Source organism: Exiguobacterium sp. Leaf187 (assembly GCF_001423925.1).
Taxonomy (GTDB): domain Bacteria; phylum Bacillota; class Bacilli; order Exiguobacteriales; family Exiguobacteriaceae; genus Exiguobacterium_A; species Exiguobacterium_A indicum.
In genome coordinates this window covers 56,695-114,365 of sequence record NZ_LMPR01000009.1, presented here as the reverse complement: position 1 = coordinate 114,365, position 57,671 = coordinate 56,695, and the positions used below count along the sequence as shown (strand labels likewise).

The 57,671-nt window shown below is 48.5% G+C and carries 58 protein-coding genes and 1 other annotated feature (2 of these 59 only partly in view); of the genes, 19 read left to right on the top strand and 39 right to left on the bottom strand.

The window, feature by feature from the left end:
- The 4 genes from lexA to glpK form a co-directional block, all read left to right on the top strand.
- Positions 1-18, top strand: partial view of a transcriptional repressor LexA gene (lexA, locus tag ASF99_RS04500; RefSeq protein ID WP_023467770.1) — the final stretch only. 597 nt of this gene lie to the left of the window's left edge; 18 of the gene's 615 nt are visible here — the last part of the coding sequence; its start codon lies off the left edge, out of view; it ends in the stop codon at positions 16-18.
- Between the two features lie 31 nt (positions 19-49).
- Positions 50-520, top strand: a complete 471-nt coding sequence (locus tag ASF99_RS04495) for a metal-binding protein (protein WP_055967175.1) — start codon at positions 50-52, stop codon at positions 518-520.
- A gap of 186 nt (positions 521-706) precedes the next feature.
- Entirely contained in the window at positions 707-1,408 is a 702-nt protein-coding gene (locus tag ASF99_RS04490) for an MIP/aquaporin family protein (RefSeq protein ID WP_023467768.1), read from the top strand.
- A 43-nt stretch (positions 1,409-1,451) separates the two neighbouring features.
- Positions 1,452-2,954: a glycerol kinase GlpK gene (gene glpK, locus ASF99_RS04485; protein ID WP_035398125.1), complete on the top strand. Its 1,503-nt coding sequence runs from the start codon at positions 1,452-1,454 to the stop codon at positions 2,952-2,954.
- A gap of 188 nt (positions 2,955-3,142) precedes the next feature.
- On the opposite strand, the gene ASF99_RS04480 is transcribed toward glpK, so the two are convergent.
- From ASF99_RS04480 to dhaK, 4 genes are all read right to left on the bottom strand, one after another.
- The gene (locus ASF99_RS04480) at positions 3,143-3,607 is read right to left on the bottom strand and encodes a GNAT family N-acetyltransferase (protein ID WP_052017176.1); all 465 of its coding nucleotides are present in this window, start codon (positions 3,605-3,607) and stop codon (positions 3,143-3,145) included.
- A gap of 132 nt (positions 3,608-3,739) precedes the next feature.
- Positions 3,740-4,108 carry a dihydroxyacetone kinase phosphoryl donor subunit DhaM gene (dhaM, locus tag ASF99_RS04475; protein WP_050678341.1) on the bottom strand — a complete coding sequence of 123 codons (369 nt, stop codon included), beginning with the start codon at positions 4,106-4,108 and terminating at the stop codon, positions 3,740-3,742.
- Positions 4,101-4,703 (bottom strand): dihydroxyacetone kinase subunit DhaL, encoded by a 603-nt coding sequence (gene dhaL / locus ASF99_RS04470; RefSeq protein ID WP_035398129.1) that lies wholly within the window; start codon positions 4,701-4,703, stop codon positions 4,101-4,103. The genes dhaM and dhaL overlap by 8 nt, the downstream gene beginning before the upstream one ends.
- A 24-nt stretch (positions 4,704-4,727) precedes the next feature.
- Positions 4,728-5,696 (bottom strand): dihydroxyacetone kinase subunit DhaK, encoded by a 969-nt coding sequence (dhaK, locus tag ASF99_RS04465; RefSeq protein WP_023467763.1) that lies wholly within the window; start codon positions 5,694-5,696, stop codon positions 4,728-4,730.
- Positions 5,697-5,850: 154 nt separating this feature from the next.
- On the opposite strand from dhaK, the gene ASF99_RS04460 reads away from it, so the two are divergent.
- The 3 genes from ASF99_RS04460 (at position 5,851) to ASF99_RS17205 (ending at position 7,120) form a co-directional block, all read left to right on the top strand.
- Positions 5,851-6,552, top strand: coding sequence for an AzlC family ABC transporter permease (locus ASF99_RS04460; RefSeq protein WP_023467762.1), 702 nt, complete (start codon positions 5,851-5,853; stop codon positions 6,550-6,552).
- Positions 6,531-6,857 carry an AzlD domain-containing protein gene (locus ASF99_RS04455; RefSeq protein WP_055967173.1) on the top strand — a complete coding sequence of 109 codons (327 nt, stop codon included), beginning with the start codon at positions 6,531-6,533 and terminating at the stop codon, positions 6,855-6,857. The genes ASF99_RS04460 and ASF99_RS04455 overlap by 22 nt, the downstream gene beginning before the upstream one ends.
- Positions 6,858-6,943: 86 nt before the next feature.
- Positions 6,944-7,120 (top strand): hypothetical protein, encoded by a 177-nt coding sequence (locus ASF99_RS17205; protein ID WP_156357180.1) that lies wholly within the window; start codon positions 6,944-6,946, stop codon positions 7,118-7,120.
- A 49-nt stretch (positions 7,121-7,169) separates the two neighbouring features.
- Here ASF99_RS17205 and ASF99_RS04450 read toward each other — a convergent pair whose 3' ends face one another.
- The 6 genes from ASF99_RS04450 to hflX form a co-directional block, all read right to left on the bottom strand.
- Positions 7,170-7,445: a GNAT family N-acetyltransferase gene (locus tag ASF99_RS04450; RefSeq protein WP_035398130.1), complete on the bottom strand. Its 276-nt coding sequence runs from the start codon at positions 7,443-7,445 to the stop codon at positions 7,170-7,172.
- On the bottom strand, positions 7,420-7,656 hold the full coding sequence (locus tag ASF99_RS04445) for a (4Fe-4S)-binding protein (RefSeq protein WP_035398132.1): 237 nt from the start codon (positions 7,654-7,656) through the stop codon (positions 7,420-7,422). The genes ASF99_RS04450 and ASF99_RS04445 overlap by 26 nt, the downstream gene beginning before the upstream one ends.
- A 116-nt stretch (positions 7,657-7,772) precedes the next feature.
- The gene (gene glnA / locus ASF99_RS04440; RefSeq protein ID WP_023467759.1) at positions 7,773-9,119 is read right to left on the bottom strand and encodes a type I glutamate--ammonia ligase; all 1,347 of its coding nucleotides are present in this window, start codon (positions 9,117-9,119) and stop codon (positions 7,773-7,775) included.
- Between the two features lie 45 nt (positions 9,120-9,164).
- Positions 9,165-9,563, bottom strand: coding sequence for a MerR family transcriptional regulator (locus ASF99_RS04435; protein ID WP_023467758.1), 399 nt, complete (start codon positions 9,561-9,563; stop codon positions 9,165-9,167).
- 140 nt (positions 9,564-9,703) lie between these two features.
- Positions 9,704-10,981 carry a methionine gamma-lyase family protein gene (locus ASF99_RS04430; protein WP_035398134.1) on the bottom strand — a complete coding sequence of 426 codons (1,278 nt, stop codon included), beginning with the start codon at positions 10,979-10,981 and terminating at the stop codon, positions 9,704-9,706.
- 2 nt (positions 10,982-10,983) lie between these two features.
- The gene (hflX, locus tag ASF99_RS04425; protein ID WP_055967172.1) at positions 10,984-12,225 is read right to left on the bottom strand and encodes a GTPase HflX; all 1,242 of its coding nucleotides are present in this window, start codon (positions 12,223-12,225) and stop codon (positions 10,984-10,986) included.
- Positions 12,226-12,363: 138 nt separating this feature from the next.
- Here hflX and ASF99_RS04420 point away from each other — a divergent pair, with 138 nt between their 5' ends.
- Complete coding sequence (locus ASF99_RS04420) at positions 12,364-13,335, top strand: tyrosine-type recombinase/integrase (RefSeq protein WP_023467755.1); 972 nt, start codon at positions 12,364-12,366, stop codon at positions 13,333-13,335.
- Between the two features lie 109 nt (positions 13,336-13,444).
- Here ASF99_RS04420 and hfq read toward each other — a convergent pair whose 3' ends face one another.
- Both hfq and miaA read right to left on the bottom strand, forming a co-directional pair.
- A complete protein-coding gene (gene hfq / locus ASF99_RS04415) occupies positions 13,445-13,693 on the bottom strand; it encodes an RNA chaperone Hfq (protein WP_023467753.1) in 249 nt (82 codons plus the stop codon).
- 48 nt (positions 13,694-13,741) lie between these two features.
- Positions 13,742-14,668, bottom strand: coding sequence for a tRNA (adenosine(37)-N6)-dimethylallyltransferase MiaA (miaA, locus tag ASF99_RS04410; protein ID WP_055967169.1), 927 nt, complete (start codon positions 14,666-14,668; stop codon positions 13,742-13,744).
- A gap of 506 nt (positions 14,669-15,174) precedes the next feature.
- On the opposite strand from miaA, the gene ASF99_RS04405 reads away from it, so the two are divergent.
- The gene (locus tag ASF99_RS04405) at positions 15,175-15,702 is read left to right on the top strand and encodes a shikimate kinase (protein ID WP_055967168.1); all 528 of its coding nucleotides are present in this window, start codon (positions 15,175-15,177) and stop codon (positions 15,700-15,702) included.
- Positions 15,703-15,738: 36 nt separating this feature from the next.
- Here the strand turns inward: ASF99_RS04405 and ASF99_RS04400 are convergent, their stop codons facing one another.
- Together ASF99_RS04400 and ASF99_RS04395 are read right to left on the bottom strand one after the other, a co-directional pair.
- Positions 15,739-16,737 (bottom strand): ABC transporter permease, encoded by a 999-nt coding sequence (locus tag ASF99_RS04400; protein WP_023467749.1) that lies wholly within the window; start codon positions 16,735-16,737, stop codon positions 15,739-15,741.
- Positions 16,730-17,650 carry an ABC transporter ATP-binding protein gene (locus ASF99_RS04395; RefSeq protein ID WP_023467748.1) on the bottom strand — a complete coding sequence of 307 codons (921 nt, stop codon included), beginning with the start codon at positions 17,648-17,650 and terminating at the stop codon, positions 16,730-16,732. The genes ASF99_RS04400 and ASF99_RS04395 overlap by 8 nt, the downstream gene beginning before the upstream one ends.
- Before the next feature lie 126 nt (positions 17,651-17,776).
- Here ASF99_RS04395 and ASF99_RS04390 point away from each other — a divergent pair, with 126 nt between their 5' ends.
- Positions 17,777-18,541 (top strand): SGNH/GDSL hydrolase family protein, encoded by a 765-nt coding sequence (locus tag ASF99_RS04390; RefSeq protein ID WP_023467747.1) that lies wholly within the window; start codon positions 17,777-17,779, stop codon positions 18,539-18,541.
- A gap of 38 nt (positions 18,542-18,579) precedes the next feature.
- Here the strand turns inward: ASF99_RS04390 and ASF99_RS04385 are convergent, their stop codons facing one another.
- Positions 18,580-18,930, bottom strand: coding sequence for a DoxX family protein (locus ASF99_RS04385; RefSeq protein WP_029341233.1), 351 nt, complete (start codon positions 18,928-18,930; stop codon positions 18,580-18,582).
- A 207-nt stretch (positions 18,931-19,137) separates the two neighbouring features.
- Here ASF99_RS04385 and ASF99_RS04380 point away from each other — a divergent pair, with 207 nt between their 5' ends.
- Positions 19,138-20,268 carry a S1C family serine protease gene (locus ASF99_RS04380; RefSeq protein ID WP_055967165.1) on the top strand — a complete coding sequence of 377 codons (1,131 nt, stop codon included), beginning with the start codon at positions 19,138-19,140 and terminating at the stop codon, positions 20,266-20,268.
- A gap of 77 nt (positions 20,269-20,345) precedes the next feature.
- Entirely contained in the window at positions 20,346-21,593 is a 1,248-nt protein-coding gene (locus ASF99_RS04375; RefSeq protein WP_055967162.1) for a lysine N(6)-hydroxylase/L-ornithine N(5)-oxygenase family protein, read from the top strand.
- A 57-nt stretch (positions 21,594-21,650) separates the two neighbouring features.
- On the opposite strand, the gene ASF99_RS04370 is transcribed toward ASF99_RS04375, so the two are convergent.
- Positions 21,651-22,511, bottom strand: coding sequence for a DUF4003 family protein (locus tag ASF99_RS04370; RefSeq protein ID WP_055967159.1), 861 nt, complete (start codon positions 22,509-22,511; stop codon positions 21,651-21,653).
- Between the two features lie 123 nt (positions 22,512-22,634).
- Positions 22,635-24,347: an ABC transporter ATP-binding protein gene (locus ASF99_RS04365; RefSeq protein WP_023467742.1), complete on the bottom strand. Its 1,713-nt coding sequence runs from the start codon at positions 24,345-24,347 to the stop codon at positions 22,635-22,637.
- A gap of 196 nt (positions 24,348-24,543) precedes the next feature.
- Here ASF99_RS04365 and ASF99_RS04360 point away from each other — a divergent pair, with 196 nt between their 5' ends.
- Together ASF99_RS04360 and ASF99_RS04355 are read left to right on the top strand one after the other, a co-directional pair.
- Positions 24,544-25,974, top strand: a complete 1,431-nt coding sequence (locus tag ASF99_RS04360) for a C40 family peptidase (protein ID WP_055967156.1) — start codon at positions 24,544-24,546, stop codon at positions 25,972-25,974.
- A gap of 87 nt (positions 25,975-26,061) precedes the next feature.
- The gene (locus tag ASF99_RS04355) at positions 26,062-26,241 is read left to right on the top strand and encodes a hypothetical protein (RefSeq protein WP_023467740.1); all 180 of its coding nucleotides are present in this window, start codon (positions 26,062-26,064) and stop codon (positions 26,239-26,241) included.
- A 29-nt stretch (positions 26,242-26,270) separates the two neighbouring features.
- On the opposite strand, the gene ASF99_RS04350 is transcribed toward ASF99_RS04355, so the two are convergent.
- The gene (locus tag ASF99_RS04350; RefSeq protein WP_055967153.1) at positions 26,271-27,461 is read right to left on the bottom strand and encodes a helix-turn-helix domain-containing protein; all 1,191 of its coding nucleotides are present in this window, start codon (positions 27,459-27,461) and stop codon (positions 26,271-26,273) included.
- A 120-nt stretch (positions 27,462-27,581) separates the two neighbouring features.
- On the opposite strand from ASF99_RS04350, the gene ASF99_RS04345 reads away from it, so the two are divergent.
- Entirely contained in the window at positions 27,582-28,850 is a 1,269-nt protein-coding gene (locus ASF99_RS04345; RefSeq protein WP_055967150.1) for an MFS transporter, read from the top strand.
- Positions 28,851-28,869: 19 nt separating this feature from the next.
- Here ASF99_RS04345 and ASF99_RS04340 read toward each other — a convergent pair whose 3' ends face one another.
- A complete protein-coding gene (locus tag ASF99_RS04340) occupies positions 28,870-29,880 on the bottom strand; it encodes an LLM class flavin-dependent oxidoreductase (RefSeq protein ID WP_023467737.1) in 1,011 nt (336 codons plus the stop codon).
- Positions 29,881-30,043: 163 nt separating this feature from the next.
- On the opposite strand from ASF99_RS04340, the gene ASF99_RS04335 reads away from it, so the two are divergent.
- From ASF99_RS04335 to ASF99_RS04325, 3 genes are all read left to right on the top strand, one after another.
- Positions 30,044-30,529 carry a pyridoxamine 5'-phosphate oxidase family protein gene (locus ASF99_RS04335; protein WP_023467736.1) on the top strand — a complete coding sequence of 162 codons (486 nt, stop codon included), beginning with the start codon at positions 30,044-30,046 and terminating at the stop codon, positions 30,527-30,529.
- Between the two features lie 117 nt (positions 30,530-30,646).
- Positions 30,647-31,615, top strand: a complete 969-nt coding sequence (locus ASF99_RS04330; RefSeq protein WP_035398151.1) for a cation diffusion facilitator family transporter — start codon at positions 30,647-30,649, stop codon at positions 31,613-31,615.
- A complete protein-coding gene (locus ASF99_RS04325) occupies positions 31,612-31,908 on the top strand; it encodes an MGMT family protein (protein WP_023467734.1) in 297 nt (98 codons plus the stop codon). The genes ASF99_RS04330 and ASF99_RS04325 overlap by 4 nt, the downstream gene beginning before the upstream one ends.
- A gap of 63 nt (positions 31,909-31,971) precedes the next feature.
- Here the strand turns inward: ASF99_RS04325 and ASF99_RS04320 are convergent, their stop codons facing one another.
- From ASF99_RS04320 to ASF99_RS04275, 10 genes are all read right to left on the bottom strand, one after another.
- The gene (locus ASF99_RS04320) at positions 31,972-32,493 is read right to left on the bottom strand and encodes a hypothetical protein (RefSeq protein ID WP_035398156.1); all 522 of its coding nucleotides are present in this window, start codon (positions 32,491-32,493) and stop codon (positions 31,972-31,974) included.
- Positions 32,494-32,554: 61 nt separating this feature from the next.
- A complete protein-coding gene (locus tag ASF99_RS04315) occupies positions 32,555-34,204 on the bottom strand; it encodes an aromatic amino acid hydroxylase (RefSeq protein ID WP_055967147.1) in 1,650 nt (549 codons plus the stop codon).
- Between the two features lie 60 nt (positions 34,205-34,264).
- Positions 34,265-34,469, bottom strand: a binding site (T-box leader).
- A 70-nt stretch (positions 34,470-34,539) separates the two neighbouring features.
- On the bottom strand, positions 34,540-35,685 hold the full coding sequence (locus ASF99_RS04310) for an FUSC family protein (RefSeq protein WP_023467731.1): 1,146 nt from the start codon (positions 35,683-35,685) through the stop codon (positions 34,540-34,542).
- Between the two features lie 105 nt (positions 35,686-35,790).
- Complete coding sequence (locus ASF99_RS04305) at positions 35,791-37,725, bottom strand: PTS fructose transporter subunit IIABC (RefSeq protein WP_023467730.1); 1,935 nt, start codon at positions 37,723-37,725, stop codon at positions 35,791-35,793.
- 18 nt (positions 37,726-37,743) lie between these two features.
- Positions 37,744-38,664, bottom strand: coding sequence for a 1-phosphofructokinase (gene pfkB, locus ASF99_RS04300; protein ID WP_035398162.1), 921 nt, complete (start codon positions 38,662-38,664; stop codon positions 37,744-37,746).
- Positions 38,661-39,407 (bottom strand): DeoR/GlpR family DNA-binding transcription regulator, encoded by a 747-nt coding sequence (locus ASF99_RS04295; protein WP_023467728.1) that lies wholly within the window; start codon positions 39,405-39,407, stop codon positions 38,661-38,663. Before ASF99_RS04295 ends, pfkB begins: the two co-directional genes overlap by 4 nt.
- A gap of 287 nt (positions 39,408-39,694) precedes the next feature.
- Entirely contained in the window at positions 39,695-40,519 is an 825-nt protein-coding gene (locus ASF99_RS04290) for a fumarylacetoacetate hydrolase family protein (protein ID WP_055967146.1), read from the bottom strand.
- Positions 40,520-40,761: 242 nt separating this feature from the next.
- Positions 40,762-41,214: a hypothetical protein gene (locus ASF99_RS04285; protein ID WP_055967143.1), complete on the bottom strand. Its 453-nt coding sequence runs from the start codon at positions 41,212-41,214 to the stop codon at positions 40,762-40,764.
- A 201-nt stretch (positions 41,215-41,415) separates the two neighbouring features.
- On the bottom strand, positions 41,416-42,858 hold the full coding sequence (locus ASF99_RS04280; RefSeq protein ID WP_055967140.1) for a SulP family inorganic anion transporter: 1,443 nt from the start codon (positions 42,856-42,858) through the stop codon (positions 41,416-41,418).
- Between the two features lie 71 nt (positions 42,859-42,929).
- A complete protein-coding gene (locus tag ASF99_RS04275) occupies positions 42,930-43,838 on the bottom strand; it encodes a TetR/AcrR family transcriptional regulator (protein WP_035398167.1) in 909 nt (302 codons plus the stop codon).
- 169 nt (positions 43,839-44,007) lie between these two features.
- Here ASF99_RS04275 and ASF99_RS04270 point away from each other — a divergent pair, with 169 nt between their 5' ends.
- Positions 44,008-45,480, top strand: coding sequence for a DHA2 family efflux MFS transporter permease subunit (locus tag ASF99_RS04270; protein ID WP_023467723.1), 1,473 nt, complete (start codon positions 44,008-44,010; stop codon positions 45,478-45,480).
- 20 nt (positions 45,481-45,500) lie between these two features.
- Here ASF99_RS04270 and ASF99_RS04265 read toward each other — a convergent pair whose 3' ends face one another.
- The 10 genes from ASF99_RS04265 to ASF99_RS04220 form a co-directional block, all read right to left on the bottom strand.
- A complete protein-coding gene (locus ASF99_RS04265) occupies positions 45,501-45,989 on the bottom strand; it encodes a 4Fe-4S single cluster domain-containing protein (protein WP_055967138.1) in 489 nt (162 codons plus the stop codon).
- Positions 45,961-47,823 (bottom strand): anaerobic ribonucleoside triphosphate reductase, encoded by a 1,863-nt coding sequence (locus tag ASF99_RS04260; RefSeq protein WP_082486981.1) that lies wholly within the window; start codon positions 47,821-47,823, stop codon positions 45,961-45,963. The genes ASF99_RS04265 and ASF99_RS04260 overlap by 29 nt, the downstream gene beginning before the upstream one ends.
- 206 nt (positions 47,824-48,029) lie before the next feature.
- Positions 48,030-50,069: an ATP-binding protein gene (locus tag ASF99_RS04255; protein WP_055967131.1), complete on the bottom strand. Its 2,040-nt coding sequence runs from the start codon at positions 50,067-50,069 to the stop codon at positions 48,030-48,032.
- A gap of 101 nt (positions 50,070-50,170) precedes the next feature.
- Complete coding sequence (locus tag ASF99_RS04250) at positions 50,171-50,695, bottom strand: AAA family ATPase (RefSeq protein WP_055967128.1); 525 nt, start codon at positions 50,693-50,695, stop codon at positions 50,171-50,173.
- A 101-nt stretch (positions 50,696-50,796) separates the two neighbouring features.
- A complete protein-coding gene (locus tag ASF99_RS04245) occupies positions 50,797-51,480 on the bottom strand; it encodes an LrgB family protein (RefSeq protein WP_055967125.1) in 684 nt (227 codons plus the stop codon).
- Positions 51,473-51,862, bottom strand: coding sequence for a CidA/LrgA family protein (locus ASF99_RS04240; RefSeq protein ID WP_052017178.1), 390 nt, complete (start codon positions 51,860-51,862; stop codon positions 51,473-51,475). Before ASF99_RS04240 ends, ASF99_RS04245 begins: the two co-directional genes overlap by 8 nt.
- Positions 51,863-52,132: 270 nt before the next feature.
- Complete coding sequence (gene mutL / locus ASF99_RS04235) at positions 52,133-53,965, bottom strand: DNA mismatch repair endonuclease MutL (RefSeq protein ID WP_055967122.1); 1,833 nt, start codon at positions 53,963-53,965, stop codon at positions 52,133-52,135.
- A 10-nt stretch (positions 53,966-53,975) separates the two neighbouring features.
- A complete protein-coding gene (gene mutS, locus ASF99_RS04230) occupies positions 53,976-56,507 on the bottom strand; it encodes a DNA mismatch repair protein MutS (RefSeq protein ID WP_055967119.1) in 2,532 nt (843 codons plus the stop codon).
- Between the two features lie 62 nt (positions 56,508-56,569).
- Complete coding sequence (locus ASF99_RS04225) at positions 56,570-57,007, bottom strand: RicAFT regulatory complex protein RicA family protein (RefSeq protein ID WP_023467714.1); 438 nt, start codon at positions 57,005-57,007, stop codon at positions 56,570-56,572.
- A 111-nt stretch (positions 57,008-57,118) separates the two neighbouring features.
- Positions 57,119-57,671, bottom strand: the 3' portion of a protein-coding gene (locus tag ASF99_RS04220) for a DNA-3-methyladenine glycosylase family protein (RefSeq protein ID WP_023467713.1). 275 nt of this gene lie beyond the right edge of the window; the window shows 553 of its 828 coding nt (coding positions 276-828); its start codon lies beyond the right edge, outside the window; its stop codon occupies positions 57,119-57,121.

Below are 57,671 nucleotides of genomic sequence, written 5' to 3'. Positions count from 1 at the left end.
TATCGGACGATTCATTGACGGAGGGACCAGTTACGACTGGTCTTTTTTCATGCCATCAGGAAATGTACATGATACCGTCAATACCGTCGCACTGACGGGTTACGTTGCGTATTCGGTCGCAACGCAACAAACCGATTGGTTACCGACTGCCATCGGTATCGCTGTCGGTACCCTTTGGTTGTCACCCGACCTCGATTTAAAGTCAGAACCGTATTATCGCTTTGGACCATTTCGAGTTCTTTGGATGCCGTATGTCAAGATCATGCCTCACCGATCGATCTGGTCGCATGGACTGATCATCGGAGACATCATTCGGCTTCTTTATAGTGCTGCGATTCTGATTCCGCTACTATTTATAAGTCTATATTTTCAGGTTCTTGATTCTGCTACGATTGATTCGTGGTTCGCTTCCTTGCCTGCATTCGTCGTCGGTATCATGGTGGCAAGTACGATTCATATCCTACTAGATTATTCCAGCAGTTGGTTTCGACCTAAAAAAAGAAAAAAACGTCGTCGGTAACACCTCTTTTGCTTGCTTGCAAGCAGAATGAGGTGTTTTCTTATCCACTTTTTCGTATCTTTAAACATCAAAATAAAAAATTTCCATTCCTATATTTCAATTATATGTATTGAAAACGTTCTCAATTCGGAGTAATTTAAAGTAGAAAGGCCATTATCTGCTTTAATCCAAAGGGAGGGTTTTTGCATGAATAACTTTGTATTGGAAATGATCGGTACGATGATCCTCATCCTGCTCGGGGATGGAGTCGTCGCCGGTGTCGTCTTGAAAAAGACGAAATCGGAAAACAGCGGATGGATCGTCATCACGTTCGCTTGGGGTCTTGCCGTCATGACAGCAGCATTCGTCGCTGCTGAAAGTGGAGCACACTTGAACCCCGCATTGACGATCGCACTTGCTTTGAACTCTGACCTACCGTGGGCAGACGTTCCGATCTACATTGCCGGACAACTTGTCGGAGCTTTCATCGGCGCCATTCTCGTTTGGCTTCATTACATGAAACATTTTGAAGCGACTGATGATCAAGCTGCAAAACTCGGTGTGTTCGCAACAGGTCCAGCGATTCGTCATACGCCGTCGAACTTGATTTCTGAGATCATCGGGACATTTGTTCTCGTCTTCGGTATCTTGGCACTTGGTTTAACAACGTTCGGAGATGGCTTAAAACCACTCATCGTCGGTTTACTCGTCGTCGTCATCGGTCTCTCGCTCGGTGGTACAACAGGGTATGCCATCAACCCGGCTCGTGACCTTGGACCGCGTATCGCGCACGCTATCCTACCGATTCCGAATAAAGGTTCATCTGACTGGGGCTATTCATGGATTCCTGTCGTCGGTCCGATCATCGGTGGAGCGATTGCCGTGTTCATCTATCAATTGATCTACTAAGATCACATCTCACTAACACATACCGCTCAAGGGGGATTTCGAAATGGAAAACAAGTATATCCTAGCACTCGACCAAGGTACGACAAGCTCACGTGCGATCATCTTCGATCACGATGGGAAAATCGTCAACTCGGCACAACGGGAATTCAAACAGTACTTCCCACAACCAGGCTGGGTCGAGCATGATGCAAACGAAATCTGGGGTTCGATTCTTGCCGTCATGGCCGAAGCACTCGGGACAGCAGATATCAAACCTGAGCAAATCGCTGGAATCGGCATCACGAACCAACGTGAAACGACGGTCGTCTGGAACAAAGAAACAGGTAAACCGGTCTATCACGCACTCGTTTGGCAATCGCGTCAAACGTCTGGTATTTGTGACGACTTAAAAGAACAAGGTTTGAACCAGAAGTTCCGCGATAAAACAGGACTTCTGATTGATGCCTACTTCTCTGGAACGAAAGTCAAATGGATCCTCGATAATGTCGAAGGTGCGCGTGAGCAAGCAGAGAACGGTGAATTGCTCTTCGGTACGATCGATACGTGGCTCGTTTGGAAACTGTCTGGTGGAAAAACGCACATCACGGACTACACGAACGCTTCACGAACATTGATGTATAACATCTACGAACAAAAATGGGATGAAGAGTTACTCGATATCCTAGGTGTTCCTGCTTCGATGTTGCCAGAAGTTCGTCAGTCGAGTGAAGTCTACGACAAAACGGTACCGTATCACTTCTTCGGTTACGAAGTGCCAATCGCTGGTATTGCGGGTGACCAACAAGCAGCACTCTTCGGTCAAACGTGCTTCGAAGCGGGTGAAGGGAAAAACACATACGGAACAGGGTGTTTCATGCTCATGAACACAGGTGAGAAAGCCGTTTCTTCTGATCATGGACTCTTGACGACGATCGCTTGGGGCGTCGATGGAAAAGTGGAATATGCGCTGGAAGGTTCTATCTTCGTCGCTGGTTCTGCGATCCAGTGGCTCCGTGATGGACTTCGGATGCTGAAAAATGCGAAAGATTCAGAAGGTTACGCAACGAAAGTCGACTCAACAGACGGTGTTTATGTCGTTCCTGCCTTCGTTGGTCTTGGTGCGCCATACTGGGATTCAGATGTACGCGGGGCAATCTTCGGATTAACACGCGGAACAGATAAGGAACACTTCGTTCGTGCAACGCTTGAATCACTCGCTTATCAAACACGTGATGTGTTGACAGCGATGGAACAAGATTCTGGTATCGAACTGAAGACACTTCGTGTCGACGGTGGTGCAGTAGCGAACAACTTCTTGATGCAGTTCCAATCGGACATCCTCGGCGTTCCTGTCGATCGTCCAGAAATCAACGAAACGACAGCACTTGGTGCAGCCTACCTTGCTGGATTAGCTGTTGGTTACTGGAAAGATAAAGCGGAGATCAAAAAACAATGGAAGCTGGATCACCAGTTCAAACCAGAGATGAAAGAAGACGATCGTGAACAACGCTATGCCGGATGGCAAAAAGCAGTGGAAGCGACAATGGTCTTCAAACCATCAAAATAAAACAATTGACCCGGTCCCTTTTGCAGAGGGACCGGGTTTTCACTGTCTTATAGAAACTACAATATAATCATTCTTCTAACACCAGACTCAGACTAGAATGTACCACCGCAGCACATACATCATAATTCTTTGTGCTACTCATTCGCATAGAAGAGGTCCCACGTATTCCCCTCAACATATAATGTGGATCACTCATTTTTCTCTAGCATGATCATGTCGATTGCCTGTATTCCGTTCTCCCAGATTTCCTCTGGATACGACCGAAAAAAATCTTTTTTTATGTCGTATAGCCGGAAACCAAGCTTTTGGTAGAAAGCTAAATTATCAATACTCGAATTAGCCGTTCCTACGATGAAATGATGATACTCTTGTTCCTTATATTGTTCGAGCGTTAATGAGATGATCCTCTTTCCTAACCCTTGACCCTGGTGTTCTTTTTTGATGGCAACGTTTTTTATCTCCATTGTATCTTGATTAATTTTGGTCATAACAATAACACCTACTACATGCCCAGATGAATCTTCGAGATAATACAGGTCACCGTTAGGTAAGTATTCATAAATCTTATCGATAGATTCATCAGCCAGTAATAATAAGTGGATGAATGTCTGCTTTTTGATTTCAGTGTCTGCTTTCCTTAACGTATAACTCAAGAACTCACCTCATGGTTTACATTCTTTTACTGTCCTATTTATGTACATGCATTATGATTACAATTTTCATACCACCATTTCATTCAGATATGAAAGAATCCCCATTGCATTGAAGCAAGGGGGATTTGATTCTTATTTGCTAAACTCTTTTTTCAATCCGTCTTCAATCTCATCAACGGATTTCGACTGTCCGCTTAAGACTGCCGCTAAAAACGCGCCTTCGACGAGTGGTGCGTCGATAAACCGAACCGTCCGTTCGCCACTGTATAGTTCAAGGGCCAATTCTGTGTTCATCGTCGCAGAGCCGATATCCGTTAAGACGACTCCATCGTCGTCTAGTGTATTCAGTGTTTCTTCGATTCGCGTCGCGTCCGTTCCGATGCTACCGTCCTCAAGACCTGCCGCTACTAAGACTGGTGTATCCGGCGCCATCTCTGCCAGCAGTTCCTTTAGTCCAGCTGCAAGTTTTTCACTATGGGAAACGAGTACAAGATTAACCATGAAGCACCTCCGCGATTTCGCCGAGTAACAAAGCACTCGATAGACTACCTGGGTCCTGGACGCCTTCCGTCGCTTCACCGAAGTAAGACGCACGACCTTTCGTTGCGATGCGCGCTTTCGTATCAGCAAGCGCTTGATCGATTGCCGCTTTCAAATCCCCTTCTTGCGAGAGCGCCTCTTGGAACGGTGTCCAGATATCGACCATTGTCTTTTGACCGAATTCCGATTTCCCACGCGATTTGATGCCTTCCGTCGCTTCATGGAAAGCATCCGCGAGTTCTGCACCTTCCACTTCTGTTTTCCCTTTGAACGCACCAGCGAACTTAACGAATGCTGTGCCGTACAAAGGACCGGATGCTCCACCGACCGTCTTGATCAGCGTCATCCCGACCTCTTTCGATAAAGCTCCTAAGTCCTCATACTCGCCGTGTTCTTCTAACGTCTTTTGGACTGCTTGGAAGCCACGTGACATATTGATCCCGTGGTCCCCGTCACCGATTTCCCGGTCAAGGTCCGTCAATTCATCCTTGTGCTGGTCAATCTGTTCCGCTGCTTTGATGAGCGCGCTTCGTAACTGTTCCGTCGTCAACTTCATCTTTGTACACCCCGTTTATCTAAATTAGAATCCAATCGCTTTCGTTTCTGCATCGAGATACCCAAGCAGTTCATCATCCACTGGTAAGAGCGTGATTGAGAATCCGTGCATCTCGAGCGACGTCATATAGTTTCCAACGAACGAACGGGCAATCTCGTAACCGTGTGCCTGAAGTTCTTCCGCGACGTATTTATACGTGATATACAGTTCGGATTCTGGCGTTCCACCCATCCCATTCACCATGACGGCGACTTTTTTGTCTGGTACCTCTTTTGTCAGACGATCGAGCAACTCTTTGACGATCGCATCAACGGAAGCGACTGCTTTTCGTTCAAGTCCTTTTTCACCATGGATCCCGATTCCAATTTCCATCTCGTCATCATGCAACTCAAAGCCTGGTTTGCCACTCTCTGGCATGTAACATGGTGAGAGTGCCATTCCGATCGAACGAACGCCCTGGATGACTTTTTCCGCGACTGCTTTGACTTCACTCAGTGATTTCCCTTCTGCAGCCGCAGCTCCGGCAATCTTATGGACGAAGACCGTTCCCGCAACCCCACGACGATCCTCTTCCTTTTTGATCGCGATGTCATCATTGACGACGACCGTGTCGACTTCGATGTCCTCGAGTTCAGCGAGTTCCTTCGCCATATCGAAGTTCATGACATCACCCGAGTAGTTCTTGACGACGAGTAAGACACCTTTTCCACCATGGGCTGCCTTGATGCCTTCGAGCACCATATCCGGTGTCGGTGACGTGAAGACTTCCCCACAAACAGCCGCAGCAAGCATACCGTCCCCAACGAATCCAGCATGTGCGGGTTCATGCCCACTTCCCCCACCAGAAACGAGTCCGACTTTTCCATCAAGCGGCACTTTCCGTGCGACGACATTAACACCTTCGACCTTTTTATACAAATCAGGGTGAGCTAATACGAGTCCGTCGACCATGTCTGAAACGAACCGGTTTGAATCTTTCATTAATTTGTGCATGAAAAACGCTCCTTTACCTAACTGATTTTGCCGTACCACTTAGTCTTTACCACCAAATCAAGTCGAATATGTCGAAAAAAATGATGAAAATATTGACCAGTTGGTGACGATATTCCGCATGAGTGCTATGCTCTTAAAAAAGAGGAGGAATCGAATGTCATCAGCCTTTCAAGCAGGCGTCCGTGCCTGTCTACCCACTGTCCTCGGATATATCGGCATCGGTTTTTCAGCTGGGATCGTCGGTCGTGCCTCCGGCTTATCCCCTCTTGAAGTCGGATTCATGTCCGTCTTCATCTATGCCGGCGCCGCTCAGTTCATCATTACGAGTCTCTTACTATTAAATGGTCCTGCTTCTGCCATCATTCTGACGACGTTCATCGTCAATCTCAGGCACTTGTTAATGAGTCTGACGCTTGCGCCACATGTTGAGACACGTCATCTCCGCGACCGCCTCGGTACCGGAACGCTACTGACGGATGAGTCGTTCGCTGTCGCGATGAACACTGCGCAAAAAGGGAAGCTCTCCCCGTCCTTCATGCATGGCTTGAATCTGACTGCTTACTTCAGCTGGATCGTCGCAACCGTTCTCGGCGCCCTTGTCGGCAGCTGGTTCCCTGATCCCGAGCGCTTCGGTCTCGATTTTGCCCTGACAGCGATGTTCATCGGCTTATTGTACTTACAGTTTGAAGGGGAACGTTCCCGTATTGCCGTGAATAGTTGCCTTTTACTGATTGTCTTACTATTGCTTTACATAACCATGCGCTACTTTTCTCCAGAAGTCGCCGTTCTTTGCGCGACGCTCGGTGGTGCAAGTATAGGAGTCGTGATCACACGATGGAAATCCGCCCGGAATTAATTGCTCTTTTTTTAGCTTGTGGACTCGTCACATGGATTCCACGCGTCTTACCGTTTCTCGTCCTTCATGGACTGACGTTACCGCGCCTCGTAACAGAATGGCTCTCGTTCATTCCGGTCTGCCTGCTCGGTGCCCTTTTCTTTCAAAATCTTCTCATCGCTCAAGATGAGGCGTTTCCGACGGTTTCGACGCTTCATGTCTTCGCCGCCCTCCCGACCATGGCGGTCGCGATTTTCAGTAAAAGTTTATCCTGGACGGTCGCGACTGGTGTTGTCACGATGGCGTTTCTACGATTGTATCTATAAGCAAGTCATTCATCTTTAGCCTATTTCGATGTACTCTTGTGTTATCCTTATAATAGAAATAAATGGATAGTGAAGGGGGTCCTGATATGCCAAATAAGCAGTTCATACCCTATTTGATATTGCTGTGCGTCATTTTTATAATCGCGAGTCAAATGGATCTGCCTTATCTGCTAAAACAAGGATTGATTGTGTTGTACGTCATCGCCTATTTCGGCACGCTGATGGTTTCTCGCAAAATGAAAGTTAGGGATCATAAACAATGACTCGAAAAAATCTCCTCTGGTCTTGAGAGACTAGAGGAGATTTTTGTGTTCACGTATTTGCTTGTACGTCCTGATAATCGGATTGATGTTCAAACTCTTTTTTCGCAAACGGACATAACGGTAACAGCTTGACATTTGCTTCTCGTGCCCAGTTGACGATCTCGGCAACGAGTTGTTCCCCGATCTGTTGATTGCGGTGCGCGGGATCGACGTATGTGTGATCAATGATCCACATGCCGTTGTTCGTATCGCTGTAAGTGATTTCCCCAATCACTTCCCCTTCCTGATGGGCTTCGATTTTACGTTCCGCTCGTTTCAGCTCCATTTGCTTCCCTCCGTTCGTAAGATAAGGCGCCGCTCGGACAACCGTCGACGACCCGCATGACATCGTCCACTGGTGCCCCGTCCGCTTCAATCCACGGACGCCGCTTGACATCAAAGACAGTTGGTAGACTTTGTACACAATGACCAGAGTGAATGCAGACTTCCGAATCAAAATAGACCGTGATCTCTTTGCCTTCATATCCTTTTTTCATGATGTATCGTCTCCCTTTCTTTGTACTCTTGTATCTTTCCACATCCTTGACTCAATCCCTGTCTGCGCTATGAAAAAAGCACTTCCGGACAGAAGTCCGAAAGTGCTTGAGTTGGATTAGAACAAGACCATGTACTGATCGCGTTCCCATTCCGTGACTTGCGTCCGGAACATATCCCATTCGATTTCTTTCAATTCAACGAAGTGCTCTGCGATGTGATCGCCGAGAGCGTGCATGACGACGTCATCCGCTTTCAAGACTTCGAGTGCGTGGCTGAGTGTTGATGGAAGATCATCAATTCCGTTTGCAACGCGTTCCGGTTTGTCCATGACGTAGATGTTGCGGTCGATTGGAGCCGGTGCTTTCAAGTTGTTCTTGATTCCATCAAGACCTGAAGCGAGCAATGTCGCAAGCGCAAGGTACGGGTTCGCTGCTGGATCGACTGAACGAACTTCGATCCGAGTCGAGAGTCCACGTGCTGCAGGAACACGGACGAGTGGTGAACGGTTACGCGCTGACCATGCGACGTAGCAAGGTGCTTCGTAGCCAGGAACAAGACGTTTGTATGAGTTGACTGTCGGGTTACAAACCGCTGTGAACGCACGAGCGTGTTTGAGGATACCTGCCGTGAAAGCACGTGCATCATCCGACAATTGCATGTCTTCGTTGCCTTCATCGAAGAAGACGTTCTCGTTGCCTTTGAAGAGCGACATGTTCGCGTGCATGCCTGATCCGTTGACACCGAAGAGTGGTTTTGGCATGAATGTCGCGTGCAAGTTGTGCTTCGCAGCAATCGTCTTGACGACGAGTTTGAACGTTTGGATGTTATCCGCTGTCGTGATTGCATCCGCATATTTGAAGTCGATTTCGTGTTGACCTGGAGCAACTTCGTGGTGTGATGCTTCGATTTCAAAGCCCATGTTCTCGAGCTCGATGACGATCTCTTTACGGCAGTTTTCACCGAGGTCGACTGGTGCGAGGTCGAAGTATCCACCTTGGTCGTTCAATTCAAGTGTCGGACGACCTTTTTCATCTTTCTTGAAGAGGAAGAATTCTGGCTCTGGTCCAACGTTGAATGATGAGAAACCGAGCTCTTCCATCTCTTTAAGTACCCGTTTGAGCTGACCACGTGGGTCTCCTGCGAACGGCGTGCCATCCGGATTGTGGATGTCACAGATTAAACGTGCAACTTTCCCTGTTCCATCTTCTGTCCATGGGAAGACGACCCATGTGTTCAAGTCTGGGAAGAGATACATATCTGATTCTTCGATCCGGACGAATCCTTCGATCGATGAACCATCGAACATCATTTTGTTATCAAGTGCTTTTTCCAATTGGCTTACTGGAATCTCAACGTTCTTGATCGTTCCGAGGATATCTGTGAACTGTAAGCGAATGAAGCGTACATCCTCAGCTTTAGCGATTTTCAAAATGTCTTCTCGTGTAATGTTGCGACGTGTCATGTGACAAATCCCCTCTCCGATTCGTTTTTATATGGTTACAGGTCCTTACTTGAAGAAACGCCCGAGCTCACCTTGGATGAGCGACGTCTTTCCATGTCGTCCTGCTTCCTTCAATTCATTTTTCAGGAGTTTATACAATTCGCCGTCAGATAGTTCCGGGCGCGTCTCGACGACGCTCTCCGCAACGCGTTCGCGTTTGACAAGATCGTTTTCAAAAATCAATTTGATCCCTGCGATATTCAGTCCCTGATCCAGGTATTCCTTGATCGACAACAAGCGATCGACATCGTTGAACGAATAGAGGCGACGCTTCGTCTCTGTCCGCTCCGGTTTGATCAGTCCTTGTTCTTCGTAGTATCGGATCTGGCGGGCAGATAACGCGGTCAACTCTTGAACGACTCCGATGGGAAATAGTGGCTTGGACTGGCGTGATGAGTCTGCCATGTGGTTCCTCCTTTTTCCTTACTCCATGAGAATAAACCTCTGTCAGGCAACTTGTCAAGCGATGTGAGAAAAGTTAACACAACTTTTTTAATCACTTTACATGAAGTCGTTCAGAGGTCTTTTCACGAGATATTCTAGTATTAAACGTTTTTTTCTGGAATTAATTGTTTTTCCATCAAGTGATTGACGGCTGAGATGATGGCTATCTTGACGTGGCTATACGTCAAACCACCTTGGACGTATGCGGTATAGGGCGCACGGATCGGACCATCCGCTGATAACTCGATCGATGATCCTTGTACAAAAGTCCCTGCTGCCATGATGACATCGTCCGCATAGCCCGGCATATAATCCGGAATCGGTAACGCATGTGCATTGACGGGTGAAGCGGCTTGAATCGCCTGACAGAAGGCAATCATCGGCTCTGGCGCATGAAACGAGACCGATTGAATCAAATCCGTCCGCTCTGCCGTATGATGAGGTGCCGTGTCAAAGCCAAACTGACCAAGCATGCTCGACGTGAACATCGCGCCCATCAACGCTTGGCTCACCGTATGTGGTGCCATATAGAAGCCTTGGTACATATCCGGAAGTGCGGATAACGATGGACCGGCTTCGGCGCCAATCCCTGGTGTCGTCATCCGGAATGACGCTCGTTCAATCAAATCAGTCCGACCGACTAGATAACCGCCAGTCTTCGCAAGTCCACCACCCGGATTCTTAATCAACGATCCTGCCATCAAGTCCGCCCCGACGTGTGTCGGTTCGATCGTCTCGACGAACTCACCGTAGCAGTTATCGACGAAGATCAGTACGTGCGGATGAACGGCTTTGATGGCAGCAATCGCTTCTCCGATCTCGTTGACCGGCAGACTACGTCGTGTCGCATAGCCTTTTGAACGCTGAATCCCGACGACCTTCGTCTGTAGTGTGATCCGTTCGAGAACGGCCGGTACGTCGATCGTCTCGGCGTTTTTCATCTCGACGACATCATACTGGACGCCCAGTTCCTTTAATGAACCGCGTCCGTCACCACGAATTCCGACGATCTCTTCAAGCGTGTCGTATGGTTTTCCTGTGATATAGAGCAATTCGTCTCCTGGCAATAACAAACCGAACAACGCTATACCGATTGCATGGGTTCCGCTGATGATTTGCGGACGACAAAGACCGGCTTCCGCACCGAAGACATCAGCATAGATCCGTTCGAGCGTATCGCGTCCTTCATCGTTGTAGCCGTAACCTGTTGACGGCATGAAGTGAAAATCACTGACCTTGTGACGTCGGAACGCATCGAGGACGCGGAATTGATTGTATTCCGCGACCTCTTGCGCTTTCTTGACGTACGGGGCGATCTGTTCCTCCGCCCGGTCAATGAGCGGACGGAGCGTTTCGTAATGGGTTAATTCTGAAAACATGTTTACACCTCGTATTGTTTCAATGTCGCGTATAGACGCGTATCTTTACGCAAGTAACCTTTTAGAATGACGGAACCATCTTCTTCGAACGATTCCTTCAAATTCATCATGACTTCCTTCGCCGGATTGTAATGGGCAAATCCGTCAACTGGAATACGAATCTCGAGATACTCGAGGATTTCGCTGATCGAACGTTCGATCTCTTCGATCAAGCGCTCGATATCCTGCGGGTCAAGCGCAGAAATCAGCAGTTTTCCACCTGTGAACAAGCGGTTCAATTGATCCTTCTTGTTGTAGACTTCGAGTTGCGGAATGTCACCGGCACCGAGTTCATCGAGGACATCGTTCGTCGTCTGCATCTGATTCAAGTAATACTCACTCGACGCATCAACGACATGGAGGATCAAGTCGGCTTCCAGCACTTCCTCGAGTGTCGAACGGAACGCCGCGATCAACTTCGTCGGCAGATCTTGAATGAAACCGACCGTATCCGTCAGGAGAATTTGACCACCTTCCGGCAAATCGACTTGACGTGTCAACGGATCGAGCGTCGCGAACAACTCATCCTTCTCGTATGTGTCGGCTTGTGTCAACCGGTTGAAGATCGTTGATTTGCCAGCATTCGTATAACCGACGAGCGCGATTTGGAATGTCTGGTTCTCTTTGCGACGTTCCCGGTAACGGGCACGGTGCGCGACGGATGTCTCGAGTTGTTTCGAGATCTCATCGACCCGACGCCGGATATGACGGCGGTCCGTCTCGAGTTTCGATTCACCTGGTCCACGCGTCCCGATTCCGCCACCAAGACGTGACAGTTGTGTGCCCTGCCCGGCAAGACGTGGTAAGAGATAACTCATCTGTGCCAGTTCGACCTGCAATTTCCCTTCGCGTGACTGGGCTCGGCCAGCGAAGATATCGAGGATCAACTGCGTCCGGTCAATCAATTTGATGGCTTCCGGGTCCGACAAGGCGATCCGGATATTCTTCATCTGACCGGGCGTGACCTCGGCATTGAATATGATTAAATCAGGTTCAAGTTCGTCTGCTAAAGCAACGAGTTCTTCAACCTTTCCTTTTCCGATGAACGTACGGCGATCAATCGCTTGTCGTTTTTGATCCAGACGACCGACGACGACACCATGCGCAGTCGTTACGAGTGCTTCGAGCTCCGCGACCGATTCTTCATAGACATGGTCCGGGACACCGGGGAGCTGGCAACCAACGACGATGACGCGTTCTGACATAATATCATTCCTTTCACGAGTAAAGACGTACTGCGCCCTTTATCATACCACAGGCACCGGTTCGTCTGAACTTTTTTGGACAGGAAACATCCGTTCGGTTTATGATGGAAGAAAGATTACGATAAGGGGAGGAAAACCATGGCACGCGAACAGTCGTATACGCTTCCAGAGTTCATTGAACGCTATTTGTTTTATCTAACGACAAGTGGACGGCAACTTTCGACCGTCCGCCGCTATCGCTATGATTTAATCGAAGTCCATCGCTACATGACCGATGTCGACCAACCACTCGAGACGATCGACGATTTCAAGGCGATTTCGATCGAGACGTGGAAGACGTTCATCAATGAATACTTGATCGAAGAGAAACTCTACCAGCAAGCAACGGTTGCCCGGATCGTCACCGTCATCAATCAAGTCAATTATCAGATTCGACAAACGAAGGCGAAGCTGATTGAATACGCACAACCGACGCACGAATTGACGGCAAAACACGTCGCTTCCTTCAAGGAATATGAACAATTGGTCCGGACGAATCAATCCGATCGCGGCTTGACGGAACATCAATTGAAGGCACGTCCGTTTTTAATCGATCGAAACGAACTGATCCTTCGATTGTTTTATCGCTACGGTCTACGTGTTCATCACATCATTGGTTTGAAGATGCATGACCTTAATTTCGCCCAGCAAGAGATGACTGTCCACGATCGCCTTGGTAACCGTTACCTGCTCCATCTCGAGCGGGAAGATCAAGACATCATGTTGCGTTACTTGAAGACGATTCCGGAACCGGTCCGTCCCCGTTATCACAGCACCGACCCCTTTTTCGTCGCCTTCGACTTTGCTCGGATGACGTTCCGCTGGGTTTACAGCAAAAATGCACCGAAGCAACTGTCGATCGTCATGATCACGAAGATGATGCGTCAGTTGAATGAACGGTCCGATAATAAACGGGTCTTGACACCGTCGATGTTACGCAACAGTTTTATCCTGAAAACATATCAGGACGAGATGACGAAGGAAGAACGCCTACAGAAGACATGCCTCTATAAGGATGTCTCGCTCCGACGTTATGAAGAAGCAGTCGAGGAACTGACACCATTACTGTAACGACACGTTTACGATGGAGTGAAGCAACTGTCATTTTTCGCTTCACTTACGAAGTGCCACACCTGAATGAAACCTAAAAAAAAGACGACCCCCCGGTCGTCTCTTTTACTTAGCGAGAGACTTCTTGTGTCTCTTCTTGCTCATATAACGTCACGTTGCGCGCTGGTGCGAACGTCGAGATTGCGTGCTTGTAGATCAACTGCTGTTTGCCTTCCGACTCCAAAATGACCGTGAAGTTATCGAATGACTTGATCAGCCCCCGTAATTGATACCCGCTGATTAAGAAAACCGTTGTCGGGACTGCATCTTTCCGTAATTGATTTAAAAAGACGTCCTGAATGTTGTATGTCGCTTTCATGATTCCCCGTGCCCCCTCTTTTTATCTGTTTCTGTCTTCGGGCAACTCTTATTTAACCGCTTTCAGAAACTCTACAGTTCTATCATAGATAATTTTGAACGTTTCTTCAAATGAAAACTTTCCCATATCCACCCAAACGCCATCAAATTGGTGACGGAACCACGTCAATTGACGTTTCGCGAAGCGTCGCGTGTTCCGTTTCAGCATATCAACGGCAGGATCGAGTGGTGCTCCGTCAAGGACTGGTAACATCTCTTTATAACCAATTGCTTGCAGCGCCTTCGTGTGTCGATACCCGGCAGCTTCCAGACGCGCCACTTCCTCAAGAAGCCCACTTTCGACCATCATATCTACCCGTTGATCGATCCGATCATACAAGCGATCCCGGTCTTCCATGTGTAGGACGAATAGTAGACTCTCATAAAGTGCCGGCTTACTACCGGTCGTTTGTGTCTGACCGGTCCGCGCGACCTCAATCGCCCGAACGACCCGCTGGATATTATTCGGATGAATCGCTTCGGCACGCACCGGATCGAGTTCCTTCAACTGGTCATGCAATGCATTCGCTCCGTGTGTCGCCGCGTACGCTTCGAGTTTAGCCCGTAAAGCTGGATCTTCCGCCTGCTCGGTGAACTGGTAATCATATAAAATCGACCGGATATAAAGCCCTGTTCCACCGACGATGATCGGTAACTTACCCCGACTTGCGATCTCATCGATCGTCGCTCGGGCAACCGTCTGAAAACGCGCTACACTCATCTCGTCGTCCGGTGTCACAAGATCAAGCAGATGGTGCGGCACCCCTTCCATCTCTTCGGTCGTTACTTTGGCTGATCCGATGTCCATCCCTTGATAGACTTGGACGGAGTCTCCCGATAAGACTTCTCCGTTTAATCGTTTGGCTAGTTCAATGCCCGTCTTCGTTTTTCCGACTGCCGTCGGTCCGACGATGACGATGACTGGTTGTTTCTTCATTTTTCTTCACCCATTCTCTATCTTTTCATTCTGCTTCGAGTGTACCACAGCCACTTCGATGGATTAAAAAAATCCATGAAAAAACCGCCCATTCTGGACGGCTTCCACTTGCTCGACTTATACGCGACGGATGAAATCGTCATAAATGGCACTAAAGATGCACCACCCACAAATGACGACGCCTGTCAGCATGATGCCCCAATCTGCCATGGTCGTTCCTCCTCTAATCATCGTTATTCTCTCTTTTGACGGTTTACACAGAATATAAACCCTTTCGAGCAGGTTTGACACCAATTCTTGGAATCAGTATGATAAAAGTACGATTGGTACGTAGCGCGGAGGCTGACCTGCATCGGCTTCCTATTAGAGGCACTGCCTCTCGATTCCATGTCTTGTGCTTGCACGAGGCGACATAGGGAGAATTCGTTCTTCCAAGCGACAGGTCCGGCATCATGCCCGGGCCTGTTCTGCGTGCCGGTACATTATTTCGAAAGGAGCCGATTGTTGTGCGTATTCAAATCATTGGTGGATCAGGTACCGGAAAAAGTACACTGGGCGCCTTCATCGGACAAGCTGAACAGATTCCCTGGATTGATACCGACCATTATCTTTGGACAGATACGACGTTCACTGAAAAGCGAGAAGTCTCCGAGCGATTTTCCATGTATGAAGCAGATCTTATGTCTTACAACGATTACATCGTCTCCGGCTCTGTCTTCGCTTGGCATCCGGATGGTTTCATCAATCGGGACTTGCTTGTCTTCCTGTCGCTCGACGAATCGGTTCGGATGGAACGTCTCATCGCGCGCGAAAAAGCACGATACCCAGATTTTACAGGCTCCAATGAATTCCTTGACTGGTGCCGGACGTATCACACGGCGACGGATCCATCGATGATCGGTACGTTCGCAGAACACCAGTATCAGATGGACCAGTCGATTTCCCCGATTCTGATAGTAGATGCTTCGTTATCGACACAACTTCAGTATCAAAAAATAATCGAGACATACGATCGTTTGTCGCTTCATCCATGAAAAACGGGTCCCCCTCTATAGGTGGACCCGTTCGTCTTAATACATATCTTTTTGTGTGAAGTTCCAAAACGCAACGATTAGCGCCGCGACCGTCCAACAACCGAGGACAGCAAGTGAGAACGGAAGCGTCATTCCTTCGATTGGTGGTGCTTGTCCATCGAGATAGTTGATCAGTCCGAAATTGACGTTGACTAGATATTTCGAGCTCGTCCAACTTGAACCAAGCGTCGTCAGTAACGTACCGGAAATCAAGACTGCCATCATGATCCCGATCCCTGTCGCTGTGTTTTTGACGAGAACAGAGACCATCAAGGCGATCGTTCCGACAACGGCTGTGACGATCCACGCTAGACCGACTGCCATCAAGAGGTACTCCCACATCGGTAACGTATGCACGAACTCGGTCGAGAACGTACCGCTCGGTGAGGCTTGGAAACCGGTCAAGATCGGTGCGGTCCAGCCGTCATAGCCGAGGACGATCCCGGATATCGCGTAACAGACGGCGACGGTCAATGCCATCAACATCGACGTATAGAGTAACACCGTCAACCATTTCGCCATCAGGATTTTCCAGCGCCGGACTGGTCGCGACAGGAGCGTCTTGATCGTTCCATCATTTTGCTCCCCACTGACGATATCCGCCATGATGACGATGATGAACAGCGGTAAGATCAGCGTCAATCCTTGCGAGAAGAAGATCCGGATGAACGTCGGGGCTCCCGGATAGTTCGGGTTGATGTCGTTATCGAGATAGTATTGATTTTGTTTGAGGTCAAACTCAAGGAACTGACGGAACTCATCTTGAATACTGCTAGAAGCAAGACGGTTCTGCGTGTCGACGATGTCTTGTTGTAACTCAACCCGCCAATCGAGCGTTCCCTGCTTTTTGATTTGTTCTTGGATGTCTCGGTACTGTGCGTACGTAAACATCGAGACAAGAACGACGAGAATGATCGCAACGACGGCAAAACGACGTTTCGAAGCAATTTTCGTCACTTCATTTCGTACGAGACCGATCATGTTCGGATTACGCAATGTGATCGCCTCCCGTTAACGTGATGAATAGATCTTCGAGCGTTTGGACCTTCCGTTCAATCGTCCAGACTTCGACCCCTGCTTCGAGCAGCTGCTTATTGAGCGCTGGTGTCTTGCTTGCATCCATCAAAGTATGAACCGTATTCGCATCGACGACTTCGGACACTTGGACTAAATCGGATGCTGATAAAATCTCATTCGCCTTAAAGGCATCATCGACACGCCAGTCAACGCCTGGTGCGAGCGACTCGACCAGTTCCTTGACCGTTCCGACTTGAACGATTTTGCCATAACTCATGATTGCAACTCGATCGGCAAGCATTTCGATCTCAGCCAAGATATGACTCGAGACGAGGACCGACAGTCCCGTTTCCTCGACGAGCCGGCGGATGAATTGACGTAAATCCCGAATCCCCATCGGATCGAGACCATTCGTCGGTTCGTCGAGAATCAAGACGCTTGGTCGTCCGAGTAATGCTTGTGCGATGCCGAGACGCTGCCGCATCCCGAGCGAGTATGTCCGGACTTGATCATCAACACGCGCCGTCAAATCGACGAGATCGATGACTTCCTGAATCCGAGCCTCATCGACATTCGGTAACATCCGGGCAAAGACTTGTAGATTTTCGCGACCCGTTAAATACTTATACAACTCTGGATTTTCAACGATCGAGCCAATCCGCTCCATCGCTTGGACGAACTGTTTGCGGACGTCAAAGTCACAGACCGTGATTTTACCGGACGTCGGTTTGATCAAGCCGACGAGCATCCGGATCGTCGTCGTTTTTCCTGCCCCGTTCGGTCCAAGGAAGCCAAAAACTTCACCTGGTTGGATCTCAAACGAGATATTATCAATGATCGTCTTTTTTCCGATCACCTTTGTTACACCTTCTAATTTCACTGTTGGTTTCACGTCTCTCACCTCTTATTGTCTATTCTAGCGGAATAATGAATCATTTGACTTGTCAGAACACTTCATTTCCGCACATTCTTTCAACTTTTGCTACAATCAGGTTAGAACCTAGAAGGAGGAACGTTCATGAAGCGATTACGCTGGCCCCTGTTTTTAACCGTCTCACTCGTTTTGACGGCAATCTTTGGATACGGCTTCGTCAGTGCCTATAGTGACGTCGTCAACCCACCAAAACGTGCCGTCTTGACACCTACGAAGGAAGAGCCTGTCAAAAAAGGCGGGACGTACGTCGCGCTTGGTGATTCCTTGACACGTGGTGTCGGAGCATCAAACGGCAATAGTTACGCTGCAATCGTCGGACGCGATCTTGTCAAAGATAACACTGTCGAGCGCTTCCAGAATCTTGCCGTCAGTGGTGCCCGGACGGAAGATTTACTGAAACAACTAGAACAAAAAGAAGTCTTACGCTCAATCAAACAAGCAAAAGTCATCTCGGTGACGATTGGCGGAAATGACTTATTCAATCGTGGTGAAGGCGTCGCAAACTTCAATGCGAAGAAGACAGCCGAAACCGTCACGACGGCACAAGCGAACTTGAAAAAGACGTTCAGTATCCTACGAGAACAAAATCCGGATGCTGTCATCTTCTACGTCGGGCTCTATAATCCTTTCCGCGCGACGGAAAACGGTGAAGCATTCGATGCCATCGTCCAAGATTGGAACGCAAAATCACGGACGCTCGGTATCGAGTACGATGTCGAGATCATCGACACGTTCAATCTCGTGCGTGACGTCAAACGTGATTTATCGAGTGACCAGTTCCACCCGAACGATTCTACCTACGAAGAGATTGCAAAAGCTTCCTTACTTGCTGTCAACAAACGTTTTTAACAATAAAAGCCGCCAATTTGGCGGCTTTTTGTTCCGATTCATTTCAGGCGTTTCGCAAGAGAGACGAGTCCCCATTGGAGCGGCAACCGTGTCCAAAGCAACCAAGACGGAAGACGTTTTCCATTAATCGGCTTCGGATTGACTGCCATGTTGACGTTTGCGGGTAAGACTGCATATAAGAAGGCAGGAAGAGTCTTACGAACGAGGTGCACCCCTTTTCCTGTCAACAACATGACACCGTAAGCGATTTCGATGACACCTGTCACTTGAACGAAAAAGCGCTTGAACGGAATGAACGACGGCATGATGCTGACGAATCCTTTTTCATTACGGAAATGACCAACTCCCGCAAACAACAATCCTGCTCCATAGACTAGACGCAATAGCATTATGTTCCACACTCTCTTTCTGTTAATGAAATATATGTTCGAGACAGCTTCAGTGTATCGAACTGACCTGATTATCTCAACTTTTAGAAATTGTCGTCGAATTATGGGGAATGATGAGTCATTTCGGAATGTCTCCCGTAATCAGTGAAGAGGTTGTTTCATTTGCTATGATGAAATCAGAAATCATACAGAGAGGAATGATGACTTATGGCTGGAAAAACGAAAGCACTTTTACCTGGATTGACTGGAGGCATCATCGGCGCGGTCTTGACGGCTACGGTTGCCTTTCCGATCCTACTCGATCAAGAACAGCAGGTCGCTGATACCCCACTATCAAATGGTATGCCAAAACAAGTCTCGACGACATCGAATGATCCGGTGACGAACGCAGTTGCTACGGCTCAAAAATCTGTCGTGACCGTAACGAACTATCAAGCGGGCAACTCGATGTCGCAACAAGAAGCAGCGGCTGGTTCAGGGTCCGGTGTCATCTATAAGAAAGAGGACGGTAAAGCATACATCATTACGAACCATCACGTCGTCGATGGGGCATCAAAACTCGATATAACGTTGAATGACGGCAAGACGCTCTCAGCCAAGTTGCTTGGTAGCGACGAAACCTATGACTTAGCTGTGCTTGAAGTTGACGCAAGCGATGTTCCGGGCGTCATCACACTCGGGAAATCAGCGGACTTAAAAGCCGGACAAACGGTCCTTGCAATCGGTAACCCGCTCGGTGAGTTCCAAAACTCCGTCACACGCGGAATCGTCAGTTCGAAAGACCGGACCGTACCGGTCGATACGAACAGTGATGGACAAGACGACTTCAATACGACAGTCATTCAAACGGATGCCGCAATCAACCCTGGTAACTCAGGGGGTGCCTTGATCAATGAACAAGGACAACTCGTCGGAATCAACTCGATGAAAATCGCTGAGTCTGGTGTTGAAGGCGTCGGCTTCAGTATCCCGATCGATGATGCATTACCAATCCTCAAACAGCTTGAAACAAACGGTAAAGTTGAGCATCCGACGCTCGGTGTGTCCTTACAAGACGTTGCGGCGTTCCCTGCCGGTTATCTTAAAGATCAAGTCAAACTACCAGACAGTCAAAAAACAGGTGTCGTCGTCATGTCAGTCGAACCGAACAGTCCAGCTGCTGCGGCTAAACTGAAAACAGGTGACGTCATCACGAAAATCAATGACTCCGAAATCAAAGCATTCGTTGACATCAAAACGGCACTGATCAAATCAGATGGACCGCTCTCCTTGACGATCATCCGTGATGGGAAAACAATGACGGTCGAAACCAAAACAACGACGACCGACCAGCTGTAAAGCTTCAGCCTGACGTTTCGTCCGCCTTCCTTTTCGGGTATTGTTTTAGAACAATATCGAATTGGGAGGCTTTTTCTATGTATGACTTAATCGGCATTGGCATTGGTCCGATGAATTTAGGATTGAGCGCACTTGCGCATCCGACAGATTTAAAGACGTTATTTTTTGACGAAAGCGAACAATTTTCATGGCATCCCGGCATGATGATCCAGGACTCGATGATGCAGACGAGCTTCATCTCCGATCTCGTCACACTCGCCGATCCGACAAGTTCGTTTTCCTATCTCAATTACTTACGATCGATTCACCGTCTCCACACGTTTTACTTCTATGAAAAACTTCTGATTTCAAGACAAGGTTACAACGATTACTTACGTTGGGTCGCAACACAACTTGAAGATCTCCGCTTTTCGACACGTGTCATCGACGTGCAAGACACCGGTGATAGTTTTGAAGTCCTCGTCGAAGATGTCTCGACCGGTAAACGCGAAACGTTCGAAGCACGAAACGTCGTCATCGGCACTGGTTCAAAACCCGCCATCCCGGATACGTTTGACGAACGCGTCATCCACAATACGCAATATGTCATGAACAAGGCAAATTTACTTCAGCGCAACAAAATCAGCATCGTCGGCTCCGGTCAAAGTGCCGCCGAGATTTTCCTTGATCTCTTGACGACGCCTGCTTCAGAGCGTCCTGAACTCGAGTGGATTGCGCGTTCGACACTGTTTGAGACACTTGAGACCGGCAAACTCGGAGAAGAAATTTTTTCACCGAGCTACGTCACGTACTTCAACCAACTTCCACTCGAAGTACGACAAGAGTCGGTCAAGAAGTTTGCCCGCTCTCAGAACGGTATCAGTCCGGAGACCCTGCAATCGATCTACGCCCATCTCTATGATTTGACGGAAGAGGAACAACGACAGGTCGCGATCCGCGCGAATCTTGAAGTAAAAGAGATTACGTACGATGAGCGGTTCACGATTGCGATGCAACATCAAGAACTTGAGGATGAACGTATGTCCGTAACAGATGCCGTCATTGCGGCAACTGGTTTTTCGCCATCCCTTCCGAGCTTCATCGACCGACTTGATATCGTATTCGAAGCACCGAATGCCTGGAAAGTCGATGCCAACTACCAAATCGTGCGTTCGGTCGAGACAGCCCACCATCTATACGCAACCGCTAATTTAGAATTATCACACGGTCCGGCTGCGGATAATCTTGGTATGTCCGTCTCGCGGAACCAGTTGATCTTGAACGCTGTCGCCGGTACGGAACTGTATCCGGTCGAACGACATGCGACGTTTACGACGTTCGATTAAGTCACTAAACCAAACGAACGAGGAATGGCGCGCGCCACTCCTCGTTCGTTTTTCGTTTTACGGTTTTTTCGTCAACTCTAGTGCAGCCAGCAATAACAACGTGGCTTGAACTCGTGTCACACCTGTTTTAGCGAGCAACAAATGAAAGGCAATCAACCAGTTGACCTCGTCTGAAAATCGATTCCGTGCCCGCTCCCGGTCGACGATCCGGGTCACATAAATCCAGTCGACACGTTCCATTGTAGGGAGTAACGCAAGAATTGGCATTAAACGATCCCAGATGATGATCTCTCTCCGCTCTAACAGTTCCCGCCACGCAATGATTCGTTCCTGTTGCGCTGAAGGATCTGGATGCGCCGCTAAGATTTGCGCCGTAATGACACGTTCACTCGTTCGTTCCATGAATTGCGCGAGCCACTCTTCCGATGTATTGACCCGCTCTAGAAATTCTTCTGGTAATGGCTGCTGTTCAAGCAAGGTCGATGTCACGACGTACTGCTTTGCTACATTTAGATGAGGTCGTGTCGCGTGCAGCCGTTCCATATAGGGAAAGGCATCGATTCCTTGACGCCGATTCAATACTTCGTTGAGAGCAAAAAATGGACGAACCCCTTTATCACGAATCAGGCGATGTTTAATCTTCTTTTCCGCAACGATGATCTCTTCGATGAGAACATCGGGATCCGTGCTATTCAATTGAACATGGGCGACAAGTAACGGCGTATAACGGCTCCGAAGCGCTGAAAAACGCGATGTCTTGTGTTTGATCGTCCGCATTAGTCTTTCATATACAGTTTGTTCAAAGACAGTATCATGAATCGTGTAAGACAGTGCAAAAAAACGATGGAAATCATGTGACGTCTCTTCCCGCAAGACGGGATAACTCTCATCATAGTTCTCACAGAATTGACCGTACATCCTTCCACCTCGCCTTCTTTTCTATAAATCGTTTTCCCTAAAATTAGCATACACAATCTTATTTTTGAACGAACAAAAAAAGCAACGGAACATGTCCATTGCTTTCCAATCTTTCAAATCGATTCAAACTCGTTGTCTCTCTAACAACCGGGAGAAATAACCACCTTGATTCATCAGTTCGTCATGCGAGCCTTCTTCGACGATGCCGTCCTTCGTAACGACGAAAATCTTATCCGCATTCCGGATCGTCGCTAAACGATGGGCAATGACGAGCGTCGTCCGGTTCTCGGACAACTCGGCGAGCGATTCTTGGATCAGTGCTTCCGTTTCCGTGTCGAGCGCAGACGTCGCTTCATCGAGAATCAAAATCGGCGGGTTCTTAAGGAACATCCGTGCAATGGCAAGTCGTTGCTTTTGCCCACCCGATAACTTGAGTCCCCGTTCGCCGATTTGTGTCGCATACCCATCCGGAAGATCCGCGATCATCGGACCGAGATGGGCACGTTCCGCCGCTTGCACGATGTCTTCGTGCGTCGCATTCAGGTCACCGTAGGCGATGTTTTCAGCGATCGTCCCTGAGAACAAGAAGACATCCTGCTGGACGATCCCGATTTGTTGTCGCAGAGACTCCTTCGTCATCTGCCGGATATCGATTCCGTCAATCGTGATTGCGCCATCTAGAACATCGTAAAAACGTGGAATCAACGAACAGATCGTCGTCTTCCCTGCCCCTGATGTTCCGACGAACGCGACTGTCTGACCCGGTTCGACCGTCAGATTGATATTCTCTAGAATGAGACGATCGGCTTCATAACCGAACGCCACATCCTTGAATGTGATGCCACCGTTCAACCGATCAACGACGAGTGCGTCTGGCGCATCCGGAATCGATGCATCCTCATCAATCATCGAGAGGAAGCGTTTGAAGCCAGCCATCCCTTTTGGATACATCTCAAGTAATGCGGTGATTTTGTCGATTGGCTTCAGCAGGATGTTCATATAAAGAATGAATCCGACGAGTTCCCCTGCCGTTAAAGCTTCGCGATACGTCAAGTAGGCACCGACGACTAAAACGGCAAGCGTCATCAAACGGGTCGTCAAGTAGATGCCGGATAGACTCTTACTCATGACCTTGTAGGCATTGATCTTCGACTGCCGGAACGTCGCGTTGTCTTTTTCAAAACGCTCGATTTCGTAAGCTTCGTTCGTGAATGACTGGACGACACGGACACCAGAGACACTGTCCTCGACGCGCGAATTGACTTCAGCGATATTACCATACATCCGGTCCCACGATTTATTCATCCGGACGTTCGCATAACTGATCAGCCAGATCAGGAATGGTACGGCGATGATCGTCACGAGCGCGAGTGGTACGTTGATTGTTAACATGATCGAGAACGCACCAAGCAATGTCATGACGGCAATGAAGGCATCTTCCGGACCGTGATGGGCAAGTTCCCCGATATCAAACAAATCATTCGTGATCCGACTCATGATATGACCCGTCTTCGTATTATCGAAGAAGCGGAACGACTGTTTCTGCACATGGCTGAACAGTTGACGACGCATATCGGTCTCGATATTGATCCCGAGCTTATGTCCAAAATAGTTGACGACGAACTGCATCAACGTGCTGATGATGTAGAGTGCTAATAGTCCGACGCTGACGAGGATGATCCAGTTCATCTCACCGTTTGGCAACAAGGAGTCGATGAACCACTGGACAGCGAGTGGAAAAGCAAGTTCTAAAACCCCGACGAATAAGGCAGATATAAAATCAAGCCAAAATAAACGTTTATGCGGGATATAATATTGATAAAAACGGCGTAACATGTGTAGCCTCCTTCCGAGTACTTCTAGTGTACTCGAACTTTTTTGAAAATACTGTATCGAGCTATTCATTTTTTATTAAAACAACCGCTTAGTTTTTTAGAACAAAAATATATTTTAAAATCAGGGGAATTAGCACTTTTTATGACAAAATGGTAACAACGATTTTTACCTATCTATTTGGAAGGAGCTACGTCACGTGAAGAAGACATTTCTCGCTCTTACGACGATCGCCTTGATCAGTTCAACCGGACCGGTCTCTGCTGCGTCAACGACCTTAACATTGACGGATAACGTCAACATTCGCTCGGCTGCCTCGACTTCCGCGAAGGTCATCACGACACTGAAAAAAGGAACGAAGCTGACAGCAGTCAAGAAGGTCAACAGCTGGTACGAAATCCGTTACCAGTCAAAACCAGCCTTCATCACTTCAGCATACGTCAAGGCGACGACAGTAAAGACTACGACAACGACGACCTACATAACGAACACCGATGCTGTCAACGTCCGCCAACAAGCAACGACGAGTTCGAAATCACTCGGAAAACTGGCAAAAAATAGCGTTCTGACTGTTACGAAAAAATCCGGTGATTGGTATCAAATCACGTATAAGAAGCAAGTAGCTTTTATCCATGCATCATTAGTTGATAAAAAGACAGTGAAAGTAACGTCTACGTCAAAACCTGCTACGACGACACCCGTCAAGAACGTCATTAAAGCGGTCGATCGCTCGAAGATCTACACGGTTAATGCGAAGGAAGGCTTGAACGCACGGACTGCTGCAGCAACGAACGCAAAAATTTACAAGACATTACCCCATCAGACAGTACTCGATGTCACAGGTGCCGTTGATTCGTGGTACCAAGTCAAGCTCGACGGAAAAGAAGCGTATGTTGCTTCAACTTATGTCAAAGCTTCAACAAAAGCTTCGCCACCAACAACACCAACGACTCCCGGAGTCTCTGTGACGCCGGTTGATGCTTCGAAGACGTATCGCGTCAATGCCCCAACCGGGCTGAACGTCCGCACATTGCCTTCGACGTCTTCTAAAGTCTTCACGCAAGTCGGACACGGCTCAACGGTCAATGTCACAGGTGAAACGACAGGAAAAGATAGCGGCTGGTACCAGATCAAGATTGGAACGGGTCTCTACTATGTTGCGAAGAGTTACATCACGACGGGATCCGTCACAACGACGCCTCCGGTCACGCCACCACCTCCTGTGACGACCGTACCTGGTTCGACATTGATGGAACGTGCGATCTCGATTGGGCAACAATATCTTGGTACACCATACGTCTGGGGATCAAGTAGCCCCGTCAATGGTGGATTCGATTGCTCTGGTTTTGTGAATTACACGTTGAATGCCGCTGGCTATGCTGTCGGACGGACGAACGTCAACGGTTACTGGAACGATGATCGGTATCTCGGAGCGAAGTTATCAAAATTACGTCAACCGAAGCGTGGCGATATCATCTTCTTCGAAAACACCTATGCCGCTGGTCCGACACATATTGGCATCATGCTGAACAATGATCAGTTCATTCATGCAAATGAACCTGCTTTAGGTATCAGCCGTGTATCGGAACGTTACTGGACGCAAAAACTATTAGGCTTTAAATCACTTTAAACTTTCCTCATCCATCCCTCGGGGTGGATGTTTTTTGTCTTACCACTTCACTTTGGGATATACTGGATATGGAAAGGATGTGTCTGCATGTCTTACAAAACACTGTATGTTCGGCTTCTCTTTCTTGCCTTATTGATTTTTGGTGGCTCGATGCTCTTGCATTATATCCAGACGGGAGACGTCTATATCGGTCACTTGATCGTTTCCGTCGCCGCTTGCGTCTTATTGATTTTCAGAAGAACGACATCCTTACACGAACAGGCATGAAGCGCACTCGCCTCATGCCTGTTTTTTTGTCATTGAACCTTAACCAATGCTTGTATCTCTCGCTCAAGATCGCCTTTGAGTCGTTCGCTTTGAAGATCATCCTTCAATCGAATGACATCCTCCAGCCGTTCCTGACCAATCCCTCGTTGCATCGCTAGTACGAGCGTCTGTAGCATCATCGCTTGGTCGAATCCACTCGCGGCAAGCCACGCATCTTGCATCTCCCATATCTTATCGACGCTCTGCTGCAGCGTCTGATTCGGTAATTCGATGCCGTTCAAAAGGAGATGGACTTCGAGTTGTCCGATGTAATGCTTCGCGTCGTCAATCGCCACAGTGACGAGTTTTTCCCACGCCATCTGCATGCCGTCTGTATCGTTTTCAAAAATCGCGATGAGTCCTTTCGTTAAATCGACTTCGATTCGTCCGACAGCAGTCGTTTCACTAAATGCAAAAAACTGCTCCAGTCGATCAAACTCTTGCCGTGATTGTTCGATTTCCCCTTCTAGATATAAAAACAATCCGAGGAAACGTTGAAACGAAATGACATGATAATAGACATCTTGCTCCCGCATATACTGAACCCCTTCACGCAATAAGGCGATCGCTTCTGTGTAGTGATCATCGAACAAACTTGCTCGGAGCGCACGCAGGATTTGAAGCTTTAAATAGGTTTTCGGTGCAAGTGGAATCTCACGTGGTATATCCATTGCTTCGATCAGCTCATACGCTTCCTTCGTCCGTTTGAGATTGAATAAAAAGTAAACTTTTGCGATTTGGGCAAGTAATTGTTCATCTTGACGACCAAGCTGTTGAAAAACTCGCTCTGCCTTCTCGAAATATGTCAAACCAAGCTCAGGGTCAGACGTTCGGAGGGCATCCCCATATTCCTGAAAGACCTGTCCTTGCCAGTAAGAGTTTGTCTCTGGCACTAAATACGGATGCAGAATTTCTCGAACTTTTTCGTCCGAATGATATGAGGTATCTCGTGAACGGATTGTTTCAAGGAGTTCCCGCATCCGAACATCCCGCGGATCGAGCATCAATTCCTCGACCGTCACTTGTAATCGCCTAGCAATCGCCTGTAGTGCGGGCACTGACGGTGTCGCTTTCCCGTTCTCGACCATACTGAGCATCGACTTCGTGATGATGCCGGTCGCAACGTCCGTTTGCGTCATTTTTTTCTGTTTTCGGATCTGTTTGATACGTTCCCCTAACACACTTGTCACTCCTTTTATCATAAAAGTTAAATTTTATTGAACTTTATCTTTACATTTTTCTTCCACTCCTTTATTCTACACTAAAGTTCAATAAAATTTAACTCTGAAGGAGTGGACAGGATGTCATTTAATTTAAAGCGTGTCTTATTCGGAAAGTTTTGTTCATTGTTTGCGGCTAGTCTCTTTACGTTCGTCGCTGGACTGACCGTCTTACGGGAAACGTCGTCTGGTTTTCAGTTTGCGCTCGTCCTGCTTGCAGGATCAGTGCCACGAATTTTACTCTCACCGGTTGCTGGTGTCCTCGCTGATCGCTGGAACCGGAAACGAATCATCGTCATGACCGAAAGCTTAAGTGCACTCGTCTTGTTTGGACTTTTGCTCTATTCGCTACAAGACCCTCTACATACCGTTCATTACATCGTTGTTAGTGTCCTCTTGACGAGCCTGTCGACGTTCCTATCCGTCACCTTATCAAGCTCGTTACCGCGACTCGTAGAAGAAGATGAGTTACAACGCGGAAACGCGCTTTTCTCGACGATTCAATCGACCTCAACGATCACCGCTCCACTCGTTGCGGGATTGCTTATCGCCACTGTCTCCATCACGCAATTCTTGATCTTACCGTTCCTCTTGTTTGCTTCTGCTGCCTGGTGGAATAGCCGCCTCCGCTTTCTTGCAGTGGATACCTCTCCTCTGGCTACTACCGATACTCCGTCTTTCGTCTCGGAGTTTAAAGAGGGCTACCGTTATCTGTTCCGTCAACCGGTCTTGACGACACTCGTCCTGATGGCGATTGTCCTGAACTTCTTTTTTGTCGCTTTCGAAATCTTGTTACCAATCATTTTGCTCGATCGACTGCAATTCACACCATTTCGGTTTGGACTGGTCGAGTCCGCACTCGGTGCCGGTCTTCTTGTCGCTTCGTTGCTTCTTGCCTTACCTCGCTTTACGGTGAAACGTCCGTTACGCACGATATTCGAGTCGCTCTTTTTAATCGCCTCTTGTTATGCGCTTCCTGCACTTGCCCTACTCGGCTATGTTCCATCTGCTCTACTATTACCTTTTTTCATGATTCTATTGTTCATCGACGGCATGCTCGTCTTACGGATGAACATTCCACTGCAGCTCATCGTTCAAAAACAGACCGATCCGGCTTACCTCGGACGTGTCATCGGTGTGCTGGAATCCATTGCAATGGCGATGATGCCGATCGGTACCCTATTGTTTGGTTTACTCAGTGATCATGTATCTATCATCGTGCTACTTGGAGTCGGTACAGTCGGCTTATTCGGTGCAGCATCATTCGGATTCCTCCGACTTCGTAATGACATCTTATCCGAGAGCATTCCCGTAGCAGACGCAAAAAACACGTCCTGCCTCACTTCGTGAGAAAGGACGTGCGTATCGGTCAGACCGTCGCTTTGACGGCATCCATGATTAATTTCAATGATTGTTGTTTTGCTTCCTTGTCAGCGATCATCGAAGCGATCATTACTTCGTCTGTGCCGTAGGAATCAGCGAGCTCTTGCAATTGTTTTGCAACGGATTCCGGGTTACCAACGATCATCCGCTTCCGGTTTTCAGCGATCCGGAATTGGTCTTGGAACGTATACGGATACGCCGCTGCCTCTTCTGGAGTTGGCGTTCCTGTCGACGAGACCCCTTTTTCAAGTAGGAGTAGTGACAGATCCAGGCTTGAAGCTAACCGTTCTGCTTCTTCCGTCGTTTCAGCACACGTCACGAAGATCGAGACGAGCGTTTGTGGTGTCTCATTGAACGACGTCGCCATGAAGTTATGACGGTAGTAGTCCATCACTTCTTGTCCACCTTGTCCATTGATGAAGTGGGCAAAGGCAAATCCGAATCCGCGTTGCGCAGCGTTCAAGGCACTACCCCCACTTGATCCAAGCAACCAACCTTCTGGTGTCGTATCGACTTCTGGTGTTGCGACGAGTCCCGCGAACCGGTGTCCGGCAGGTGCTCCGTCTTTCAAGTAATCGACGAGATCATCGAGTTGTTCGCCGTAATCGGCTCCACCAAAACGTGGCGACGATCCTTCTTGCAACGCACGTGTCGCAAGCGGCATACCGCCTGGTGCCCGACCGAGTCCAAGGTCGATCCGGTTCGGTGCAAGCCCTTCAAGGACACGGAAGTTCTCCGCGACTTTATAAGCACTGTAATGCGGCAGCATGACACCGCCTGAACCGAGGCGAATCTGTTTCGTCACTGCCGCCATGTAAGCGATCAAGACTTCCGGGCTTGAACCAGCCAATGTTTTAGCGAAGTGGTGTTCGGATACCCACAGGCGATGGTAGCCGAGTTCGTCCGCGATTTTCGCGAGCTCGACCGTTTCGTGTAAGGCATCAGATGGCGATTGTCCTTTAGAGACCGGGGATTGGTCTAAAATACTAAGTTTCATGTATGTCTCTCCTTTTTCTTTCGAATGCGTACCTACACTGTACGCCTCCTCGTTGTACGGTGCAACGAAACTGCTTCTTTCTATCATGGGGACGTTTTCATTTTGAAATTCAGGGAACAATGCCTAAGTGAGCATAAAAATCTAACGAATGAGGTGGAGTTACATGTCAACCCATACTACGAATCAAGAAGCAGTCGAAACGGTCAAGAAACTGATTGATAAAATCGAAACAGCGATGCTGACGACGATTTCAGCAGAAGGACTCGTATCGCGTCCGATGCAGACACAGGATATCGAATTTGATGGCGACCTCTGGTTCCTCACTTCAAAAGAAACAGACAAGTACCAAGAACTACTTAAGAATCCGAGCGTTAACGTCGCGTACGTCGACAAATCATACGTCTCGATTCGTGGGACAGCAGAACTCGTCGAAGACATCGAACGAAAAAAAGAGCTCTGGAGTCCACGCTACGAAGCATACCTTGGAACGACATACGAAGATCCGAAAGTCGTCTTGATCAAGGTCAACACGGAAGCTGCTGAATACTGGGAAACGGGAAACACGACGAAGTCCGTCAAACAAGTCTTGAAGAAAGTCGTCGGCAAAGACGATGAGAACGAAATCAATAAAACAGTCGACTTGTCTTGACGAGTTAAACCCGCGCAGCTTGCGTGGGTTTTTTCGTGTGAAGATAGTCGTTTTTCTCAAAATGATGTAACATAATAAAATGAACTAATATGTAACTTAACTAAAAGGAGTACAATCATGGGAGAATTTTTTACGTTATTACGCCGGGGAAACCGGTCGGCGCTGACGGCAGGCATCGTTAACTCCGTCATCGCCATCATCAAGGCAATTGCCTACGTCCTGACGGGAAATGTCGCAATGTTCGCGGAGATGATGCATACGCTCGGGGACGCTGCTAACCAATTTTTTGTCTTCATCGGTTCTGCCCTCAGTAAAAAGGCACCGACGAAACGTTTCCCGAACGGCTTCGGTCGTCTCGTCAATCTCGTCTTGCTCGGTGCCATCCTCTTCGTCGGTATCATGGCGTACGAGACGATTCATGAAGGGATCGCCCACATCATCGAACCGACAGAATCAACTGGCTTTTGGATTACGTTGTCTGTCTTGTTCGTCGGTGTCGTCTTAGAGAGTGGCGTATTTGTTAAAGCGATGCAAGAGATCGCGCACGATGCGAAGTTAGACTCGAAAGGACCACGCTTGATTCTTGACAGCTTCCGCTCACTCAAACAAGCAAAACCAGCCACACGCCTTGTGTTCCTAGAAGATTTGGTCGCAACGGCTGGTGGCGTCGTCGCGATGCTCGCCGTCATCATCTCGCATGTGACACCGTTCCATCAGGCAGAAGGAATTGCTTCGATCCTCATCGGACTGATGATGTTTTACGTCGTCGGGAATGTCTTCCTGCAAAACGCAGCTGGTGCACTGGGTGAAGCCGATGAGACGATGGCAGCACGTCTCGGCGGACTAATCATGAAGGACCCTGACGTCAAGGACATTAGTAAACTAGAAGTCATTAAGGAAGGCGATCATTTCCACGTCGAAGTCGAGATTGAAGTCGACCCGACGTTGACGATCGCACAAGCGGACGATATCAAGGACCGTCTCGAACTCCAGATTCGCCTGCAACAAGGCATCATCGATGTGACGATCGGCTTTGATGAAGACGATAAGATTCAACAGTATGTCGTTGCTACGGACGAAACATGACACCATTCACGCAAGATGTCCTGACTATCATTCGTTCGATCCCTGCTGGTCGGGTCATGACGTACGGGCAAGTCGCTCGACTCGCCGGCCATCCGCGTAGCGCCCGACAAGTAGCGCGGATTCTTCACAGTATGAGTAAGACGGAACGTCTACCGTGGCACCGCGTGCTCGCTGCTGGCGGAAAACTATCGCTTGAAGGCGATGAACAGCGACTGGCACTTGAAGCAGAAGGGGTCGAGTTCCTGACCGCCCGTCAACTCGATTTATCGCGTTATCAAGTCAAAAGTGAATAGATACAACAAGAGAGGGATGACCGGTTCGCAGACCAGTCATCCCTCTCTTTTTATCGTCATGAATCACGCTTTCGACGTACTCGAAGCTACAGCGATTTGCCGACGCACTTCTGCTTCTAATTGTGGTTCCGGTGGTTGCCAGCCTTCCGGTTTCATGACCTTTTGGTCCGATTCCCGGAAGATTGGTTTTCCGTCCGGTCCAAGCTTCGCCATGTTCGCACGCTGAACGATCTCGAACAATGGAGCCGGATCAAGCCCGATCTCAACGAAGCTTCCCATGATGAAGTAGAGGGCGTCCGTCAAGGCATCCCCTTGTCCGACGAGCCGTTCGACATCTGTTTCGGGTTGTTTCATCTGAAGCGATTTTTCGACCGCTGTATCAAGTCCTGACTTGAAACGTTCGATTGCTTCGAGAAATTCTGCTTCACTCGTCGCCGATTGATGCAGGAACTCAACGACCGCTTCTTCTGCCGTCCAGGTCGAGCGTTTGATTCCACGATTGACCGTCATAGGTGTTGGCGTCGTTGCGCCAGGGTGTGAAAACACACGGTGGAATTCCTTTACGTCTTGATAATAATTTGTCATAACCGATCATCCCCTTTTACCGAATGTCTCCATTCTAACAGGTTCAGAACCGGAGTTCGACTCATTGATGAACGACGTCGAGTAAGGCCATCCCACGCGTGATCAATTCATCTCGCTGCTCAGATGTCGCTTTTAAGCGCTCGAGATCTGCAATCAGACGTGGTTGATCGACTTCATCCGCTAACTCGAGTAATTCAAGACGGAGTAACCAAGCGTCCGGTAACTGGACGAGTGTCTGATCGATCAGTTGCGGTAACCGTTCTCGTCCGGCACGACCTTCGCGAATCTCGCGGACGACTTCGAAGATCGGATCAGCCGCTGTCAACGGACGTTCGATTCGTTCGAACTCGACCGTTTCCGGAATCGGCTTCAGTGCTTCAACTTCCGTTCCCGGGAATGCTGACGTGATGTCACCGACGATCAATTCCATCCGGTCCATCGTCATCGTTTTCCCGTCGTTCGAGAGCGTCGCTGCTTCTAAGACGACGAGCGCCCGATTTCCATTGACGTTTTGAATCGCTGTGATGTCCCCTGTGACGCGAACATTTCCTTCCGCCCAGTCGAGACGTTCACCGACTTTGACTTGCATCAATACTTCGTTCAATTCCTTGCCGTGAAGGAGTGTAAAGCCTTCCGGATGATCTGCAAGTCCTTGACCTGTCAACACTTCGCCGTTCGCAGCAAGCGCTGTCGGACCTGTTAGTTTGACGAGATGAAGCGAATCGTGAATCTCTTGCGTTTCAGGAACACCGACGAGCGAGAGACCACTGTCGAAGACGAGCGTTGACAGGTTACCCGATTCGACCGCTTTTGTTAGTCCGTGGATGCCACCGCGGATGTAGGACATCGACTGTGCGAATTCTTCAAGTGCATCACGGAGTTGTTCGAACGATTCACAAACGAAGAGTTCTTTTTGCATGCTCGTCACGTCATGTTTCGTTGCAAGTGCTTTTTCAAGTGAGAATGGATGTTTGACGACCGCGTCCGTTAAGCAGTGGCGACTTTCACCGACGGATGATAAAAGACCTGCCCCGTAGATTTGTGGGTTGTCGATATTACCAATCAGACCGAATTCAACCGTCCACCAGAACAGACGTGAGATTTCGTTCGCTTCCGAAATTCCTTTGACGTGTGTCCGTGTCTCCGCGAGTTCGACTTCAGCTTGCTCGATGTCGGCTGGCGTCGAGAACGGGCTCTCTTTGACAATCGTCAATTTCTTTAGTGCCTTGAACACGTCATGCTCGGCTTTATGATTAAAGGCATGTGCCCCGATCTCACCGAAGCGTCGAACGAATTCCGCGTAGACCGGATTCATCAAGATTGGCGCGTGCCCCGCTGCTTCATGCAAAATATCTGGCGCCGGTGTGTAGAGAATGTTATCGACCTTCCGAATGTCGGTCGCGATCGGCAAGAGTCCGTGCCCTTGGAAATCGAAGAAGGCGACGCCAGGAATGAGACCATCAACAGCGACTGTTCCCCAGCCTCCACGGCTTAGGTTCGCTGTCATTTCACGCACGTCCGGAATCCGTTCCGGGCTGATGCCCGATGCAGCAAGCCCTTCGAGGTATGCCGGATGTGCTGTATCTTGTAACGTATTTAAATTCAGTCGCATGACGTATCTCCAAACGGCATGATCCGTTGGCGTGTAGTCTTCGTAGTGCTGTGGTGCGACGTGTGGACGTAAATGACTTGGAATGATTGGTGTAGACATATGAGTTCCCCCTTGAATGAATGTGAGATAACAAAAAAGCCCCTGCCGAACATATTGTTCGACAGGGGCGACGAAAGCCGCGGTACCACCCTGATTACCCAGTCATCGACTGAGTCACTTATGATTGGGATAACGGTGTGCTCCGCTCGCTTACGCAAGAAGCTCAGAAACTGTAATTCAACACCATCTGTGTACACGTTCGCAGCGCCACGTGCTCTCTGAAACAGGGAAATGGTCTTTACTTCGGTTTCATCATCGCTTAATCTTTCGTTCTGTTATGCTGTTATACTGTTATGCTTTTAGCAAGTAAAGTATCGTTAAGGAGGACTATACGCTTACTTTTTACTTTCGTCAATGGCTTTTTTACGTTTAAATCGATTAAATGTTTTATCACGGACTGATTTTTGTTCGATCGTCAGTGATGTGATATGACGACGAAGCGCACCATTGAGCCGTTTTTCGAATGCTTCAAGCTCTTGGATCCACTCATTCATCGAAACGACGATCGGTAAGATTTCCATGATGACTTCTTCCTCGAGTTCATCGCGGTCAAGGAAAGAGTGCTTAACGAAGGCGATGTTCTCTTTGACGAGATCCTCCATTGCGAGTGGTTCTTCCGTCAACAAGAGATCATATGTCAGCAAGACCTTCTCTTGTCGCTGGGCGATATGCATCAAGTGATAAAACAATTCACTCCGAAGATCGTCCGCAATCGAGTCAAGGGCCTTCTCTCGCTCTCTGAAGCGCTCTGCCGTCGCGACACCACGTTCGAGGCACGATTGCATATGTTTGAGAATCAAGAGGTTCCGTAAGAGAGAGGCGTGCTTCTGACGCGTTCCTCGAATCTCTTCCTTGTGTAGGTTGAACAAGTTTTGTGTCTCAAGGAGCGAATTTGACATTTTATCGATTGCCGCCCGGTATGGGGCGACCTTGCCTTCGAAGGCAATCGCTCGCGTGACGACGAGCAGCTTTTCGAAGAGTTTCGTCGCTTTTTGATAGTAGACATTGCCATAGCGCGGCGGGAAGATCAGCGCATTGATGCCAAGCGCACAGCCGATCCCGAGCATGACGAGCAAGTAACGGATCAGGACGACTTGCCAAAGTGGCTCGGTCGCTGTCGCCACACTTTCGAGAATGACGATGATCATCAAAACGACGTGTGGAATCGTCCGCCCGAAACCAAAGGCTAGCAAAATCGAGATTGCTGCCATGATGACGATTCCGATCGCGAGCGGATTGGCTGGATTATCCCCTAAAATCCAAAGTGCGAGTAACGTCAAAAAGGCACCAATCAAGTTGGCCTCTGCTTCCTCGAGAAATTGTTTCCATGTCTGATAGACCGAAGGCAGGAGTGTCGTCGCTGCCGAGATTGCAGGCAGGATCGGGCTGAGGTTGAACAGATTACTGATCAACAGCGCCAAGATGACCGCAAGACCTGTCTTGATGGTCCGTGGTCCGATTTGTAAGGATTGTCCACCCATGTCCATCCCTCCTTCTTATTCAGTATGCCCTCTATTCTTCACCGTTAGCCGTCAAAATTCAACAAAAAATCCCCTCCGCTTGAAAACGGAGAGGATTTAGGTGAATTATGATGCTTTCGTACCTGTTCCTTCTGTCATTTCCGCTTTCGCGACCGATTGGTCAACAAGTGGTTTTTTGAGGAAGGATAGGATTGCCGCACCGACGAGTGAACCGATGAGGATCGCACCCGCGTAACCGACGATTGCCATGACCGTACCTGATGGACCATCAAGTAACGGGAAGACGAAGATACCGCCATGTGGTGCTGGGAGCAAGACGCCGAAGACAATCGTCAATGCACCAGCGATAGCTGAACCGATGACGCTTGACGGAATGACGCGGAGTGGATCGGCTGCTGCAAATGGAATCGCACCTTCTGTGACGAACGATGCACCCATTGCGTAAGCAGCGATACCTGCTTCACGTTCTTGCGGTGTGAATTTCTTACGTGCGAACAATGTTGATGAGAAAGCCACGATGAGTGGTGGAACCATCCCACCTGCCATGACGGCTGCCATGACTTCCGTGTTACCTGCTGTAAGAGCAGCTGTACCGAAAACATATGCTGTTTTGTTGATTGGACCACCCATGTCGATTGCCATCATACCTGCGACGAGCATACCGAGGAGGATTGCGTTCCCACCGCTGAGCCCGTTCAACGAATCCGTGAGCCATGTCATGAACTTCGCGATCGGCTCATTGATGACGAGCAACATGATCATCCCTGTGATGAATGAACCAAACAATGGATAGAGTAAGACTGGTTTGATTCCTTCAAGTGCTGCTGGGAGACCTTTGAGGACTTTAACGAGCAAGAGCACGACGTAACCAGCAAGGAAACCGGCAATCAATCCGCCAAGGAAACCAGCATTACCGTTACTTGCAAGGAAACCAGCAATCAGACCAGGAGCAAGACCTGGTTTATCAGCGATCGACATCGCGATAAATCCAGCGAGGATCGGAATCAAGAGACCGAATGCAGCTTTCCCGATCGACATTAACTGAGCAGCGAACTCGTTGTATGACGGATCATCCGGGTTCGCAGAGTTGATTCCCCAGAAGAAGCTGATCGCAATCAAGAGACCACCAGCGACGACGAGTGGCAACATTGCGGATACCCCACTCATTAAGTGTTTGTAGAATCCACCACGCGCTGGTTTTGAACTTTCGCTTGAACCGCTCGCTTTGTAGACAGGTGCGTCTTGTTTGACGGCACGGTTAATTAATTCTTGTGGTTTACGAATTCCTTGTGCGACCGGTACTTCAACGACGTGTTTCCCGTTGAAACGATCCATCTCAACCGCTTTATCCGCAGCTACGATGATCGCTGTCGCATCGTTGATGTCTTGTTGTGTCAAACCGTTCTTGACGCCTGTCGATCCGTTCGTCTCGACTTTGATGCGGACACCCATCTCTTCTGCTTTTTGACGAAGGGCATCAGCTGCCATATACGTGTGTGCAATCCCTGTCGGACAAGCTGTGACAGCGAGGATATACGGTGCGTCTTGGTCGACGTTGTCGCTTGAGACGTCAACTGGACCTTCTTCTTCGCGTTCCTTCGCTTCGATTGCTGCGATCACTTCGTCTTTCGTTTTAGCCGCAAGAATCGTATCGCGGAAATTCATATCCATTAGATAAACGGATAGTTTTGAAAGTGTTTCAAGGTGCGCATTATCTGCGTTCTCACCTGCTGCGATCATGAAGAACAACCGACTTGGTTGACCATCGAGTGCTTCGTAATCAACACCTGCCGAACGACCGAAAGCGATCGCTGGTGTTTTGACTGCTGCCGTTTTTGCGTGCGGGATGGCAATGCCTTCCCCTAAACCTGTCGTACTTTGCGCTTCCCGTGCGAGAATCGCTTCTTTATATGCCGAGCGATCGTTCAGTTTTCCTGCCCGATCGAGGACGTTGACGAGTTCGTCGATGACAGCGGCTTTAGATGACGCTTGTAAATCGAGCTGAATCGTATCGCGTGTCAAGAGATCAGTAATTTTCATGAGTAGTCACACTCCTTTTTAGGATTGAATGAGTTCAACGACGTTGACGTCTTTGATGAGACGATCGATATCTTCCTTCGTACAAAGACCAAAGGAATAAGCAGACGCGCTACCAGTCGTCACCGCATAGCGGAACGCTTCTTCTGATGATTTACCGAGCGCGTGGCTGGCGACGAATCCAGCGACGAGTGAATCTCCAGCACCGACGGAATTGACGAGCTTCCCTGCCGGTGTGTTTGCCGTATAGGCACCTTCACGATTTACAAGCAGTGCTCCGTCTCCTGCAAATGAGATGACGACGTTCTCGGCACCTCGCTCGACGAGCTGTTGGGCGTATGGAACGGCCATCTCCTTCGACGTAATCTCGACGTCGAAGATTTCACCGAGTTCATGGTGATTCGGCTTGATTAAAAATGGACCGAGCGGTAAGACTTCAAGCATCGCTTCCTTCGTCGTATCGACAGCGAAGCGGACGTTCCGTTCATTCAGGATCGTCGCGATATGACGATAGAGATCATGCGGCAGACTGCTTGGGATACTACCTGCGAAGACGACGATGTCACCGGCTTCCATCGTCTTGAATCGGGATAATAAATGCTCCAGCTCTTCCGGTTGAATCTTCGGTCCCGCTGCATTCAGCTCAGATTCTTGATCGGCGCGAATCTTTACGTTGATTCGCGTCTCATCTTGAATCGGTGTGAAGTCCGTCAACACGCCTCGTTTCTCGAGTTCCGTCCGAATGAATTGTCCGGTACTTCCTCCAAGGAATCCGAGTGCTTGTGTTTCCACCTCATAGTTTTTTAGGACGAGAGAGACGTTGATCCCTTTCCCTCCGGCCACTTTTTCCGCCTGTTCGACACGATTGACTTGTCCTGCCTCAAATACCGGTAACGTGACATAATAGTCGATTGATGGGTTGAGTGTCAGTGTATAAATCATTTCGCGTTCACCACCTCTGTGTATTGACTGTATTTCGCTTCTTGCTCACTGGATGTCGTCGTGATGATCGTCGCCGCTTGCAAGGACGCCACACGACTGAAACTGATCGCATCCAGCTTCGTCTCATCGACGAGTACATACGATTGTTTTGCTAATTCGATCGCTGTCTTCTTTACGAGTGCCTCTTCCGGATCTGGTGTCGTGAAGCCTTGTGCCGGATGAACACCGTTCATCCCAAGGAACGCGACATCAAAATGGTAAATCAACATTCCTTCACGTGCGTTGTAACCGACGAGTGCTTGCGTTGAATGCTTGAGTTGCCCTCCGACGACGAACGTCGGGATACGGTGATAGAGTAACGTGTTCGCTAGAGGAAGACTGTTCGTTACGACCGTAATCGCCTTCTCTTCGAGATACGGAACGATGGCAAGCGTCGTCGTTCCGGCATCGAGATAGACATACATCCCGTCTTCAATCAGGTCGGCAGCCGCTCGCGCGATCCGCTCCTTCTCTTCGACGTGTTGGTCACTCTTCTCGAAATAACTCGGTTCTTCAATTTGCAAATGGTTCGCTGTTGCGCCCCCGTGCACCCGACGCAGATGACCTGCTGTCTCGAGTTGTGATAAATCCCGACGAATCGTGGATTCACTCGCACCGGTTTGTTCGACGATCTTTTGCATCTTGACGACTTCTTCTCGGGCTAAAAGCTCAAGGATGAGTTGATGGCGTTTTTTGGTTAACATAAGGTTTCCCTCCGCATCTTTAATATAAAGCGTTTACATCTAAAAATCAATCAAAAACGTTCAAAATTTATATAAATTCTTTATAAAACGTTCAAAATACGACTTTTTTCGACATTAAACCGTTCTTATAGTTTCATTATACATCAAAAACGGTCATTTTATGACTGTTTTGTTGGTTAGAATCAATCATTTTTTAAATTTTTGACGATTTTCACAAAATAAAAAACCACTTTCCAAAGTAATTCGGAAAGTGGTGAATGAAAATCGGTCATTTCAGTCATCTTCGTTCACTGGACTTCATTTTGCAAGCGACCGATTCCTTCAATCGATACTTCGACGACATCCCCTGTCTGAAGGTAGACCGGTGGTTTCATGCCGTGACCCACACCAGCCGGAGTGCCTGTCGCAATGATGTCCCCTGCTTCAAGCGTCATCCCGCGCGACACTTCAACTAAAATCGTTACGACATCACGCAACATCAAGGCCGTTGATCCCGATTGACGGAGTTCCCCGTTCACACGCGTCTCGACAAGGACGTCACGCGGATCAAAGCTGTCCGCTGAGACGATGACGGGTCCGAACGGACAGAACCCATCGAGTGATTTGCCACGGAAGAACTGGACGTGTTCTTTTTGTAAGTCCCGCGCTGTCACATCATTGACGATACTGTAGCCAAACACGTGATCAAGTGCATTCTCAGGTGTCAGATCACGCCCCGTCGTGCCGATAATGATAGCAAGCTCACCTTCATAATCCAGTTGCTGCGTCAAATTCGCATGCCGCTCAATCGGTTCGAACGGACCAACGATCGATGTCGGTGCTTTCGTGAACAAGACGAATTTCCCCGCTCCCGCCGTATCCATCTCCTTGATGTGATCGGCGTAGTTCTTGCCGACACAGATGACGTTTCGTGCTGGTACATAAGGTGCGAGCTGTCGTACATCCCCTTTAAGTAGTGGCGCGATATCTAAATCAAGGTCAACTTCGAACTCACGTGAAATCACTTCAAACAATGAATCCGTATAGACTTGTGCCGTCACATCATATGTAGAGCCATCCCGTTCAACCCCGATACCTACTTTTCCTTCTTGCTCAAATCGAAACCATTTCATCCTAAATGCCCCCTTTTGTTTCTAGTATAGCGAAACTGAAAGCACGTCGCACTTATCCTCTCCAGCACATGTTCAATCCTCAAATCGTTTTGCTATTATTTTTAGTGATAAAACATAATTCATACATGGTATTCAGTCATTCTTTGACTTTTTAGTTCGTTTCAACAGTTGAAGATCATATAGATATCTTATAAATCATATCGGACGAGTAGTAGGTTTGAATGTTAAAACATCATACTCATTTATTCCTGTGATAAGAAGTTAAATTTTTCTATAGGAATATGATGAATATTTATAGGACACTTGTATTTTTCTAATACATTTTGGAGTAAAGGAAAAATGTCATCCAAATTATTTTTATGTTTGAAATTACTAATAACTTCAATATCCAAATTCCATCGACACTCTTCTTTATCCTCTAAAAAACCACCTGCCACGGTACATAATTCATCATACGTTTCTTGAGTAACTTCCTCAGGTGAAATAATGATTGCTTTTATAAAATTATCATATCCAAAGTCGTCTTCCGAGATTCCATCAATATTTTTTAAATAAGGAAAATCGTCAATAGTGCTAGGACGTTGATAGTCAATGAGTATTAGGCAATACATAGGTGGTGTTAAATAACCATCTCTCAAAAAATATGCTTCGACTGTCTTTAAATTGAGTATTCTATTCAAATGGTAATTTTTCATTTAGTGAACCTCGTTTACTTATTAAAGTGAGTTGAATTAAAGTTTTTAACGTTAGTTCATAATAACTTTCTTTTTTAATAGCTTACACCTTATCACATCATACAATTATTGGATTCATAGTGCGTATTTGACTCGTCGAGACAATAGAAAGAGGTGGCATTCCCAATGTACCTAGGAATGCCACCCCTTTTATAAAATTCGTTACGCAATCCGCTGAGCTAGTCGATCAACAAGAGCCTGCGACTCTTCGTTCAATCCAACGAGTTCAACTTTTTTGCCAAGTCGTTCGTATTTCAAGACGACGTTTTCGATCGCTTCGATAGCGGAATCATCAAACAAGTGACACGCTGAGAAATCGAGCGTGATGACAGACGATGGATCAGTTTCGAGCTGAAACTGTTCTGCAAATGCTGTCGTCGATGCGAAGAACAACGGTCCACGAATCGTATAACGGACTCGATCTGTTTGCTCCTTGCGCTCGACTTGAATACGAGAAATTTTTGACGCAAATAATAACGCAGCAAGCAAGATTCCGACAAGAACACCCATTGATAAATCGTTCGTCAATACGGTGACGAGAACGGTTGCGAGCATGACAGCAGAATCACTCTTCGGTGACGTCTTGAGCATCTTGAATGATCCCCAGTCAAACGTCGCATACGAGACGAAGAACATGACGCCGACGAGTGCTCCCATCGGAATCGTCATCAATAGATCATTCATCGTAAACATCAACAGCATTAAAAACACACCTGCTGTAAACGTCGACAAGCGACCACGCCCACCCGACGTGACATTGATGACCGATTGACCGATCATTGCACAGCCCGGCATGCCACCGAACATACCTGCGATGATGTTCGCAATTCCTTGTCCGCGTGATTCCATCGCTTTGTTCGACGTCGTATCCGTCATCTCATCGACGATTCGTGCTGTCAGCAACGATTCGATCAACCCAACGAATGCAAGTGACAAAGCATACGGGAAGATGATTTGGAGCGTCTCAAGCGAGAACGGAACATCCGGCAGGAAGAAGCTTGGTAACGCCGCTTCGATTTGCCCCATGTCCCCGATGACTCGTGTATCAAGTGAGAAGACGACCGTCAACACTGTCATGATCGTGATCGCAACGAGTGGTGCCGGGATCGCTTTCGTCACGCGTGGGAATAACAAGATGATGGCGAGTGATGCGGCGACCATTGCGTACATGATCCAGTTCTGTCCTTCGAACTGCGGCAGTTGTGCCGAGAAAATCAAAATCGCTAAAGCATTGACGAATCCGACCATGACGGATCGAGGAATGAACCGTAATAACTTAGCAATTCCTAAAAATCCGAACGCGATTTGTAGAATTCCGGCAAGGATACCGGCAGCTAGTAAATAATCGACACCATGGTCCTTGACGAGCTGGACGACGACGAGTGCCATCGCACCGGTCGCAGCTGAAATCATTCCGGGACGACCGCCGGCAATCGAGATGACGATCGCAATGATGACGGAAGCGTATAAACCGACCATCGGATTAACGCCAGCAATCAGCGAAAACGCGATTGCTTCCGGAACGAGTGCCAAGGCAACGACGATTCCGGACAGCAAATCCGCTTTTGGTTGCAGGAACCACTCTTTTTTCCATTGAGTAAACATATGATGATGAGACCCCTTTTCTAACATGAATGGTCTCAGTGTAATCTGATCAGTTTCAAAAAGCAACCTTTTTAGGAAGTTTTGGTCCGCACACGGGCAATCTCATCGACCATCGCCTTATAGGTTGCCATGATCTCCTGACCCGCAAAGACCGGATCTTCGTCCATCGTCTCGAGTGCCCGGCGTAGAAGATGAATTTTTGGTTTCTTCCGTTCGAGTAGTTCTTCATAGATGAAATCAAGAACCTCTTCATGGGCTTCCTTCGATTCATCGGAAATCGATGACAGGGTAATCAAGCGTTTCATATGCGCACTCGTCTTCTCAAACAAATCCTTCCGAATGACGACTTCATCTTGTGGACGGTCGAGCCAAACGGATAGGAAGCGCGGCGGAATCAACTGTTCTTCCGTCCGACTGACGTCTTCGACGAGATGCGTCAATCGATTGAATACGTAACGGACGACACGTTCCGGTTGTGTGTTCGGTTCGGATTGTCGGAAGAAGTACATCGCATATTGCAACATTCCTGTATAAATGACCGCTAAATCTAGAAGATACGGTTCTTTCGTCTGACCGAATAAATCACGTAATCGTTCAAACGTCCATTCGATCTCGAGAAGACGGTTATTCTCCATGAACGTCTTCAGTTCTTTTTCATTTGAAGCAATCGCCTCTTCGAACAACGTATACAATTTATATTTTTGCATCAGTTCCAAGTAACAGTTACCTTGTTGAATGAACGTCTCATAATCCGAGACATCTCGTCCGACGAGAATTTCCTTGCGCGCTGTCCGCATCTTTTCAAAGACGGTATTGAATACATCGATGAATAATTCATTTTTAGAGGAGAAGTAGTTATAGAACGTTCCTTTGGAAACGTTACTGTGCTCAAGAATGTCCTGGATGGACGTCGATTGATATCCTTTTTCGACGAATAGCTGATAGGCGGCATCTAGAAGTTGTTTCTTTTTTGGATTCATGGTCTTGTCCTTTTCTGTTCAAATGATTGCAATGGTTTAACAATCACTTATTTTAGTGTATGAAGCAAATAATTTGAATTCATTCGACTTAGCCTGGTAAGATAGCCAAGTTAGTCATAGAATTCAAGTCTAACATTTTAGACTCGTAGTACAAAAGGAGCATAACGAAATGCAATCAAGCAAGCAATCATCACGACTTTATTTAATTTTAACTGTCCTTATGGCAGGTGCGTTCGTTGCGGTCCTAAACTCAACGTTACTTAATATCGCCTTACCGTCAATCATGGGATCGTTCGGTATTCAGGCAAGCACCGCCCAGTGGTTGACGACGGGCTATATGCTCGTCAACGGAATCATGATTCCGACGTCAGCCTTCCTTGTCCAGAAGTTTTCGACACGTCAACTGTTCTTGACGGCGATGACGCTGTTCTCACTCGGTACGATCATCGCTGGACAAGCACACGTCTTCCCGCTTCTACTCGGCGCGCGGATGATGCAGGCGTCAGGTTCTGCGATCATGATGCCATTATTAATGAATGTTCTTTTGACCGGTTTCCCGATCGAGAAACGCGGACAAGCAATGGGGATCTTCGGACTTGTCATCACGTTCGCCCCAGCCATCGGCCCCACATTGTCCGGCTGGATTCTTGAACATTATGAGTGGCGGATGCTGTTCCATCTCGTCACTCCGATCGCATTACTCGTGCTCTTCACGGGTGCCTTCTTGTTGAAGAAAGAGACGGTTCGTAGCACACTCAAACTCGATTTGTTCTCACTCGTTCTCTCAAGCTTTGGTTTCGGTGGATTGCTGTATGGATTTAGTTCCGCTGGTTCTGCCGGATGGGGGTCTTGGACGGTCATCGGATCGTTGATCATCGGTGTAATCAGTCTGACTTCCTTCATTATACGTCAATTCATGCTCGAAGAACCGATGCTTGAGTTCGGGATTTTCCGTTATCCGATGTTCGCTTTATCGCAAGGAATTTCGATGGTCCTGAACATGTCGATGTTCTCCGCCATGATCTTGATGCCGATCTATATCCAGACGATTCGCGGTATCTCACCGTTCCACTCTGGTCTCTTGATGTTACCGGGGGCAATCGTCATGGCGATCATGTCACCGATCACGGGTCGTCTGTTCGACCGATTCGGCGCCCGGATCCTTGCCATCATCGGCTTATCACTGACGGTCTTGACGACGTTCTCGTTTAGTCAATTAGCGGCGGATACGTCATATGCGTTCCTCGTCATCATGTATACGTTACGTTTCCTTGGAATCTCGATGGTCATGATGCCGGTCATGACGAACGGATTGAACCATATTCCGCAACACTTGACGCCCCATGGTACGGCATTGAACAATACGTTGTCACAAGTATCGGGTGCGATCGGTTCAGGTCTGCTCGTGACGATCATGACGTCGCGGACGAAGCATCACGTCCCGGAATTCGCTTCACAACCTGAAGCCGCTAATCCGGAATGGTTACAGATGCAAGCGATGATCGAAGGGATCAATGATACGTTCTTCATCGCGACGTTACTTGCACTCGCGGCATTGATCTTATCGTTCTTCATCAAAAAACGACGGACGACGACACTTGCAGTCGTCGAATCCGTCGATCAAGAACAAAAATATGCATGATTTGCTTCTCCCCTGTCTATTCAGACGGGGGAGTTTTTGTTTTTGTGTAACACTCTTTTTTGCAGTTGCTGTCGATCATAAATTCGTTGATTTGTACTGCCCCGAAAACGTGTCGTTCGGTCGAGTTTCGACAGGATGAACGGACCATCGATGAGTCCATCTAGTCGCAGTATTAGTGGATACCATCGTTGACGTCTTAAGATTTCCTCTAGTACATAGCCAGTATATAAAATGACGTCATAGTCTGGTCCAAGTCGTTCAAGTAGTTGCACAAGTGCTGCCGCTTGAAGCATCGGCTCCCCGCCGGACAATGTCAAACGACGATTTCCGATCGCCTGAATCCGTTCTACTGTTTCTTCAATCGTCCACTCCACTCCACCTGTCGGGTCCCAGGAGGACGGATTATGACAGCCGACACAGTGGTGTGGACAACCGGCAAGAAACAGGACCGTTCGCAAACCGGGTCCATCAACGACAGAATCAGGATGAAGGGAAAGAACGCGTAACATCGTGCTTCACCCGATTCTGCTCTTCAGCCCGTTTTGCCTCATTCCAACGGTCCAGTGTACCGACGAGATATCCTGTGATGCGTCGAATCCGTTCGATCGATCTACTTCCGCAAACCGGACACTGATCCTCGATCGTCTGCTCCGTTCGACAATCAAGACAACGATCGACGGGATGATTGATTGACCCATAGCCGATTCCAGCTTCCGCCATCAAACGAACGATGTCTTCAATCGCTTGTGGATTTCCGGCAAGGGCGCCATCTGTCTCGACATAGGTGATATGTCCACCATTACATAATGCATGAAACGGTGCTTCGAGTTGAATCTTTTCACGGATCGTTACGGGCGCATCGACAGGGATATGAAAGGAATTCGTGTAATACGGCTGATCGGTCACTCCTTTGATTTCACCGAAGTCACTAGCATCACGACGTGTGAACTTACCTGATAACCCTTCAGCTGGAGTTGCCAGTAAACTGAAGTTCAATCCCGTCATCTCGCCATAGTTGTCGATGACCGTTCGCATCGCTTGAATCAAGGCAATACCAATCTGGTGCGCCAGTTCGGAATACCCATGATGATTGCCCGTCAAAACGGTCAAACATTCCGCGAGACCGATGAAGCCGACCGCTAACGTCCCGTGCTTGAGGACCTGACCCACCTGATCCGTACTTTTTAGCATCTCACCGTCTTTCCAGACATGTTGATATAAAAATGGAAACGCGTCAGCTGTTCGACTTGCCTGGAACTCATAACGCGCAATGAGTTGCCGGCATGCAAGTCTTGTCGTCTCTTGGACGGCTTCGAACATTTGATCGACGGTTTGACTCTGAAGTGCCAAACGGACGAGATTGATGCTCGTAAACGATAAGTTCCCTCGCCCTGTAACGGACGGGATGTCTCCACGATCTTCAAACACACGGGTCCGGCATCCCATGTACGCGACTTCGGCTCCCCCTGGTTGCTCCTGACGGTTGAATGGTGCATCAAGAAACGCAAAGTTCGGAAACAGTCGTTTTCCTGTCACGCGGGTAGCAAGTTGAAACAAATCGTAGTTCGGGTCTGTCGGTGACAGGTTGATGCCTTGTTTGACTTTAAAGATTTGAATTGGAAAGATCGGCGTCTCCCCTCTTCCTAACCCACGTTCCGTCGCTGTCAGCAAGGCGCGCTGGAAGAGCCGCCCTGCCTGCGTAGTATTCGTTCCATAATTGACGGATAAAAACGGTACCTGTCCCCCACCGCGTGAATGCATTGAATTCGTATTATGGATGAACGCTTCGCACGCCTGAAACGTCTTTTCATACGTCTCCTGCCATGCGCGCCGCTCCCGTTTGCGTCGCTTCCAATGCGGTACAAGGTCATGTAGTTTGATACATTCGCGTTGGTAGGTCTTTTCGACGAATGGTGCTATATCATCGTCAAAGGTCGCAAAGGCTTGTCCGCCATGCTGCATGTTTTGATTCGCCTGGACGATGATTGCTGCAAGGGCGAGGGCGGAACGGATGTCTTGCGCTGGACGGATTGAACCGTGTGTCGTCTGAAATCCGTTTGAGAGTAGCTGACCGAGCGGAATCTGGGCACAAGTCGTCGTCCCGGTCACGTAATAATCGGCGTCGTGGATATACAAGATGTTGTCGTCAAGCGCCTGCAAGACATCTGCTTCGAGATGTTGTCGCATCATCTGTCGCGCTGCTTCCCCAGCAATCCGCTGTAATTTCGCTAGCGGTGTTTTGCCATCAATGTTTGCATTCTCTTGTTCGATATCTTGCGGTGGTGTGAGTAACGCTTCTAAGCTCTCCATGATTCTTTTTCCTCCCACGTTTTTTGTAATCACTATAGCGAGAGTTCAGAAACGTTCGCAATCCCTGCACAACTTACGATTTTTTCAACTGTTTCAGCCGTTCTGTCATCAATCTGTTCGATTTATCGTTCAAATGTCTGCATCTTACTCGTTTTAGCCAAACGCAGGAATTTGGACGAATCTCACACGAGGCACGACAAAAAAGAAGAGGCGCATGATATCGCCTCTTCTTCGTCTCTTCATTCTGCTTCGAGTAACGCGTCTGTCGCACTCGGCAACTTGACCCGGAAGACCGTTCCTTCTCCAAGGATTGATTCGACTTCGATATTGCCATCATGTGCGCGAACGATTTCCTTACAAATCGATAATCCAAGACCTGTCCCGCCAATCTTTCGGCTGTCTGAGTTGTCGACCCGGTAAAACTTACTGAATAGATGCGGCATCGAATGACTCGGAATCCCGATCCCGAAATCGCGAACGCTGAGTTCGATTTGATTGTGTTGGTGAGTCATCGTGACGACGACATCCCCGCCGTCCGGTGAGTACTTCACCGCGTTATTCAAGAGATTACCGAGTAACTGTTTCATGCTGTTCGCATCTGCCTCGACCATGAAGTCCTGTTCATCATTCAAATCAAGTTTCAGACTGTGTTGCTCCGTCGCTGCTTGATAAAACTGAATTTGTTCCTTGACGATTTCTTTCAGGTCAAAGATTTGTTTGTCATACTCTTGCTTTCCTGACTCCATCCGCTGAACGTTCAAGAAGTCGCTGACGAGATCGGTCAGACGCTTCGATTCATCGTGAATCGTCTGCAAGTATCGCTTGTTCCGCTCAGGATCCAAATCCCGTTTCAACATGAGCTCCGTAAAGCCATAAATCGAAGAGAGCGGTGTTCGAAGTTCATGCGAGACCGTTGAGACGAGTTCCGACTTCACGCGGTCGACTTCTGTCTCAGCCGTGACGTCACGGAAGACGAGAATCGTTCCTTTTGAATGTCCCCCGTGCGCAATGGCTTCGGCATAGACTTGAATGAAGTATTCACCTTGGTCGATCGACAAGGAGAACATGCCCTCCGGAATCTCACCCGATAAGACTTCTTCAAAGTATGCTTCAAACGCTTCCTTTTGGTCCATCTGCTCGAACATCGTTTCCGGTCGGACTTCGAGGAAGGTCATCGAATCGTTGCCTTCTTCGACTTGTAACGACTGGAAGATATCGAATAACGCCTGATTTCCTAAGATCGTCTTCTCTTCGTGTTTGATGTAGAGAATCGCTTCCCGAACGGAATTCAACAGTTGTGCCGTCTCTTTTCGTTCGTATTCCATCTGTTCGTAGAGTGACATTCGCATCAATGAGATCGCGATTTGTTTCGAGAACGATTCCAGTTCCGCTAAATCCTGTTGGTTGAATGGTGCGTCAAACCGTGCTAGATAAAGACAAGCAATCAATTCTTCTTTTGCCGGATCCATGATCGGAATGACACCTTCATAGACGTGATACGGATACTTGATCAGATTGTCGTTCGCGACCTTTTTTGAAGAATGTGCGGTTTCCTTTGAAATCATGACTCGCTTTAGTAGTAACGACTCCGTCTTCAGGCTTTCTTGTTGTTCTTCTGTCATTTCTTTTGGAACGACTTGCGCGATTTCATTATTCTTAATCAATAACAATGCCCCGAACTCTGTCTTCGTCAACCGGACAATCGTACTGATGACAGACGAGTAATCGAATAAACTCTCCTTTGAAGCAAGCGTTTCGATCAGTTCATTCCGATCCTGCAAATGGAGTTCATTCGTCCGCGTCACTTCAAGAGCACGCTCAAGCTCATTCTGTTTTTGCTTCAATACTTCCTGATTGTGTTCCATTTCTTGATTCTTAGCTGACAATTCCGCATGTTGTGATGAGATCGACCGTGCCATCTGGTAAAACGATGCCGTCAATTGACCGACTTCATTATGGCTGTCGACATCATGCTCGAGCGAAATCGACTTGCCTTCCGCAAGGCGACGGCTTTTGACGTTCAATTCGCGGAGTTGTGACGTCACCCGATGAATTAAGGGACGAACGATGAACAATAGACAAAATAAAAAAATCATCAAGTTCAAGAACCAGAACCATTGTGTCTTTTGTAACTGGTCGAGTACTTGCTCCTTCGTCCGACCGTCTGCATTATCCACGTATAAATAACTGGCAACCGATGTGATGACACTTAGTGCAAAGACACTATAAAAAATCGCCATCAACTGTCTGCCTAATTTCTCAGTCATCCAGTGTTTCATGTTCATAAATCCTCCTAGCAATAAGTTGCCCTTCGTTCAAGATTGTTTCCTCCTCATCTATTATCATCTAATGATTCCCGGAAACATCCCTCTTGAATCCTTTACGGTCGGGCAGGCGAGAGTCCGATCCCGGTCACGAGAGCAATCGCATCAATGACTTGCACTTTCGTCAGATCATCCGTCTCAATCTGTTGACTGAACAATGGATCGGTCAGTTGACGTAAGCGTTGTTCTGCCTGTTGACCGCCCCACGAGTTTGGACGCTCAAAGCGGCTGATCAGGCGGCGTTTGACAGTTGTCTCCTTCGCCATAAGGGCGATATGACGGACGTCATGACCGTTCGCTCGTAACGTGCCGATGATTTCCTGAAAGTACGCTGGATTCGTCAAGGTCATCGGCACGATGATTCGCGCATCTTCCGTATCGAGCTGTTCGAGGAGCTGTCGGTTAAACGTGCGCCACAACGGCTCATCCTGGAAATCATCCTTGTTTTCCGGCAGTTGCGCCCGTAGAAAATAACCCGTCTCTTCCGGGTCAAAAATGTATGATCCGCTCCAATGCTTTTGTAATCCTTTTGCTGCTGTCGTCTTCCCGACACCAAACGTACCGTTAATCCAAATGATCATCTTCTTCTCCTCCACCCTGTTTTCTGTTGTACTATACTGCAAAAGTGGTCGACAAGTTTCAATCGGTTACAAAAAAACACTCCGTTGAAAAAACAGAGTGTTTAGCCATATAACCATGTGATTAAAAACGGTGCGAGAATGCTAGCACAGACAGCCGTCAAGACCATCGTCAACAGACCGACCGCCCCTTCGCGTTGATCAAGACTCATCGATTTCGTCGCACCCATGACGTGGGCAATCGATGCTAAGCCTACTCCACGGCTGACGAAATGCCGAATCTTCAAGCCCGTCATTAATTTTGGTCCGACGATGGATCCCGTCAATCCGGTCAATAAAACGAAAGCTGCCGTCAGCGTCGTCGTCCCGCCTGCTTTTTGTGAGATCGCTAAGGCAACGGGTAACGTGACCGATTTCGGTAACAAGGCAAGGTTCGTCGTCCGCTCGAGATGGAGCAGCAGACCGAGTAACAGATCTGAACTCATTGCAATACATGTTCCAAGCAATACACCGAGTCCGATTTCCGGCAGAAAACGGCGGACGTGATGCCGGACGCGATAGAGTGGAATCGCGAACGCTGTGATCGCTGGACCGAGCATCTTCGACAAGTATTGTCCTCCTTGCATGTATTCTGCATGTGAGACGCCGCTATAGACGAGAATCACGATCAGGACAGCCGTCACCGTCAGGATCGGTAACGTCCAGACACGAGGATGACGTTGATAAAGGAACATCGCGCCACTGAATAAAAGAATGGTTAGGATGATCCAGAACAGTGTCTCACTCATGTGGGTTCACCGCCTCTTTCCGGTGTGCCAAGCGATCGACGATGTACGCTGAGCCGACTAACGTCAGCAGGCTGCTGACGACGACGATCAACACGACTTGAAGACCAGATGTTCGAAGGAATGCCGTATAATCCATGATTCCAGACAGTGCTGGAACGAAGAATAACGGCATGACGAACAGCAGAAAGGTTCCGCCCCGTTCAACAGCGACGAGAGGAAGCAATCGACTTTTTAACGTCACGTACAGAAGAATCAAGCCGATGATGTTACCGGGTAATGGTAACTGGAAAGTTTCGCTCACCCAGTCCCCACTGAGTGAAAAACAAAAAATAAGTGCGATTTGAGCAATGATTTGAATGATACGCATAACGCGTGAAAGCATGATAAAGGTCCCCTTGTTAACAGTTTCGGGTCTTATTATCCGCCTCTTTCCTTCAACAATCAATGAAATCTAGTTAATCAACTGAAGTAACCGTTCTCATGAAAATCCTCACCTTTTTTGTATTAGCACAAACAAAAACCAGTCAGTCGTGTATCAGTACAAAAAATGATTCGAGACGAACAATAAGCGCAATCCTTCTCATTAGAGAAAAATTGCGCCTTGTCTTCAATCTGAAGACGACACCTGAATGGGATCGTCTCCTCATCTTGATTACATGACCCGTTTAAATAACTTCTCAAGTTCATACGTCGTCCATTCGATGATGACCGGACGTCCGTGTGGACACGTGAACGGCATCTCCGTCTTCGCTAGATCGTCAATCAACCGGCGCATCATCTCATCGTTCAACGGATGATTCGCCTTGATTGATTTTTTACATGCCATCATGATGGCGGCATCTTCCCGATACGTCTCGAGATCGATTTTTCGCTTCATCAAGGCTTCATCGAGTAATTCCTGAATCGTCTCTTCCTGCCGATGGGATGGGAACCATGTCGGAACTTCTCGAACGATAAAACTTTGTGGACCGAATGGTTCGAACTCGATGCCGACGTCTTTTAGCAACGGAAGGACCTCCTCCATCCGTTTCATATCATCCGACGAGATTTCAAATGTATACGGTAAGAGCAATTGTTGCCTCTGTTCCGGTGGTCGACCGAACATGACCTTATACGTCTCGTATTTGATTCGTTCCTGTGCTGCATGTTGATCAATCATATACATCCCGTCTTCCCCGGCACAGACGATATAGGACGAATGAAGTTGACCGATGACGTCGAGATGCGGAAAGCGCGGACGCGCGGCTGGTTCCTCAATCAGTTCAGCAAACTCCTGCTTGACCGGTGCGATGGGCTCGAATAGATCATCCTCGTTGCTAAAAGGTAATGATTTCTCGACAGGTGGTCGATCGTCTTCTTGCGGCTTTTTCGGAATCGGATAATTCCAGACCGCTCGCGATGACGTTTCTTCGACCGGTTCAGCGACATAAGAAAAATCGAGTTTTTCCTGGCTACTCGGATCTTTTTTTGGTTTCGGTGGCGTCACTTTCGGAATCAGCGTCTCCCGGCTGAGCGTCATCTTGATCGTCTCCTGGATCAACTGGCAGAGCTCCACCTCTTTTGAAAGACGGACTTCTCGTTTCGCCGGGTGAACGTTGACATCGATCAAGAGTGGATCCATCGTCACCTCGATGACCGCAATCGGATACCGCCCGATCGGTAAGAGCGTATGGTAACCGTTCAAGACCGCTTGCGTCAGGGCGAAGTTTTTGACCGAACGTCCATTGAGAATCAACGTGATGTAATTCTTTGAGGCACGGGTCACTTCCGGTTTGACGAGATGACACGTCAATTGATAATCGGCATTCGCACCTTTGGCGACTAGTGTTCCTTGAATCGTTTGATGACCGTAGACACTCGCCAGTGCTTGCCGGACGTCTCCTGATCCGTTCGTCTGGATCAATGTCTTCCCTTCATGCGTTGCTCGAAGTTTGACGTCTGGATGAGCGAACGCCATCCGGTTCAGCACGTCTGTGATCGCCGCAAGCTCCGTATGCGTCGTCTTCAAATACTTCAGCCGTGCCGGTGTATTGAAGAAGAGATGCTCGACCGTCAATTCCGTTCCCCGGTTCATTGCTGCTGGTGTCCGTTCAACGACCGTCCCGTACTCAAGCGTCACTTGAATTCCTTCCGCGTCCTCACGTTTCGTCTTCAATGTCACTTTACTGACGGACGCGATCGAGGCAAGTGCCTCTCCGCGAAAACCAAGTGTCTTGATTCGGAACAAGTCATGCTCGTCCTTAATCTTACTCGTCGCGTGACGGACGAAAGCCAGTTCAGCGTCATCCGGGTAAAACCCGTGTCCGTTGTCGCGGATCGTCATCCGTTTCATTCCAGCTTCTTCGAGTTCGACATCGATTTGGGTCGCACCGGCATCAAGTGCGTTCTCGACCAGTTCCTTGACGACCGATGCTGGTCGTTCGACGACTTCTCCCGCCGCGATCCGGTTCGCTAAACTATCGGATAATTCACGAATGATTCCCACTGCATTCTCCTCACTTTCTCGCTTCGGCTTGTAGACGATACAGCGTATTCAATGCCTCGAGCGGCGTCATATTGATCAAATCAAGACTCGCCATCGTCTCTCGCAGAGGATCCGCATCTGAGAACAGACTGAGTTGATCAATCGGCTCCTCCTGAACAGGAGCTTTTACAGGTGCTGCGACCGGAACAGGCTCAGCCTGCTCGAACTCGGACAAGAGGACTTGCGCCCGTTCGATCAGACTATCTGGTAAATCAGCTAACCGCGCGACATGGATTCCGTATGATTGGTCGGCTTTTCCGTCGCGTACTTCATGCAAGAAGACGACACGCCCATCTTGTTCAACGGCACGGACGTGAACGTTCGCTAATCGATCAATCGATTCTTCGAGCACCGTCAGTTCATGGTAATGGGTCGAAAATAGCGTCTTCGCTCCGACATGCCGGGCGATGTGTTCAACGATCGCTTGTGCGAGTGCCATCCCGTCGTACGTCGAGGTCCCGCGACCGATTTCATCTAGCAGGATCAACGACCGGTCCGTTGCACGCGTCAACGCTTCTTGTGTCTCGACCATCTCGACCATGAATGTCGACTGTCCACTGACGAGGTCGTCTGCCGCCCCGATCCGGGTGAAGATTTGATCGAAGATCGGCAGTTCCGCTTGAGCAGCTGGTACGAACGAGCCGATTTGGTGCAATAGAGCAATCAATGCGAACTGTCGCATATAGGTCGATTTACCGGACATGTTCGGTCCAGTGATCAACAGCATCTCGCGTCCTTCGTTTAAGGTGATCCCGTTCGCGACGTATTCACCGCGCGGTAAGACTGTTTCGATGACCGGGTGACGTCCTTGCTGAATATCAACCGTTCGTCCCGTCGTCGTGATTGGTCGGACATAGTCGTGCGTTTCAGCAATCTCAGCTAGTGCGACGAGGACGTCGAGTTCCGCGATCCGGCGACTGACCCGTTGTAAGCTTTCGATGTGTCCTTTGACTTCATCGCGCACTCCACAGAAGAGATCGTACTCGAGCGTGACACTCTTCTCTTCCGCACCAAGGATTAATGCTTCTTTTTCCTTCAGTTCCGGTGTGATGTAACGCTCGGCATTGGCAAGTGTCTGCTTCCGTTCATACCGTCCTTCTGGCAACAGCTTGGCATTGGCTCGTGATACCTCGATGTAATAACCGAAGACGCGATTGTAGCCGATCTTCAACGTCTTGATGCCGGTTGCTGCCCGTTCACTGGCTTCAAGTGTCGCAAGCCATGTCTTTCCGTCTTTTGAGGCGACGAGTAACTCGTCGAGATCTGCTGAATAGCCAGCCTTAATCATTCCGCCCTCTTTCGTTGAGATTGGTGGTGCTTCAACGAAAGCACGATCGAGCAAATCGCTCAATTCGTCGTGCGGATCGAGTCCGAGACTGAGCTGACCAAGACGTTCGCTCATCATCTCCTCGAGCGCTGATTGAATGCGGGGAATCAGCCGTAAAGTCGACTTCAATTGAACGAGGTCGCGCGCTGAAGCCGTACCGTAACCGACTTTTGCGACGAGTCTCTCGAGATCATAGACTTCGCGTAACGTATCTTTTAATTGCTGACGTTCGAAGTAGTGTTGCAACAATTCCTCGACAGCGTCGAGCCGCTCGGTGATCACGCGTTCCGATAACAAAGGTTTTTCAAGCCAGCGTTTCAACATCCGTCCGCCCATCGCTGTACCTGTCACGTCAAGTAAACCAAGCAACGAACCCTTTTTATCTCCTGTCCGTGCCGAGCGGACGAGCTCGAGATTCTTGACCGTATTCGGCTCGAGTTGCATGAAGTCGCTCGCTTCATAGACGACAGCAGGTTGTAGATGTGTCAACGCTCGTTTTTGTGTATCGTGCATGTAGGCATAGAGGACCGCAAAGGCTTCCGCTTGGGCTGTATCAATCGCACGATCCCCGTGCGGATGCGATTCGCGCCGAGAACTACGCGTCAGTGGAATCCGTAAGTGTGCGAGCGCTGTCTCATGTTCCTCTGTCGTGACGATGATTTCCCGTGGCAGGATGATGCTCAGTTCTTTGACCACACCGTCGAGTGTCGCAACGCTAGTCAAGGCACTCTCACCGGTCGAGACATCACCGCGAGCAATCCCAAAGCGACCGTCCTGTTCGACGACCGCGACTAAGTACCGATTCTCTTTTTCCGTCAAGGCGGACATCAACGTTCCCGGTGTGATGACTTGGATGACTTCGCGTTTGACGAGTCCTTTCGTCAACTTCGGATCCTCGACTTGATCACAAAGCGCCACTTTATAACCACGCTCGATCAACTGTTCGATGTAGCCGTTCGCTGCGTGATGGGGCACGCCACACATCGGAATCGGATGTTCCGCGTTCTTGCCGTTTTTCGCCGTCAGCGTCAACTCCAGTTCATGAGCGACTTTCTTGGCATCCTCAAAGAATAATTCGTAAAAATCACCGAGTCGATAAAACAAAAAGGCATCCGGATAATCCGCCTTGATCGAGAAGTATTGTTTCATCATCGGAGTGTTGTGTACTGCTTCCATTCTTCCACCTCATTCGTAGAAAAAGCCGACGGATGTCCGTCGGCTTTTCGTTCATTTCGTGATTAGTAGCCGCAACCGCCGCTTTTGTTTTCTGCTTCCATGCCGCTACCTGTCTTACCAGCGAGAACATCTCCGTCCGTCGCTTCGATGATTTGATCCGTAATCCCGTTCGAGATCGTCACCGTGATGTATTGGAGAAGTCCGTTGACTTCTTCTTGTGTTTCTTGGAACTGTTGGACGACAGGCATCTCATCGAGCTCAGCGAACAATTTATCGAGCTTCGCTTCGACACGTGCGAGTGCTTCTGTTTTGCCGTAATGTTGGCAGTTGACTGCCTCTTTTTGAAGGAACTTGATTTGTTTCATCATCTTTTGGACTTTTTCATTCCCATTGATGTTGGCTTCTGCCGCTTTAAATCGTTCTACTTCCGGTGTCTCTGAAATCATTTTGGCGATTTCATTGGCTTTTTCGATGATTTGTTCATCTGTATACATCCACATTCGTCCCCTCTATTGTTAGCGAACACGTCGCTTCCCTTAGCATTCTGAACGATTCCTCGTTCTGTCGCATTCATTATACCGTTCTCGCGATAGAGTGACAAGAATAGTTCCTTATTCAATCGAACGCCATAATAGATAGGCGGCGTGACTACGGACAGGGGCAAATTCCTCCGCCAGTCGCGTCGCTTCTTCCACCGTCGGTCGGTAACCGAGCAACCGTTCGAAAGCCCGTAATATCCCGATGTCCGATGCCGGAAAAAGGTCCGGACGACCGTATCCGAACATCAGGACGTTTTGGACCGTCCATGGTCCGACGCCTTTCAGTGCAATCAACGTCTCAGCGATTTCTGCATCATCAGCTGACGTCAATGCATCATAATCAATCGTTGCTGTCGCTACGCCAAGCAGATAATCGACTTTACGTCCTGATAGTTGCAGAGCAAGCAAGTCTTCGCGACGCGCAGTTGCTAATTGACGCGGTGTCGGCGGAAGGATGATCCCGTCCTTGACCGTTCCGAATGTTCGAAAGACACGTTCCGTCAACGTATGGGCAAATGAGAGGTTGATCTGTTGATGAATGATCGAGCGAATCAAGGCCGTGAACGGTGAATGATCAAGCACGAGTCGTTCATCGCCGAACCGTTCGACGATCGCGTGTAACGAC

Excerpts from the sequence above, each read along its gene's own strand:
- dhaM (WP_050678341.1), bottom strand. The coding sequence starts at position 4,108 with ATGGTTAATCTTGTACTCGTTTCCCATAGTGAAAAACTTGCAGCTGGA.
- miaA (WP_055967169.1), bottom strand. The coding sequence starts at position 14,668 with ATGAAGAAACAACCAGTCATCGTCATCGTCGGACCGACGGCAGTCGGA.
- ASF99_RS04240 (WP_052017178.1), bottom strand. The coding sequence starts at position 51,862 with ATGCTTTCACGCGTTATGCGTATCATTCAAATCATTGCTCAAATCGCA.
- ASF99_RS04335 (WP_023467736.1), top strand. The coding sequence starts at position 30,044 with ATGTCAACCCATACTACGAATCAAGAAGCAGTCGAAACGGTCAAGAAA.
- ASF99_RS04365 (WP_023467742.1), bottom strand. The coding sequence starts at position 24,347 with ATGTTACGCCGTTTTTATCAATATTATATCCCGCATAAACGTTTATTT.
- glnA (WP_023467759.1), bottom strand. The coding sequence starts at position 9,119 with ATGACACGTCGCAACATTACACGAGAAGACATTTTGAAAATCGCTAAA.
- ASF99_RS04345 (WP_055967150.1), top strand. The coding sequence starts at position 27,582 with ATGTCATTTAATTTAAAGCGTGTCTTATTCGGAAAGTTTTGTTCATTG.
- ASF99_RS04450 (WP_035398130.1), bottom strand. The coding sequence starts at position 7,445 with ATGGAGCTGAAACGAGCGGAACGTAAAATCGAAGCCCATCAGGAAGGG.
- ASF99_RS04320 (WP_035398156.1), bottom strand. The coding sequence starts at position 32,493 with ATGACAAATTATTATCAAGACGTAAAGGAATTCCACCGTGTGTTTTCA.
- ASF99_RS04250 (WP_055967128.1), bottom strand. The coding sequence starts at position 50,695 with ATGATCATTTGGATTAACGGTACGTTTGGTGTCGGGAAGACGACAGCA.
- ASF99_RS04390 (WP_023467747.1), top strand. The coding sequence starts at position 17,777 with ATGAAGCGATTACGCTGGCCCCTGTTTTTAACCGTCTCACTCGTTTTG.
- ASF99_RS04490 (WP_023467768.1), top strand. The coding sequence starts at position 707 with ATGAATAACTTTGTATTGGAAATGATCGGTACGATGATCCTCATCCTG.
- ASF99_RS04225 (WP_023467714.1), bottom strand. The coding sequence starts at position 57,007 with ATGTGGATGTATACAGATGAACAAATCATCGAAAAAGCCAATGAAATC.
- ASF99_RS04290 (WP_055967146.1), bottom strand. The coding sequence starts at position 40,519 with ATGAAATGGTTTCGATTTGAGCAAGAAGGAAAAGTAGGTATCGGGGTT.
- dhaL (WP_035398129.1), bottom strand. The coding sequence starts at position 4,703 with ATGAAGTTGACGACGGAACAGTTACGAAGCGCGCTCATCAAAGCAGCG.
- ASF99_RS04315 (WP_055967147.1), bottom strand. The coding sequence starts at position 34,204 with ATGTCTACACCAATCATTCCAAGTCATTTACGTCCACACGTCGCACCA.
- ASF99_RS04270 (WP_023467723.1), top strand. The coding sequence starts at position 44,008 with ATGCAATCAAGCAAGCAATCATCACGACTTTATTTAATTTTAACTGTC.
- hfq (WP_023467753.1), bottom strand. The coding sequence starts at position 13,693 with ATGAAAGCGACATACAACATTCAGGACGTCTTTTTAAATCAATTACGG.
- dhaK (WP_023467763.1), bottom strand. The coding sequence starts at position 5,696 with ATGCACAAATTAATGAAAGATTCAAACCGGTTCGTTTCAGACATGGTC.
- ASF99_RS04380 (WP_055967165.1), top strand. The coding sequence starts at position 19,138 with ATGGCTGGAAAAACGAAAGCACTTTTACCTGGATTGACTGGAGGCATC.
- ASF99_RS04310 (WP_023467731.1), bottom strand. The coding sequence starts at position 35,685 with ATGGGTGGACAATCCTTACAAATCGGACCACGGACCATCAAGACAGGT.
- ASF99_RS17205 (WP_156357180.1), top strand. The coding sequence starts at position 6,944 with ATGCCAAATAAGCAGTTCATACCCTATTTGATATTGCTGTGCGTCATT.
- pfkB (WP_035398162.1), bottom strand. The coding sequence starts at position 38,664 with ATGATTTATACACTGACACTCAACCCATCAATCGACTATTATGTCACG.
- ASF99_RS04430 (WP_035398134.1), bottom strand. The coding sequence starts at position 10,981 with ATGTTTTCAGAATTAACCCATTACGAAACGCTCCGTCCGCTCATTGAC.
- ASF99_RS04330 (WP_035398151.1), top strand. The coding sequence starts at position 30,647 with ATGGGAGAATTTTTTACGTTATTACGCCGGGGAAACCGGTCGGCGCTG.
- ASF99_RS04495 (WP_055967175.1), top strand. The coding sequence starts at position 50 with ATGCCATCAGGAAATGTACATGATACCGTCAATACCGTCGCACTGACG.
- ASF99_RS04455 (WP_055967173.1), top strand. The coding sequence starts at position 6,531 with ATGGAAATCCGCCCGGAATTAATTGCTCTTTTTTTAGCTTGTGGACTC.
- ASF99_RS04435 (WP_023467758.1), bottom strand. The coding sequence starts at position 9,563 with ATGGCAGACTCATCACGCCAGTCCAAGCCACTATTTCCCATCGGAGTC.
- ASF99_RS04340 (WP_023467737.1), bottom strand. The coding sequence starts at position 29,880 with ATGAAACTTAGTATTTTAGACCAATCCCCGGTCTCTAAAGGACAATCG.
- ASF99_RS04305 (WP_023467730.1), bottom strand. The coding sequence starts at position 37,725 with ATGAAAATTACTGATCTCTTGACACGCGATACGATTCAGCTCGATTTA.
- ASF99_RS04295 (WP_023467728.1), bottom strand. The coding sequence starts at position 39,407 with ATGTTAACCAAAAAACGCCATCAACTCATCCTTGAGCTTTTAGCCCGA.
- ASF99_RS04370 (WP_055967159.1), bottom strand. The coding sequence starts at position 22,511 with ATGTACGGTCAATTCTGTGAGAACTATGATGAGAGTTATCCCGTCTTG.
- ASF99_RS04245 (WP_055967125.1), bottom strand. The coding sequence starts at position 51,480 with ATGAGTGAGACACTGTTCTGGATCATCCTAACCATTCTTTTATTCAGT.
- ASF99_RS04275 (WP_035398167.1), bottom strand. The coding sequence starts at position 43,838 with ATGAATCCAAAAAAGAAACAACTTCTAGATGCCGCCTATCAGCTATTC.
- ASF99_RS04375 (WP_055967162.1), top strand. The coding sequence starts at position 20,346 with ATGTATGACTTAATCGGCATTGGCATTGGTCCGATGAATTTAGGATTG.
- glpK (WP_035398125.1), top strand. The coding sequence starts at position 1,452 with ATGGAAAACAAGTATATCCTAGCACTCGACCAAGGTACGACAAGCTCA.
- ASF99_RS04420 (WP_023467755.1), top strand. The coding sequence starts at position 12,364 with ATGGCACGCGAACAGTCGTATACGCTTCCAGAGTTCATTGAACGCTAT.
- mutS (WP_055967119.1), bottom strand. The coding sequence starts at position 56,507 with ATGGAAGCAGTACACAACACTCCGATGATGAAACAATACTTCTCGATC.
- ASF99_RS04255 (WP_055967131.1), bottom strand. The coding sequence starts at position 50,069 with ATGAAACACTGGATGACTGAGAAATTAGGCAGACAGTTGATGGCGATT.
- hflX (WP_055967172.1), bottom strand. The coding sequence starts at position 12,225 with ATGTCAGAACGCGTCATCGTCGTTGGTTGCCAGCTCCCCGGTGTCCCG.
- ASF99_RS04285 (WP_055967143.1), bottom strand. The coding sequence starts at position 41,214 with ATGAAAAATTACCATTTGAATAGAATACTCAATTTAAAGACAGTCGAA.
- ASF99_RS04325 (WP_023467734.1), top strand. The coding sequence starts at position 31,612 with ATGACACCATTCACGCAAGATGTCCTGACTATCATTCGTTCGATCCCT.
- ASF99_RS04265 (WP_055967138.1), bottom strand. The coding sequence starts at position 45,989 with ATGTTACGCGTTCTTTCCCTTCATCCTGATTCTGTCGTTGATGGACCC.
- ASF99_RS04280 (WP_055967140.1), bottom strand. The coding sequence starts at position 42,858 with ATGTTTACTCAATGGAAAAAAGAGTGGTTCCTGCAACCAAAAGCGGAT.
- ASF99_RS04460 (WP_023467762.1), top strand. The coding sequence starts at position 5,851 with ATGTCATCAGCCTTTCAAGCAGGCGTCCGTGCCTGTCTACCCACTGTC.
- ASF99_RS04355 (WP_023467740.1), top strand. The coding sequence starts at position 26,062 with ATGTCTTACAAAACACTGTATGTTCGGCTTCTCTTTCTTGCCTTATTG.
- ASF99_RS04385 (WP_029341233.1), bottom strand. The coding sequence starts at position 18,930 with ATGCTATTGCGTCTAGTCTATGGAGCAGGATTGTTGTTTGCGGGAGTT.
- ASF99_RS04445 (WP_035398132.1), bottom strand. The coding sequence starts at position 7,656 with ATGAAAAAAGGATATGAAGGCAAAGAGATCACGGTCTATTTTGATTCG.